Origin of the sequence: Niallia nealsonii, assembly GCF_002835805.1 — a bacterium.
Lineage (GTDB): Bacteria > Bacillota > Bacilli > Bacillales > Cytobacillaceae > Niallia > Niallia nealsonii.
On record NZ_PISE01000064.1, the window covers coordinates 1 to 44,604 of the forward strand.

Consider the following 44,604-nt stretch of genomic DNA (forward strand, 5'->3'; position numbering starts at 1 on the left):
ACGATTTGTTTAATGCTATTGATAGAAAGGAGAATGACGAAAGTGAAAATAAAAGTTAGCATCCTATTAGCAGGTATTTAAAAACAGGCTAACAAAATAAAATTTTAATGATTAAATCGTAATTATTACGTATTAAAAAAATAATAAAATGATAAGCAGATAACAAAAGTAATTCATTTCCATTTTATAAGAAGTTTGTCTACATAGTAAGCGGTAAACATATCTTTTGTATAAAAGAAATTTGTAAAACGTAATTATTTTGATTTATAAAAAAAGAAAGTTGTGTGGAAAAATATGAGAAAATCAAATCGTTTAAAAACATTATTAATAGGGGCTGCTGCCATTATTTTATTAGCAGGCTGCGGCAATAAGAAAAGTGTCAGCAATTCAAATGAAAATAAGGAAAAAAGCAAAACAGAAAAAATAAAAATTGTCACAACGTTTTATCCTATGTATGAATTTACAAAACAAATTGCAGGTGATGCGGCAGATGTTGAATTGCTTATTCCATCCACAATGGAGCCACATGATTGGGAACCGACACCAAAGGATATGGGAAATATTCAAAATGCTAGCCTGTTTATTTATAATAGCGAATATATGGAAACATGGGCAGCAGATATAAAAAAGAGTGTTAGAGACAGCAAAGTGAAATTTATTGAAGCAAGCAAGGGCATAACTTTAGAAGAAGGGGAAGAAGAACATGAACACGAGCATGAAGAAGAGAATCATGAGCATGAACATACTCATGCAAAAGATCCCCATGTATGGTTAAGCCCAGTATTGGCGCAAAAAGAAGTAGCAACTATTACAGATGCTTTAATAAATGCAGATCCATCTTATAAGGAAGTATATGAGAAAAATAGTGAGGCATATATTGAAGATTTAAAAGAATTAGATAACAAATATCGTACAGCATTACAAAATGTAACGAAAAAAGAGTTGATTACCCAACATGCTGCTTTTCACTATTTGACTAATGAGTATGGAATGGCACAAGTTCCAATTGCAGGATTATCTCCGGATGAAGAACCAAGTGCTCAAAAATTAGCAGAATTACAAAAGTTTGCCAAAGAACATAATGTAAAAGTCATTTATTTTGAAGAGCTTGCTTCACCAAAAATAGCGAAAACACTTGCTTTAGAAATTGGGGCAAAAACAGAAGTATTAAGCACATTAGAAGGAATAAGTGAAGAAGACCAGAAAAAAGGAATGGATTATATAAGTGTAATGGAGAATAATTTGGAGAAATTAGTGGAACATCAAAAATAATCGGTTAAAAAACAGCAGAGTCCAGCGCCAAGTGGATGCCGGACTCTGTTCTTATTATCTAAAGATTAAAAAGGATGTTTTCTAAAAGTTTATTGCTTGTTGAATCTGCTGGGAAATTTTTAGAATAACTTTGGGCCAAATAGCAACAATCTATACAGAAATAGCCTAAAAATGTTTATTTTTGCAAAAATTTGCTTGCTTCTGTTTTCATTTTTCCCTGTCCAACTGCTATAATAAAAAGAATGTAGCGGATCTAATTGATACAAGGTTTCCAGAATATTTGGTATGATTGGATTATGTTGAATTTTTATTATGTAAAAATGAGGGAAAAAAATGTCGAAAAAAAAATCATCAAGAAAACTTGCTAGAATTTCACTGATTGTTATGTTGGTAGGATTTCTTGGAACAATGCCTTTTCAAGATACTTTATGGATATTATTGCTGCATGGTGGATTTGAAGCAGGACTTATTGGGGGATTAGCAGACTGGTTTGCGGTGACGGCTTTATTCCGCCATCCATTGGGGGTTCCCATACCTCATACTGCGCTGCTTCCGAAAAATCGCAATCGTATGATCAATGGATTGATTTCTGTCTTAAAAAATGATTGGTTATCCAAAGAAAGCATTCAAGATAAGGTAAAGCATGTTCCGTTTACGGAAAAGATCCACCAAACTGTGGCTGCTAAAATGCAAACGGCAGTTTTTCAAAAATTGGCTGTTAGCTGGATACAACAGATTATCCGCTATATAGACGTAGAGAAAATGACGCCATTTGTAAAAAAACAAATTATTGCGACTTTATCCAATGTAGATATGAAAAAAATTCTGCAAATGATCAGCAGCCAGCTATTGACTGAGAAAGTGGATGAAAAGGCTTTGGATCATATCTTGGTAAAAGTGGAACAATGGCTGAAAAAAGAAGATACCGTTCATAAACTTGGAAATGTATCCATGAATGTTTTAAACAATGTAAAAGCAGATGGTATGCTACAATTCGCTATCAAATCCATTCAAAATTTGATGACAGAAGAAAAAATAGGGAAAATTATTCAAAACTTGTTAATCAGTGCAGTAAAAAGTTTGCGTTATGAATATGAACCAAACCGAGAAGCTTTATTAACATTTATCCGCAAAGAAATTGAAGGATTAAATGAAAATGAAAAAGTGCTTTTAGGGATTGAAAAATGGAAAAGTCGCCTGTTAGACAATTGGAAATCAGATGACACCATTACAGAAGCACTTAAACAATTACAGCAGAAAGCCCTTGATTTTGTAGAAGGGGAAAGATTTATGGAGGAGTATCTTCTTCCGCTTGCAACAAATCTTTTAGAGAAAATGAATGAAAATAAAATCGTCATTGATCTATGGATTCAAAAACAATTATCTATTCTTATTGAAAATAACCATGATAAAATTGGCGATCTTGTGAGAGACAATCTAAATAAATTAGATGATGAAACATTAACAGATATGATTGAAAACAATGTGGGCAAAGATTTGCAGTGGATTCGCGTAAATGGGGCAGTTTGCGGATTTATTATTGGGATACTCTTATCGGTTGTGCAGGTTGTGTTTGAGATTGTTTAATAAAATGGGAAAAAAGATGATTTCTGCCGTAGCAGAAATCATCTTTTTTATTGAATTAGCTGAAGTGCTGCATTTTTTTCATCTATTGTTTCAGTTTGCATAAGAATTGCTGCAAAATTGCTATTTAATTCCCCCTTCGCACATGCTGATGTCCATCTTGATCTCGCACAACCACACCTAATTCATTTAAATCTTCCCGAAGATATTTTGCTTCCTTTTTATTTTGTTCTCGCAGCGCAATTCTTCTTGCATAAAGGATATTTGTTATTTCTTTTGAGAAATCAACATCATTCAGATTCCATTTTCTATATTCATTTGCATGGGGGTCTTTCTTTTTCCAAGGATAAACATGCATAGCAAAGGTATCTTGTGCTTTGGAAATTTTGATATCCGTATTTTCACGGTATAGCTCCTTGTTCGTTAAGCCAAGAACCACAAGAGATTTATTTTCTAAAAAAATTGCAGAAATATCCTATTTGCTAATTTTTGTTTTTTTATCATTTATCTCAAACAAAAGCTCTGTATCGGTAATTTTGATATTTAATGTTTCGCATCCCTGTAAAAATTAATCCAACGATAATCCCAAGCACCATTGCTATAACAGATATCCAGAAATTATTAGCATTGGCTATATAAATCACTAATTTTTCGAACGGAACAATCGGTGATTTTAGCAATAAGTCAGCTATATTAGGAATAAACTATCCGAGTATGGCGCCAATTAGCATCGGCTAAATAAAAAATACCGTCTTTTCTATTTGGGTTAAACCTAAATTTGTTTGGATGTTCATTTTTTCCTCCAAATTTTTATTGCACCACTTCAAAATTAAGCGTTTTAGTTCATGAAAATAGGAATCAAATTCTATTTCTTCATTAATAGAAGAAAACATTCTTTCTGAAATTGCTCCAATGATTATTTGTTTTACAAGGCCATTGTCAAATTCCCCAAATTCTTTTGTTTGTTTCCCTTGATTTAATATGCTTTCGAGCAATTCTTGTATAGGATCGCCTTCCTCCTCATCCTGCAATTGATAATAAGGAATATGATCTTCTGTTCTCATCTTGCTTCTGCAATAAAGGATTGTTTGCTTTCATTATTTTCCATACTATACTCCTTCAATTGATTAATCAAATTTTAAATCATCTTTGTATTTTAGTCAGCCAGTATTGTTTCTATTCTGATCAGGCATTCTATCAGAAGGAGGAATGGATATGAAATTAATTAAGATAATAATGATTGTTTGCATGCTTAGTTTTATGCTTTATATTCCTTATGTTTCAGCAGAAGTGCCACTAAAAGCTGCGTTTATTAGAGATCATAAATTATGGATAAAAGAGGGAGGAATTGAACAGAAAATTACAAAAGATCAATACGTATATAATCCAAAATGGTCCTCTGATGGCCGTTTTCTAGGCTATTTAAAAGGAGAGGAAAATGGAGAAAAAACATTTTTATATGTATATGATACAAAGCAGAAAAAAACTTATCAGCCATATGAAGGGATGGAAGTTTTTCATTTTCAATGGTCTCCGATAGCTAATCAAATTGCTTATACTACGTGGGGCGGATTAAATGTAACGAAAACAGAAAATGGTATTCCAAAAAGGTTTGAAAATGTGGCATTAGGTGTTAGCGATTTTGTCTGGTATCCAAATGGCAAAGAATTCATTGTATCGTCTCAAGCCCAATTGCTGCCAACAGGATGGGGATCTGTTAGACTTTTTCGTGTTCCAGTAAATGCTAATCTTGATAGCACCAAAATAAAACCCTTTTATACGATTCAAACAGATGAAAAAGATTTATTTGCAATCGATGCAACTATTTTTCAATGGAGCAAAGACTATAAATGGCTCAGTTTTTTAGCAATACCAACAGCTTCTTGGTCTAATGACAGCAACACATTATGTGTGCTGTCGGAAGCAGGGACAAACTTTCAAGCGATTGGGAAAATGCTGATTAACAAAAAATGGATAAAATGGTCCCCGTATGAAAATAAATTAGCTTATATATCTGGTGAGGGAAGATTTTTAGTGCAGGATAAAAAAATGACGATCGCTGATATTCCCATTGTCAGCCGACAGAAAGAATACACGCCAAAAGATTATGTAGATTTAGATTTGGAATGGTTGTCAAAAGAGGCAATTATTGTGGCTCGTGCAAAGGAAAATAAAACATGGCAAGAAGGACCAGTGCCAATAATGTATTCTAAATTATACGTTGTTAATCTAAAAACCGCACAGCAAAAGCAATTTACTTTTCCATCTGAAAAAGAAATAGATACAAGTCCAAAAGTTATCGGCTCTTTTATAACTTGGATTCGAGAAGGACATGAAAAATCAGCCATGATAAAAGAGGGGATTAATGGAAAGGAACAGATTTGGATTAAAAAAGTAGACGAAGCACCGGTGATTTATCCATAAGTAAAAAAGTGCTGGCTAATAAGGGGCGAAAGATACGTGGATTTTGCTTTGAACGGATTGGTAGGTAAATCGAAAGATAACTGTTTTAAAAAAATAAATCAAAACACCGAAAAAATGGAGCAAAGCATCAAAAAATAGAAGCAAAAATAAAAATGCTGAGGGCTTGTTGTCCTGAGCATTTTTTCTAGATTGACTATTCTTTTATAGATGTTAGTTTATTTTATTGGTCTTTCCAATGTTAGAATTTCATCTTCCAATGAAGTGTACTGATCTTCGATTACTTTTTTCGCATCAAGTACTCCAGCATTATAAAAATGGGGCGCAAGTGATTCTTTTACAAAATCTAGCACTCTTTCGGCGGCAAATTCTGATATTTCTTCCTCACGTTCTTGCGTAAAAAAAGTTTGTATATGAGAGATCATTAATTGCTGCTGTTCTTTTGTTAATTTGTAGAACAAAAAAAAACACTCCTTCTTCTATTAGAATACTTGTCATTATACAAGTGAAAAAAGGAAAAGAGTAGCCTATATTTTTAAGGGAAAATATGTACAAAAGAAATAATAAGGTACATAACAAAAAATGAACATATACGAAAAGAAAAATGGGGATGACTCTAAAAAGCTTTTCCACAGGGATTTAGTATGTTTAATTTTAGAACAAGAATTTTCTGAATGTTATAAGAAATAGGCCGCGCAAAATTAATTAATGGTAAAATTATCAAAAAGAGCAATTAATGGAGGAGAATATGCAAGCAGAGTTACAGGATATCATCCCCAGAAAAATAACAGCGACATTTATTTCTACTTTTTTACCAGCGTTCGTTTTTACCTTTTGGTATATTTATTCAGATATAGAATCTTCTTATAATCAAGGAAATGATTTTATTGGCTGGTTTTTGGTTTATTTTATGTACGTGTTCGTTATTATTTTGTTATATGGAAACTTAGTATCGATTGCAGTAGAGTTTTTGCAAAGAAAATATGTTCCGAAACAAGATTGGCTGTATGTAATCATTGTGTCTTTTTTTGGAGCATTATTTGGCATACTTACTATAAATATTTTTGCAGCTGTAACAGGGTTTTTGGCTGCATTGGTGTATGCAGCATTGGATAAGATGCTGTTTAAAGATGTTTTCCCTTTTAATATCGGCTGTTTTTTTTTAATACCAATTGTGGTGGTAGGGCTAATCTGGGGTTATTTGCAGATAAGCTCTCCAAAAATGCCGGCGTTTACCGAAGCAGATGCGGTTGCTTTTTTGATGAATGGAGCAGGAACAGACATAAGCTATTTCCCAAAAGAAATTGGCAAATGGGAGGGATCTGTTAATGGTTATCAGGTAACAAGAGAAACAAATGCACAAAAAATAAAAAAGAATACATATTTAGTAACATTTACAGAAAAATGGAAAAAAGAAAATGAAAAAGGGCAATACATCATTTCAAATCAAGTCGATCGGGAGGGTGTTTTGGAAATACAACATAGGGGAGATTCGCCTCCTTATTATAAATAACGCAAAAGGTGAGGTGGAAGAAAGAGTGAAGTTATATAAAGAGCCATTAAAAGCTTTTTTGATAAATGATTTATCTTGAATAGGCGAGAATACCCCATCTTCAAGGAAGAAGAAGGGTGTAGCCCAATGAGTAAGGTGGGGATGAATCGCCTTCGGACAAGGGATGGGTTGATTTCTTATCTCGATTGTCCGACTGTTTGAGTGCTGCATGAAAGAAATGGATAAGAAGGATATACGGGTGTTCTTCCTTGCCATCTCTTATCTTATCTTTTCTACTAATAGAAAATAGAGAGAATATTCTTTTTTTTATGTCTTTTCCCTTTCTTAACTCGTTATAATAGGTTAGAAAAGGAGGGAAACAGCGATGTTAGTCCATAAATCCTATAAATTTCGCATCTATCCCAACCAAAAACAGGAAATACTGATTGCTAAAACCATCGGCTGTTCCCGTTTTGTATTCAACTATTTTTTGGAAAAATGGAAGGGTGCTTACACAGAAACGGGCAAAGGGTTAACTTATAAGGCTTGCTCTTCTCAATTGCCATCATTAAAGAAAAGTTTAGAATGGTTAAAAGAAATGGATAGCACTGCTCTTCAATCTTCCCTCCAAAACCTGAACGATTCCTATGCTCGATTCTTCCAGAAACAAAACAAATCCCCACGATTTAAGTCGAAAAAGAATCCTGTACAATCCTATACAACCAAGTACACTAACGGTAATATTGCCGTTGTAGTCAACCACATTAAACTACCTAAACTTGGTCTTGTTCGCTTCGCCAAAAGTCGGGAAGTAGAAGGCCGCATCTTAAGAGCTACAATTAGGTGTAATCCAAGTGGCAACTATCTTGTGTCTATCTTAGTGGAAAAAGAAGTGCGAGAATTACCTAAAATCGGCTCATCTGTTGGAGTGGATGTTGGATTAAAAAACTTTGCCATCCTTTCAACTGGTGAAGTCATTGGAAACCCTAAATGGTTTCGTACATGGGAAAAGAAATTGTCCGATGCACAGCGTATTCTGTCTAGACGACAACAAGTGGCTTTGAAACGAAAATGCTAAACATTTAATTTATCACTTTAAAAAAGGCTATGTAATAGTTTTAGGAGAATTTGATGGGGAGACATATGAAGGAAGAACAGCCTGCATTATTTTTAATGGCAATGATGTAATAGCGGTGGCAAAAGGAATGCTCCGATTTGTAGATTCAGCGAAATAAACAGGAGAATGTTTGTAGTGTCTACCATAACTAGTAATTTTTTATTTATGGATAAATACATTTGTGCCAACTCCAACACGAGAAGATAAATCTAATACATCATGGTTTTGCATTCTAATGCAGCCTTTTGAAACCTTTTTACCGATGGAAGCGGGATTGTTGGTGCCGTGGATGCCGTAATGGGGTTTAGAAAGCCCCATCCATAATACACCAAATGGTCCTCCTGGATTATTTTGTTTATTAATGATTTTATAGTTGCCATCAGGTGTTGGTGTTAACATTTTCCCAACAGCAATTGGGTATGTTTTTAATAGTTTGCTTGCATCATAAAGTTTTAATTTACGAGTTGAGACAGAAACATCAATCCATTTAGCCATTGAACTCACTCCTTTTTACTAGTATATGGTATAAGTTGGATAATTGTTCTGTACAGAGGATGAAGTGAAAGAATTGTTAGAGGCTTTATTATAGGCGCCAATCTATTTTTCATCTGATAACGAACCACTTGTCCCTATCATTCATAACAATAGTAACAAGTAAGCAGTCTACCATATTATCGGAGTGAATGGGATGTTAAACTCAGAGGGAAAAAATCAAGTTTGTAATAACGAAACAAGAAATAAAAATGCGAGGCAATGGACTAAGCATTATTTAGAAAAAAGGAAAAAGAATGGCACATCTGACATGCCATCAGATATGGTGTGTAAACAGGAATTATGTCATCAGTCTCCTAACCAAGAGGGAGGCAATCCAGAACAAAATCAAACTATCGGAGATCAAGAGCAACTTTTAGAAGGGGTTGAACAGACTCAATCAATTGGAAATCAGCAAATAACACAAGAAGGCGGAGAGCAAAGCCAATCTATTTCTGATACACAGCAAAACCATACATTAGGAAATGTACAGCAAACATTTGGCAACACTGAGCAAAATTTAGGCAATCAAGAGGTAACACAAAATCAGTCTCATGGAAATCAAACACAGACATTAGGAGATCAAAATATAGGCGACCAAAATGTAAGCGGACATACCAATAATTCTCCACTTAATAATAATCAAACTATCGATACAAGGGTGAGTGGCATAACGATTAATTTATCTCCTTCTTGTAATTCATGTAATAAAAAATGTGATGATAGCTGCAATAAAAAAAGAGGTATGGAACATTGTGAAGAATGCTGCCGTCAATCCCTCTGTGCCTTATTAAAGCAAATTCAAGCCCTTCAAAACACTACCCCAGATAATGGGGTGAATATAGAATTATCTTTTCAAACAACTCCGAATCCAGTGGAGAATCAAGTTATCACAAATATTAATAATTGTCGAACTGTTACATTTATGGAAGAAGGACAGACGGAGAATTTTCCAAGTACCACTGTTTTATTTAATCAGCTGAACGGAATAAGTGTAAGTTCAGCATCAAATGAATTATTTGCATTAGTAAATCAACTTGCTGCTACATGCAATATTTTGCCAAGCTATTCTTGTGAATGTACATGGAGTAAAGACTTTGTTTGCGATAGTACAATCGCATCAGATTTAGCAAGTGCTGCACGATTTGGCGTACCTGTTCAACTTTTGCTGGAAGGACAAACATCCCCAACTGATCTTCTTAATGTTTTAAATGTTTGCGATTGTCTTATCTTTTTAGCAGATGATCTAACTACACCAACCACTATTTATGTTTATACAGCATGTGCTATCAATGGTTTTATTACGGCATAATATGCTGAAAAAATAAAATAGTTGTAAAAAAGAACTGTTTTTTTAAAATGAAAAGAAGAGAGCGGATAAAAGGAGGGGAAGGGACTTATGAAGAAAAATATTTATCTTATTAGGCATTGCCAAGCAAAAGGGCAGGAAGCAGATGCAGAGTTAACCGAATTAGGATGTAAACAAGCAAAAAAATTAGCAGACATTCTTGCTGATATTCCAGTCGATCGCATTATTTCCAGTCCATTCTTTCGTGCCATTCAATCTATTAAGCCCTATGCAGAAAAGAAGAAACTACCCATACAAGCAGACAATAGACTTTCGGAGCGAGTCCTTAGTTCCGTTTCTTATATAGATTGGCTAGAGAAATTAGAAGCGAGTTTTTCTGATATAGAGCTGAAATTCATCGGCGGCGAATCTAGCAGAGAAGCAATGAATCGAATTGTACAGGTTGTAGACGAAGTAAGGAAAAGCAAGGATAAGAATGTAATTATTGTAACGCATGGCAATATCATGAGCCTATTATTAAACTATTATGATAAAAGCTTTGGCTTTAAACAATGGGAAAAATTAAGCAATCCTGATCTATTTCTTCTGCAAGTTTCAGAGAGGGAGTACCATGTCGAGCGTTTTTTTTAGAATAAATAGAGTGTGTTTATTTTTATCTTCAATATATATTCTTATTTCACAAATCTATTAGAGGGGAAATTAGGGAATATGAAGGAAAAAGCAAAAAAAAGGGTACTAATGCTAAAAAATAATGAAGTACCGGCTTAGCTTAGATAAACATATTACTAGTAAAGTAGAATCAATTGAAAATGGGTGGATGAACGTAATAACGGAAATAACGTCTGGAAAAGAGCAAATATCTATTTTGAAAAAATAGTCATTTAGTTAAAAAAATAAATAAAAACAGCCACAGGCCATTTGAGATCCTGACTGTTTTTATTTTCTGTTGTAGATGTTATTACATTCTATCTATTTTCTGTAAAATAAATACCTCGATTCAAGCTCTGCTTTAGTTCATCATTTGTTTTAAAATCTCTCTGTTGCGCCCTTTAAAAAGTTCATTGTGGGAAGAAACCATGCCGAACTTATTGGAATCTGGCTGTATGTATTGTTTGGCTGCATTTACGGCATTTGCTGCATCTTGAAAAGCTCCTGCAATTAAGTGCAATTTGCCATCATGGTGGAGAATATCTCCAGCAGCATATAGTCCTGGTATCGAGGATTCGCTAGTAGATGTTCCAGCAATATAATAGTTATTGGCGATATTAATATTTAATTCACTGTTTTGCAGCAAGGCTTTTTCCCGTTCATAACCATGATTAATAATGATTTCATCAATAGCAAGTTCTGTTTGTACTCCTGTTTCATGATTGGTTAATTCTACATATTCAATGACCTCATGATTGCTTTTGGCGATAAGTTTTGTGATGGACGTGCTAAAAAAACATTCAACCGAACTATCCATCAATTGAGTGACTTGTGCTTCATGCCCAGCAAGCGCATCTTTACGGTAGGTTAAATACACTTTTTTGGCGATTGGCTCTAATTCATTTGCCCAATCAATAGCTGTATTGCCTCCACCTGAAATAATAACGGTTTTATCTTTAAATCGTTTTAAAGATTTGACCGTATAATTAAGATTGGATACTTCAAATCGTTCTGCTCCTTCAATTTCAAGCTTCTGTGGATTTAAAATGCCGCCGCCAACAGCAACGATAACTGTTTTGGAAAAATGTTTACAGCCAGAAGATGAATGAAGTATAAAAATGCCTTCTTCTGTTTGCGTAATTTTTTCAATTTTTTCATTTAATACAACTTCTGGATCAAAGGTTAAGCCTTGTTCCACAAGCTGCTTAATTAATTGTTCTCCTGGAATAGGGGTAATGCCGCCAACATCCCAAATCATTTTCTCTGGATATACATGAATTTTCCCGCCTAAATGTGGCTGGAATTCAATTAGTTTTGTTTTCATTTCTCTTAGTCCGCTATAAAATGCGGAATAAAGTCCTGCTGGACCTCCGCCAATAATGGTTATGTCAAATAATTCTTCTTGTTTCAATTTCATTCCTCCTTAAAATAAATAATATTGATTATCATTCTCATTAAAGAATAATATACAGTGTTTTCGAAAATTGCACAATAGTAAAAACAGATAATTTTGGCAATAAAGGAAAAATTTTTTAATGTTTGTTTTGCCAAAAATGAAAGAAACATATATTTGTATTTATGAATAATTAATATAGGTAATACTAAATTTCAGCAAAAATAATAGATTGATTTTTGAAAATATATTTGTTAACATACTTTTTGATAATGATTTTCAATTTCATTTAAGAGGAGTGAACTGATATTTACAACATTTTTATACATAAATAAGATTGGTAAAGAAAAAAGAATGGAAAATGTAAGGAAGTAATAATATGTCAAAAAATGAAACTGAATTAAGATATAAGAGTGTACAAGTGTCGTCGCGTCCGATAACTGCTTCTGTAATAATAACTGTTGGACTGGGAATATTAGCGTTTGTCCTTGCTTTGTCAATATCAGTTGGAGCAGCAAATATTGATCTGCTAACGGTATGGGAATCTATTTTCCATTATAATCCGAATAGCACAGAACACTCTATCATTCATCAAATTCGAGTTCCGCGATCTGTGGCAGATATTGTAGTAGGAGCATCTTTTGCAGTGGCGGGATCTGTCATGCAAGGAATGACACGAAATCCATTGGCGGATTCTGGATTGCTTGGCTTAAATGCTGGAGCAGTATTTATGGTGGCTCTTTGTTTTGCCTTTTTTCCAGGGGTTTCCTATAATTTTCTCATTTTATTTTCATTTCTTGGAGCAAGCCTTAGTGTGGCACTTGTATATGGAGTTGGGTCTTTATCAAGAAAAGGGGTAACACCCATTCGTCTTGTTTTGGCTGGAGCAGCAGTTACTGCTTTATTTACGGCACTTAGTGAGGGAATCGCCATTTATTTCAACTTGAGTCAAGACTTAGCATTTTGGTTTGCGGGAGGAATGGCTGGGGTGAAGTGGGCTCAATTAAAGCTGATGCTTCCATGGGCAATCGCTGCGTTGGTTGGATCGCTAGTAATCTCTCGTTCTATCACCGTATTAAGTCTTGGAGAAGAAGTAGCAACAGGGTTGGGGCAGCGCACAAAATTTGTGAAAATTGCAGGTGCGATTATTGTTTTTGTACTAGCAGGAGCATCCGTTTCAGTTGCAGGTCCAATAGGTTTTGTTGGATTAGTTGTTCCACATATAACAAGATTTCTAGTTGGGGTTGATTATCGCTGGATTATTCCATGTTCTGCCGTACTTGGTGGACTATTAACATCTCTTGCTGATATAGGGGCAAGAATGATAAATGCTCCTCATGAAACACCGATAGGCGCAATTTTTGCTCTTATTGGAGTACCTTTTTTTCTTTATGTAGCACGAAAAGAAGGGAGGGAAATGCAATAGAAGCAATAAAAGCAACGAATAACTACGAAAAAAAGAAAAAAAAGATGCGTTGGTTTGTTTTATCCATGTTTTTTTTGCTCATTGTACTTATCTTTTTTATTAGCATGAATACTGGAGAAACACCATTGTCTCCAAACGAAATAATTTATACATTATTAGACGGCGGAACTTCATTTCAACACCTTATTTTATTTGAATTTCGACTGCCGAGGATAGTCATTTCCCTTCTAGTTGGGGCGGGTCTTGCAGTATCTGGCTGCATATTGCAAGGTGTTTCAAGAAATGCTTTGGCAGACCCAGGCATTCTTGGAATAACAACGGGTTCTGGTTTAATGGTTGTATTGTTTTTGGCATTTTTTCCGTCAGAATTAGAGACACCTATTTACATATTGCCGTTTTTATCATTAATTGGCGGGATTATAACAGCAGCTATTATTTATTTATTATCTTATAAAAAGCAAGAAGGCGTTCTTCCAATTAGGCTGATTTTAACAGGAATAGCAATGGCAGCAGCCATTAGTGCATTAATGACAGTTCTTTCTTTAAGGCTGCCGCCACAAAAATATGATGTTTTAGCTGTATGGTTAGCAGGAAGAATTTGGGGGACTAATTGGCAGCATGTAATCAGTTTGCTTCCATGGCTTCTCTTTATATTTCCGTATGTATGGTATAAATCAAAAGTATTAAATGTGTTGAGTTTTGGAGACAATCTCGCCATTGGACTCGGTGTGAAAGTAGAAAAAGAGCGATTAAAATTACTGCTAGCGGCAGTGGGTCTTGCGGCATCCTGTGTATCGGTCAGTGGAGGAATAGGATTTATTGGACTAATAGGCCCACATTTGGCACGGCGTCTAATTGGTGCGGATCATTTTTTTCTTTTGCCAGCAGCAGCATTTGCAGGAGCCTTTTTATTAATTCTTGCAGATACGATCGGAAGGTCCATTTTACAGCCAGCAGAAATACCTGCAGGAATTATTGTCGCTATTATGGGTGCGCCCTACTTTTTATATTTATTGGCAAAAACAGATAAATAAGAAATTAAAAATATTATAACAATATAGGGGGAACTTTTAACATGAGATTTAATAGAATAACAATGCTTTGTTTTACATTTATCATGATGGTGATATTAAGTGCATGCGGGACTAATAGTGCATCAACCTCTGATAAAGAAAACAAGGAAGACTCAGCAAAAACACACATTTACAAAAGCGACAAAGGAGATATTGAGCTTCCAGCAAATCCAAAAAGAGTAGTAGTTGCGGATCAAGATTATGTTGGTGAAGTACTGACGCTAGGAATTACACCTGTTGGAGCTTCGGGTTGGATATTCGAAACACCTTATTATAAAGATCAATTAAAAGGAGTAGAGTCGGTTGGCGATAAAACATCCATCTCTATCGAAAAAGTTGCTGGTTTAAAACCAGATGTCATCTTAACCTATAATGAAGAATATTATGAACAACTGTCTAAAATTGCTCCAACTGTGCTGCTTCCCTTCGGCAAATACGATTATCGAGAAAGATTGACAAAAATCGGCGAGATTTTAAACAAAAAAGAGGAAGCAAAAAAGGCACTGGCAGCATTTGATGAGAAAGTTAAAACGAAAAAAAATGAGCTGTTCCAAAAAATTGATAAAAACGAAAAAGTGGCTTTAGTAGAGCTTTCTGATAAGCAAGTTTATTTATTTGGAAAAAATTATGGTCGCGGCGGCGAAATTATTTATAATGAATTTGGATTGCATGCACCTGCCAAAGTAGAAGAAGCTGCCTTTAAAACAGGCTGGGCTGAAATTTCATTAGAAACATTGCCGGAATACCTAGGAGAAGCAGACCATATCTTTTTAGGCGTTCGCGGTGCTAGTGTTGGTGCAAACAATGAGGAAGCAAGAAAAAAGGAAATTATGTCATTGAAAGTATGGAAAGATCTACCTGCAGTAAAAGCTGGAAATGTACATATATATGATGTGCAAACGCTCTATTTTCAAGATATTATGGCATTAGATAATCAAATTGATTTTGTCTCAGAAAGTTTAACAGAAAACAGCAAGTAAACAATAAATCTATTAAAAAGATAACAGTAATGGGGCTGCTGAAAAAGAGCAAGTCCATTGGAATTTAAAAATAAGAAAACGGTATATCAGCATTCTTGAACATGACCAGGGGCATCCACTAGCCAAAAAATCGACTTATTGGATGCCCCATTTTTTTATTACTATTTAATGAGCTTTTGACCTCCACCTAAGAAATGCTAAGAGAAACAAGAAATCTGGGTGGGAAGAAACTTGCCAGTTAAAGCCTGATTAAAGTTACACTTTAGCCTTTATAAAAAGTAGTCCGTTCGTTTACATACACTTAATTTCCAGTAAATGGATATTTTGTTATTCCAGAGTAAGGAGAGAAAAAGTGGCGAGCATGCATGTTATTTTCTTCATAAATGGCCTCCAAACAAAATGGTTAAAGAGAAGCCTTTGGCATTTCCTTTAATATAGAAGGAAATAGCTTATTATTTGGTTGCATTCTTTTAAACGTCTCTAGTTTTTGGAAGGGAATTAGCAGGGTCCAAATGCCAGTGTTTCCATATGCAATTGGTAAATCTTCTCTTATATCTTCTTTTGATATTCCGAGTGAATATGCCAAGTTGTCTATCGATCCAGCAAATGCTTTAAATTGTGAGGTGGCTTGTTTCATGGTAATAGATAGTTCATTTTGTTCATTGGTTTGGATATGTATTAGGAATACTCCGGCTTTTATTTCTATTGTAATAGTTGTTTTATCTTCTAAAAAACCTCTTGTTTTTAATGCATAAACAGTTGCCATTGTTGCGTGGCCACATAAGTTCATTTCAGGTCCTGGGGTAAAATAGCGGATTTATATGCCGCTAATATCCGATTTAGCAACGAAAGAAGTTTCATTAAAACCTATTTTTAAAGCAATACTTTGTATTTCCTTGTCTCAAAAAATACTATCTGCAAGTACTAAGTCTGTTAGGTTACCTTTTCCTGGATATTTGCTGGATGCATCATAATCATAATGATAAACTTTAACTGATTTCATGTATCCATCATCTTCTCATATGCTGACTGGCTGCTTTTATTTTAGCATGAATAAGAAAAATAATTTGGATCAACAAGAGACGTAGGGATAAAGAATAGACAAAAGGTCAAAGTATTTTAATAACTAAGTTATTTTGATATATTAATAGTTATAATTGTTAGCCTAAAATAGGTGTAGGGAAAAGTATGATTTTTTCTACACCTAAAGAAAAAGAGCTTTTTCTGTTTAGTTGGATATTTATTTACCATGGTGCTTAACAATATTTATCTACAGTTTCTGTTTGTTCTCTAGCAATTTCTTTTGATTCTTTATGAAATTTTGAAAATAAAAAGGTTAAATATAAATTTATTTCAAAATGATCTTCTTTCATAAAACAAACCAATGGATTTTTACTCATCTGATTCATCGCCTTTCTTTTTTAATCTAGAAATTTACGTTGTATTTACAGTTTATTGTAAAAGAATAGTTAAGGAAAGTAAACGGTTACATTTCGGGTGATTTCGACGTAACTTCCCTTATTAGGGAAAAATATCCAGTTTTTTATAAGGGAAACTAATTATATTTGATAAGCATTTAGGAGCTTAATCATAGCTGATTAAAAGATTTCTTCTATTTAAATTAGTAGAATTGTATTCTAGACAAATTTCCATGTTTCCATTATATTTTTATTGTTAATTAAACAAATAAATTGAGTTTTAAAAAGGAGGAGCAGATTTGTTTAATAAATTTATAGCTGGAAAAATCTCTTTAAACGAATATGTTCATCGCATCAAAAATAACGGTGCAACCTTTTATGTGAATTATTGGGGAGCTATTCTTAAACATTATGACAATCTACCGCATAAGCATTCCTTTTTTGAAATCTGTTATGTACTGGATGGGCATGGGATATATATGGAAGGGGATTGTGCTTACCCAATTCAAAAGAATACGATGTTTTTTTCAAGACCAGATGTAACTCATCAAATCCAAAGCGAAAATGGACTTTCTCTCGTATATGTCGGTTTTGATTTAATAGAGTCAGAGTCTAGTAAAGAGTGGATTCATAAAATAAAAGAGGCAAAGCAATGTTCTGAATTTATAATTGATATAGATAAAGATGAAGCGCTTCCGATGATATGGAAATCTCTGCTTCTGCAAGCTGCAAAAGCTGAACATACATTTTTTAAGGAAATTCTAGAAAATCTGGCTAGTTCTCTTATTCTTTTAATAGTAGAAACATTTGTTCCTCGCATAGAGTACCATAATGATAAGTCTATACATAAAAAATCATGCATTATTTTGAATCAAGCTAAATTACTTATCAAAGACAATCTCGCTAGTTCTTTAAAACTTACAGAACTAGCAGCACATTTACATATATCAAGCCGGCATTTATCTAGACTATTTGCATCAGAATTAGGAGTCAGCTACACAGAATATATTCAGAATGAAAGAATTCAAAAGGCTGCAATGCTCCTTAAAACAACGGATTTATCGATAAAAGATATTGCGGAAGAAACTGGTTTTTCCAACATTCATTACTTTACCCGTGTTTTTCATTCCGCTATGGATTGCTCTCCTGGACGTTTTCGTACGTTATATACAAAACTGAAAACGATTACTTATAAAGATTAGTCATTTTCCTCTGCTAATTTTTTAGCAGGGGATTTTTTAGTAAATAATAGTTAGAAACATGTCCTTAAAAGACAACAATTGGTCTTCCATATACAAAGACGATTAAGTTTTATCACTTTATAATATGAATATAAGTTAACCAATAACTTATATTATAAAGCGTTTACATATGGGAGTTTCTTAATAAATTAAGATTTATTAGTTAAAAAAGGATGAAATGATGAATAACTTTTTGTGAAAGAGCTGTATGATGCAGTAGGGGGAAGAAGGGCTCTAAATAATTGTTTGAATGTGTTTGTCCTTTAATTATAAGTCTTAGAGAGTAACTTCTACATGAATATTTTAGGAGGATTGAAATTTATGAAATTATCTTATGTAACAGATAGTTTAGGACATTTGCCATTTGAAGAAATGTTGGATGTAATCTCAGATTTAGGCATTAATACGATTGAAATGACCACTGGAGGATGGTCTCCTGCTCCTCACTTAAGAATCGATGAACTTTTAGAAAGCGCTGACAAAAGAAGGGAGTTTCTATATCAGCTAGAAAAGCGCAATATTAAGTTATGTGCTCTAAATTGTTCTGGAAATCCATTAGATCCTGGGGCATTAGGAGAGGAACATCGGAAAATAACAGATAAAACATTTGAATTAGCGAATTTGTTAGGAGTAAAAAAAGTTATTATGATGAGCGGGCTGCCAGCAGGAAGTTCGGAAGATAAAATTCCAAATTGGATTACTTATACAGTAAGTTGGCCGCCTGAATTAAAGGATATCCTTGACTATCAATGGAATGAAGTAGCGATTCCTTATTGGAAACAGCTAGTTGAAAAAGCTAAAAACTGTGGGATTGAAAAAATTGCTCTTGAAAATTTCAGTTCACAATTAGTCTATAATCCTGAAACATTATTTAAATTACGAAATGCAGTTGGGCCTATCGTTGGCTTAAATCTTGATCCAAGCCATTTGATCTGGATGGGAGCAGATCCAATTCTTGCAGCGAGAGCATTAGGGGATGCAATTCATCATGTTCATGGCAAAGATGTTCGCTTGGAGAGACATTTATCAGGCACAAATGGAGTGTTAGAAACAAAAGAAGTAACAGATGTTGCAAATAGAGCTTGGAACTATGTCGCAGTTGGTTGTGGACAAGACCTACAGTGGTGGAAAGAATTTTTCTCTGTTGTAAAGATGATGGGATATGACGGGGAAGTTTCTCTTGAAATGGAAGATCTTACAATGTCTGTTGAGGCAGGGGTTAAAACATCTATAGATGCTTTAAAACAAACACTTAGCTATTAATAGAAAAAAAGATTTTAGGCTAGTGATTTTGCTTTGATGAAGAAGGGGAATTTGCTCTTAAAATAAAGTGTTTACTCTTCTGCTGGAATTATTTTATAAAGACTAGGAATCTTGTAGTTCTAATAATAGAATGGGAGGAAACAATCATGTTAAATGGAGAGAAAAAAATCGCAAGACCATTGCGTTGGGCAATGGTAGGTGGAGGAAGACTTGGTCAAGTAGGCTACAAACATCGTACTGGAGCATTAAGAGATAACACAGCGTTTCAGCTAGTTGCAGGTGCTTTTGATATTGATCCAGAAAGAGGAAGAGATTTCGGTGTAAATATAGGAGTTGCAGAAAATCGCTGCTACGATGATTATAAAACAATGTTTGGAGAAGAAGCAGCACGGGAGGATGGCATTGAAGTTATTTCAATTGCCACTCCAAATGGTACTCATTATGAGATCTGCAAAGCAGCTTTAGAGGCAGGATTGCACGTTATTTGTGAAAAACCTTTGTTTTTCACAACAGATGAAGTAAGAGAAATAAAATCGCTCGCTGAAGAAAAAGGAAAAATCGTCGGCGTTACATATGGATTTTCTGGCAATCAAATGCTGTTGCAAATGCGCGCTATGATTGAGCAAGGCAAAATTGGCGATATTCGTGTCGTTGATTTACAGTATACGCATGGTTTTAACGCACTAGAAGAAGAAAAACCAAGTGATGCGCAAAAATGGCGTGTAGATCCTAAGATAGCTGGACCAAGTTTTGTATTGGGAGATCTGTCTACACACACTTATTATATGTCTCAGTTGATCATGCCAAATATGAAAATTAAAGAATTATTATGCGATCGTCAAAGTTTCATTAAAAGCAGAGCTCCTTTAGAAGATAATGCACATGTGCTGATGCATTATGAAAACGGCGCAGTTGGCACAATGTGGACATCTTCTATTAATGCTGGCTGTATGGATGGGCATCGTATCCGAATAGTCGGTTCAAAAGCTAGCTTAGAATGGTGGGATTCGAAACCAGGCGAGCTAACATATGAAGTGCAAGGTGAGCCAATTCAGACACTAATTCGTGCGATGCCATATTTAGACGAAAGCTGCAATGCCGATGAACGGTTAGGTGCCCTCCATGTCGAAGGTTTGTCTGATTCTTGGGCCAATATTTATTTGAAATTTGCTGTTGCCATTGATGCGAAAAGCCGTGGCGATGAGGAAACATTAAAAAACCTTGTCTATCCTGATATTGATGCAGGACTTGAAGGAGTTCGCTGGATTGAAAATTGTGTTCGATCTGCCGAAAATGGAGCAGTTTGGGTGAATTTTGAATAAAGATTACTTGTAAATAATAATAGAATGCGGTTCAGCAATTACTTGATGATTATCATCCAATAAGAGCGGGGACCGTATTCTTTATTAATAAAGCAACTCGATGGTTATGCAAAGCGGGGATGAAAAAATTATGGATTGAAATGGGGGAATATTTTCATGAATGAACAGAAGAAACAAAAGTCGTTTTTATTGATGATTATTTTAGTTTCTACCTTTGGAGGGCTTCTGTTTGGTTATGACACAGGTGTTATCAATGGTGCACTTCCATATATGTCAGAATCAGACCAATTAAATCTTAATGCCTTTACACAAGGCCTAGTTGCAAGTTCCCTGCTTTTTGGAGCGGCGCTTGGAGCGCTAGTTGGAGGCAGGCTATCAGACCAGATCGGCCGCCGCAAAAATATTCTTAATCTTGCCGTGTTATTTTTTGTTGCAGCGCTTGGCTGTACATTCGCTCCAAATATGACGATTATGGTTATCTTTCGGTTTCTTTTGGGGCTTGCGGTAGGTGGAGCTTCTGTCACAGTGCCAACATTTTTGGCAGAAATGTCGCCTGTGGAAAGACGGGGCCGTATGGTTACACAAAACGAATTAATGATTGTAACAGGTCAATTATTGGCCTTTCTATTTAATGCGATTATCGGCAATACCATGACCGACAGTTCTCATGTGTGGAGATATATGCTAGTTATTGCGGCGCTTCCGGCGATATTCTTATTCTTTGGCATGTTAAGAGTTCCTGAAAGTCCACGTTTTCTGGTAGCAAAAGGAAAAAAAGCAGAGGCATTGGCCGTTTTAGAGAAAATTAGAGATAAAAAACAAGCAGCTAAAGAGTTGAAAGAAATTGAAGAGGCAATTGAAAAAGAGTCTTCGATTAAAAAAGCAACATTTAAAGATTTATCTGTTCCATGGGTTCGCCGCATATTGTTTATCGGAATTGGGATTGCAGTTGTTCAGCAAATTACAGGAATCAATTCGATTATGTATTATGGAACAGAAATATTAAAAGATGCCGGTTTTGAAACGGAAGTTGCTTTAATCGGCAATATCGCCAATGGTGCGATTTCTGTTATCGCCGTTCTTATTGGAATTTGGCTTCTTGGCAAAATAGGCCGTCGTCCGATGCTGTTAACTGGGTTAATTGGAACAACTACATCATTGCTTCTTATTGCGATTTTCTCCTTTACCCTTGATGGAACGAAGGCGCTGCCATTTGTAGTTTTGGGGTTGACGGTTATCTTTTTAGCTTTTATGCAATCTTGTATTGGTACTGTGACATGGTTAGTGCTTGCTGAAATTTTTCCATCTAGACTAAGAGGCTTAGGAATGGGATTAAGTGTATTTTTCCTATGGATAACAAACTCCATTATTGGACTGACATTTCCATCGCTGTTAAGTACAATTGGTTTATCGGCTACATTCTTTATCTTTGTTGCTCTTGGAATTTGGGGAATCTTCTTTATTTACAAATATATGCCGGAAACAAAAGGTCGTTCTTTAGAAGAATTGGAACATTATTTCCGCAATTATAAAGAAGATAAGAAGCAGGAAGATATCACAGTTGGGGCCTTTAAATAATTTTGTAAGCGTATACTTCGTTTCTGTAATTCAAATTTGAGCATAATAATTGATAGGGAATCCCCCCTTTCTATAAAATAGAAAAGGGGGATTTTACAGGATGCCCTAATAAAATTCATAAAATATTCCTATTTGTTTTTCTGTTTTTCCTTTATAATACCAGTAGAAAAATTGCTTAAGGAGTATTTATATGGAACTAATTACAAATAAAATCATTATTATCTCTATTTTTTTATTGATTATAACCATGATTGAAACACTTGCCTATTCCACAAGAATTTCTGGAACAAGAGTGAGGCTGATTGCAACAGCACTATCCCTATTTAGCACATTAGTTATTGTTTCCCGATTTTCGACGATGATTCAGCAGCCATTAACTGCAAAATTAATTGCTGAAGCGCCCGCTAGTAATAAACTAGTTTTTTTAGAAGGACAATACCGCATTTTAATTGGAGTAACATCTGTTGGCGTATTGCTTGGAATTTTGTTGTTCCCAACTTTTATTAATATTTTTTCAAGAGCAATTATACAATTATCGAATGAGCGGGGATCTATCTTTGCGTTATTTAAAAAAAATTGCAGTATAGCCGGAATAAAAAAAGTCATCAACTGTTTCAGACTCCCTAAATTATCCTATTTAAAAGGAATTACACTCCAAACTATTCCGAAGCGTTTATTTGTTATTAATGTGGTTATTTCTGCTGTGTTTACAATTGGTGTATTGTCATCTATTTATGCAACATTATTGGTGCCCGATAGTTATGCAGGAGCAGCACTAACATCTTCGGGGATTATCAACGGCATTGCAACCATTCTCTTAACTTTATTTATTGATCCAAAAGCATCTGTACTCGCAGACCGTGTGACGAAACAGCCAAGCAAATATATTTACCTTAAAAGCTATTCATTAACGATGATTTCATCCAAGTTTGTAGGGACCATTGTGGCGCAAGTTTTGTTTATCCCTGCTGCCTATTATGTTGCTTGGTTTGCAAAATGGATATAAGGTAAATGGCAGAGAAAGTTTCCCTGCATTTTTTGATTCTCAAAAATTTAAGATTCATATGAATAAAAAAACTTACATGCAATTACACCAGCTTAGGCTAAATGCATGTAAGTTTTTTTCTTTGTTAGTAAATAATAATTTTATCTTGAAAAACGATGCTTATTATTCTGAAGCAGTTATTTTTTATTAAAAAACGATAAATTCTGCGAAATTTTTAGAATTCTCAACTGTACATTTATTTTATTTCATAGTATTATGTAAATTAGTGTTTTTTATGTCAGATTTTCTTACATATTTTAGGTTTTGAAATCTTTTTGTTAAAAATATAACATAAAAAACGTATATTCTTAACAAGAATTTATAATATTTGTTTTAAAGGAGCTAGATGATGAAAAAAACGTATAATTTTACCAGATTATTTATGTTGATGGTGGTGTTATTAACTGCTGCTAATCTATTTTTGCCTTTTAACCATGCAAAAGCTGCAGAAAAAACATACACAATCGCAACTGATATAACATTTGCGCCATTTGAATTTCAAGATACCAACGGTGATTTTGTTGGAATAGACATGGATTTGGTTAAAGCTATTGCAAAAGATCAAGGGTTTAAATATGAAATGAAACCATTAGGATTTAATGCCGCGGTTCAAGCATTAGAATCCAAGCAAGTTGATGCTGTTATTGCAGGAATGAGTATTACAGATGAAAGAAAATTAAAGTTTGATTTCTCTGACCCTTATTTTGACTCCGGGATTATTATGGCAGTAGGAAAAGACAATGAAACTGTTTCCTCTTATAAAGATTTAAAGGGGAAAAAAGTAGCAGTTAAAACAGGTACAGAAGGAGCAACATTCGCTGAAAGCATCCAAGATAAATATGGATTTAAAATCGTTACGTTTGATGACTCTGCCAATATGTATGAAGATGTAAAAACAGGAAACTCTGTTGCCGTATTTGATGATTATCCTGTATTAGCCTACGGAATTAAACAAGGAAACGGTTTGAAAATTGTAACAGATAAAGAAGCAGGTAATTCTTATGGATTTGCTGTTTCTAAAGGGCAAAACGCAGAACTTTTAAAAATGTTTAATGATGGATTAACGAACTTAAAAGCTTCTGGGGAATATCAAAAGATCATGGATAAATATTTGGAAACCGGCTCTGAAGAAGCAAAAGATTCAGGTTACTTAGGTTTATTAAAAGAAAGTTTGCCAAGCTTGTTAAGCGGTTTAAAGATGACGCTGATTTTAACAGCAGTGTCTTTATTGATTGCAACAGTAGTAGGAATTATCTTTGGTTTAATGCGCATCGCTAAAAACAAAGCATTGCGAATTATCGCAGGCATTTATATTGATATTTTTAGAGGGACGCCGTTGATTGTACAAGCATTCTTCATTTATTTTGGTATTCCGGCAGCACTTGATTTCCGTATTTCAGCAATTGCAGCAGGGCTTATTACATTAAGTTTAAATGCAGGTGCCTATATGGCTGAAATTGTCCGTGGAGGAATTGAGTCTGTTGATAAAGGGCAAATGGAGGCAGCTCGCAGTTTAGGCCTTCCATATGGAAAAGCAATGTCTAAAGTTGTTCTGCCACAAGCCATTCAACTAATGATTCCAGCATTTATCAACCAATTTGTTATCACATTAAAGGATACATCCATCCTTTCTATAATCGGCATTAATGAACTGACACAAAGCGGAAAAATCATTATCGCAAGAAACTTAGAATCATTCCAAATGTGGATTATTGTTGGCGCCATGTACTTTATTGTCATTATGATCTTAACAAGAGTGTCAAATGTGTTAGAAAGAAGGATTAAAAATGGAAAAGCTTAAAGTAACGAATTTAAAAAAATCTTATGGTGATTTAGAAGTTTTAAAGTCAATTGACCTGCAAGTGAAAGAACGGGAAGTTGTCTGTTTAATTGGTCCTTCTGGATCTGGTAAAAGTACACTTCTTCGCTGTTTGAACATGTTGGAAGAAGTGACGGGCGGCGAAGTTATTGTCAATGATGTTAAATTAACGGATAAAAGCACTAATATTAATAAGGTGAGAGAAAATATTGGAATGGTATTCCAGCATTTTAATCTTTTTCCGAATTTAAATATTCTAGATAATATTACCCTTGCACCTGTGGAATTAAAAAAAGCGACAAAAGAACAAGCGCAAGAAACGGCTTTAAAGCTTTTAGACCGTGTTGGTTTAAAAGACAAAGCAAAAGTGAATCCATCAAAATTATCTGGTGGACAAAAACAAAGGGTTGCCATTGCACGTGCCCTTGCAATGAATCCAGATATTATGCTGTTTGATGAACCGACAAGTGCCCTTGACCCAGAAATGGTTGGAGAAGTTTTAGCTGTTATTAAACAATTGGCTCAAGAAGGTATGACAATGGTCATTGTGACACATGAAATGGGCTTTGCCAAAGAAGTGGCAGACCGTGTTATTTTTATGGACAATGGCTATATTGTCGAACAAGGCAGTCCACAAGAAATCTTTGGAAATCCACAAAATGAGCGGACAAAAGATTTCTTGAATAAAGTTTTGTCGTAATTGAAGAATACTTCAAATCAAAATCACCTTTCCTCGTACTTGTTATTTATACGAGGAAAGGTGATTTTTTATGGCCGTTTTTTATAGATTATGGCTTTTTAAACACAGCCTGCATGCACTTTTTTTTCCAGTGGATGAAAGAAGATAATATGAAAAATGGGCGACTGAAGCATGGGTGTCGCAGAAATAAAAGAGAAGGGCTAACATATGTAAAAGAAGTCATGATGTTCTTGACTGAAAATCTGAAGGGGGTTGGAAAATTAACAGAATATTTTAAAAAGTACGTTAGATATTCTGACACAAAAGGAGACTTCATATGAAGTTGTTAGTATTATATTATTTATAAACTAATACATAGAAAAGGGAGTTTAATTATTTATGAATATAAAAAAGAATATCATATGTACCCTTGAAGCTATTTATCTGTATACATTATTTTTTGTTATAGAGTTAGTGACTACTACTAGCAACTGATCAGAATATAAATAATATCGTTTTTTGGTTCAGCTTTTATTTTATCAGGAGAGTTTTTGAAAACTAGTGATGCAACTTTTTATCAAGATACATCATATTCATAAATCGAAATATATGATATTTTTGCCATTCGTACATTCTATTAAAGAATTTTTTACTGAGTGTAATAAAAAATGAGAGAGTTATTCTTCTTAATTAAAGGGGAGTAAAAGTAGAAGGACAGATAGGTTGCTTCGACATCCCATTTTCCATTATCATTTATTGAACAAATTATACAGCAACAGGTGGGAAAATAATGTGGTAAACTTTATCGTTACCTCTATAGTTCTACCTGTTTAAATTGTATTGTAGATAGACAACTTATTATAATCGATAAAATTGAAGTGATAATATCTTATTCAATTTTCTACTTTGCTAATGTGAAAACGAAAAATAAACAGAAGTGGTATCAATCTTGCTGACTAATGTTGGAAGTAGGGTAAGCATCAGTGCTTTTTTCCCGGATCCTTTTTCTCGTTTGATTCCTTCTACTAAGGCAGTCACTTCCATTGTTTTGTTGGATTTGGGTGCTGTTTCAATTTATGTGCTTCGCTAATAGAAGAAAGTCTTCTCCATATGGTAGAAAATTTATAGGTATCCGCAAGTTCTATGAAATAGAAATAAATAGTTTCCTCACTGGCAGGAAGAGGGGAGACATTATGTACGGTATACCATTATGTTGAATTCTTCCAATAGAAGGAATAATTCTTTTTTTGTATTTTCCCTCTTTGAATGAGCAATGTAATAGTTTATTTTTTCCATCTGTTATGAGTTGTAAACAGCAATGACCTCAGAGCAACACACGGGAGCGCCATATAAACGGGAAATAGCTCAGCTGGTTAGAGTCCATCTGGGCCCATCAGATAACGAAAATACTTTTTGTTCCACAGTAGCTCAATGGTAGAGCAATCGGCTGTTGCTTAGGTGCCACTTACTTTTTAAATTTTGTTTAAGAACCTTTTTAACTCCATCGTTAGGCTAGATATTATTGTAATTGATTTGCTTCTACCGCACTGTGGTTCCTTAAATATTAACTCTTGTTTAATTATGGGCTGTACCGCTTGCTTTGCATATATAACATGGATAGATTACTGTGAGTAATACAAATGTTCCCATCTTGATTTATACAGTATTTCCTCTGCAATATACTGTATAGGATAGCGAGTATTTCCCTTGTTAATTGATTGAGCCAATAGATACCATGGCAGTTAATTTATGTTAAAAAAAACAAAAAAACCTCCTTTTTTGAAGAATTCTCCATTGTAGAGCCAATTAAAAATAGCCACCACTAAACAGGCAAAACAAAAAAAACTTCCCCATTATCCCTGCAGAATACAGAAGTCATCTTCTTTATATGGTCTATACAACCATAGTTAGCAAAAGTTGCCGGTTGTTTCTTCTTCCGAAATATATAACAATGAATATAGCAAGATAGCAGTCAAACATCTAGGAGGAAAATAATGAAAATCAAAAATATAATTTCACTAGTTGCATGCATGGCTATTACTTTTTCTGTTGTTGGTATTCAGCCTTCTGTTTCCAAAGCACAGACAAACGCCCATGATCCAGTTATCTACATTCACGGAGCAGGGGGGAACAGTACAAACTTTTATGGCATTAAAAACTATTTGAAAAAACAAGGCTGGTCTGACAATGAACTGTATGCCATTGAAATGATAGATAAAACGGGTAATAGTGTAAATAATGCAAGACAGCTTGCTTCTTATGTAGATGAAGTATTAAAGAAAACAGGAAAAAGCAAAGTTGATATTATTGGACACAGCGCAGGGGGCATAAATGCCCTGACGTATATTCTCAATGGCGGCGGAAGCAAAGTAAACGATGTGGTAACATTAGGTTCTCCAAATAAATTTGTAACATCGAAAGCTCCCGTGGGTACAGATCCTAACCATAAAATCCTTTATACATCCATTTACAGCACAGGCGACTATTTGGTGCCGAATCAACTTTCAACTCTACAGGGAGCAAAAAACGTTCAAATCAGCGGTGTAGGTCATATGGGAATGGTGTTAAACAGTAAAGTGAACGAGTTGATTAAAGAAGGATTAAATGGTGGAGGGCAAAATACAAATTAACAAAAGGTTCTTATTTTGAATTTAGTTTTTTCAACAATATTTAAAAAATAGAAATTATAGAAACATGCAGCGCTTTACGCAATAGGTATTTAAAGTGTATCGTTTTATAAAGGACCTTTTAGGAAAAAGGTTAGGCTGCATAAATTACCTGATGAATTATAAAAATCCCCCTATCGTTGTTTACTGAACAAACAGCGATAGGGGGATTTTTAGGATTAAACCTATAAGATAAAAGGATGCTATTTCTTTAACGGTTACTAAAACAGAAACCATTACTGTTAAAGAAGAAGTTAAGCCTACATCTACTTCTACCAGCGGCGGCAATGCAAACATCAAGAAGTCCAAACCTTCTTAAACGGTTTTGCATCTGAAGCTAAATTCACAAAGCTAACTGTGGATGGCTATAACGGCCCAAAAACAAAATCAGCTGCTATTCGTGTTTTTCAATACCTGGCTAAAGTAACTACTGATGGAGATTTCGGTTCTAAGTCTAAAAAGGCAGCACCAGTTATCGGAAAAGGAAAGCCTTCTTCCACATGGATCAAGCTTGTGCAAGGTATGCTGTATCTTCATGGCTATGATCCAAAAGGATTCGATGGAATTTTCGACACTGAAATGTTAGCAGCTATTAAGAAATTCCAAAAAGACCATGGCTTAACTGCTGATGGTATTGTAGGCCCTAATACATTTGCTAAGTTCTTTGCATAAAATAAATGGAATGGGTAAATAATAATAGTGTTCATATGAGACCTTCATGATTGCCCTACTCTTTGGAGGAGTGGGGTGCTTTTTATGTGTAAAATAATTGGAATATGATGTTTTACTTAAGAAAGTAAGGGAATATTACTTGTACACTCCCTTACTTCCCATAGACGCCCTACTCTACGGAGTGGGGTCTTTTTGTAGGAATCTACTTAAACTAAACCACCCGTTACTTGAATAAGAAAAAAGCCACCAAACTGGTAGCCTGATCTTCAACGAAAACAACCGGCAGTTAGAGAAGGGAGATTATTTTACTGTAAATATGCATCACTTAATTTTGAATTTAAATACCTTGCCATTCCAGTTTTGATTCTTTTTAATTAAAGTTAGTAAAATTTTCCTTCATATCATTAGTTTGCTGCCGGCTGTAGATAATTAGAACATTAAAGTGTAATGGATATTCAACTCCATAGAACCAGTACAATATATATCAGTATTGGACTGACTTTTACATAAGATTTTTACGGATTTTAGATTAGCGACAATTGCAGTAAACGATGAATTCGGAGCAACATCAATATCCTCATGATCAATGGACGATTTGGTTATGGTAACTTGCATTGTACATGATTTACTAGTATTTATTATTGTAATGGTTCCCGAAGGATTTTTTATATTGGAATCCACCGAGACGCAAAAATACGTTTGTGTCGTAGCATCGTTACATTTTTGGTTAATTGGAACACATCTGTGTATGCAAATTAGTTTTTTTTTTCTACTCCGTTTTTCTTTTTAGAGTGACAGATACATTGGCATTCTATTTTTTTCTTGTTTACACTTCTTTCCCATAAAGCTAGCTCCTCCCCATAATCCAATGTAAGAGCTTATTAACACGTGCAATGACTGCTACTCTAAAGGGGGCGTGTCTACAAGAAGTAGATATGTTTTTTTATTAATGATTAGTCTGGCTCTAAAAGACTTTTTATAAATGGCCTTATTTATAGTGTACTTTAAAGAAAAAACAAGAGTCGACAAATTATGATAGTTTTAAAGTATAATTATGATAATTCGGTTCTTTATTAGAGTATAGATAGCTGTACGGAACAGTCATAAATGAATAAACAAAATTATTGTCCTTATGCTGCAGAATTCAGATATAAGGCAGCATATGAAAGGTAACGAAATGAGTATAATAAAAGATTTTTTGCTGCAACTAACGCTTATGGTAATACCCATATTTATTTATTTTACATTTGTTACGGAGAAGGTAAAGAGTAATAAAAATAGAACCATTATAATGACCATTTTGTGGGGAATATCCATATTATTATGTATGTCTTTTCCAGTGAATTTTGGACAAAATGCTCGTTTGGATTTAAGAATTGTTCCTCTACTATTTGGGACTTTGTACGGCGGATTTTGGCCAGGCATCTTGCTATCAGCTCTGATTATACTTTATCGCCTCTATTTTGGAATCAGTATAGGATTTTATACTACTGTTCTTGTCATATTATTATCACTGCCTGTAATATTGTTTTTTCAAAAATCGTTTGCTCGTTCAAAAAAAGATAAAAGGGTTAAAGTTGCGGGGAGTCTTTCCTTTTACTATTGTCTTAGCGGCCTTGTTTTTTTGAGTGTTTTAAGAGGTTTTTCTATAGATTATTTGAAAGTACAGATTATTCATCTTATCTTTGTAGTGGCAGTGACTTGGTTCTTCACTATGTTAAATGAAACAATCAGGGAGATTCACCAGCTGCGTTCAGAGATGCAAAATTCAGAGAAATTACGAGTTGTCAGTGAGTTAACAAGTGTTTTTGCTCATGAAATTAGAAATCCTATGCAAGTTACTCGTGGCTTTCTGCAACTTCTAAACGATCCCGATTTATCCAATGAAAAGAAGGAATATATCCAAATATCCATTGAAGAATTAGATCGTGCCAATGAAATTATTAATGATTTTTTATCTTTTGGAAAACCCTCTATAAATACCAACGAAAAAATCGGTGTAGGTTATCAGTTAGAACGGGTAGTAAATATCATTCAAGGTTATGCTCTAAATCATAATGTGGAGATTAAAGCGGATATTCTTGACAACTGTTGGATATATGCTAATCCTCAAAAATTGAACCAGTCTTTGATTAATATTTTGAAAAATGCGGTAGAGTCTATGCCAAATGGAGGAATTGTTTGGATTGGCTGTACTTCAACTGATGATGGACATATAAAGATTAGTATTCGGGACCAAGGAATTGGTATGACAAAACAGCAAATAGATAGGATTGGATCTCCATTTTATTCTTTAAAGGAAAAGGGAACAGGATTGGGAATGACGGTGAGTTTTCAAATTATTCATTCTTTTGAAGGGAAGATAAAAGTGAACAGCAAAAAGGATATGGGGACAGAATTTATCATTCTTTTACCCCAGATAACCTAAACGGGGAGATCTCCAATTTGTTATTTATAGAATGGTTGTTGAACGAAAAAGTGCTGAAGTAAAAATGAAAAAAACGACAAGAAATTAATCTCATCGCTTCAGAATAAGACGCACAACAAAAAAAGCGGGTGTTTCTCAACAGCCTCAAATGGGCTTTTGATAAAAGTCCGTTTTTCTTTTGTAACATAGTATATTATTTTTACCAGCTAATATGATGTTAGGAAAGGGGTGAGGGGATGACTGTTCATGTTGTAGGTGCTGGTGAAAGTTTATGGTCTATTTCCAAAAGGTATAATATTTCAATTAATACCATTGTTAGTGTAAACGGGTTATTATCTTCTACAGCAATTGTTCCTGGCCTTGCTCTTTATATTCCAGACAATACTCTGCCCGTACGAGCCTACCAAATTAAAGCGGGTGATTTGCTCTGGGAATTAGCCCAACAATTCAACTCGAATATTTTATGGATACGTACTGCTAATCCAGGTATTGATATAAATAAACTTCAAATTGGTCAAGTTATTAATATTCCTTCACCAAACAAATTGGCAATGAGTACTCTGGGATTTTTTGTTCCCTCAGGAGCGACAACCAATCTTTCTAGATTAGATTCATTATCCAATCAACTAACTTATGTGGCGATAGTGAACTATTCCTTTACGGCTGAGGGTTTCGCTTTTTATCAAATAGACGATTCTGCCATTATTAGTAGATGCAAACAATTAAATATTATCCCATTATTGATGATTCGTAACTATACAACCAGTGATTTTAGTGCTGATCTGGCAGGAGGGGTTCTTGAAAATGCAACTTATCGACAGAATTTAGTAGCAAGCATTGTCACTCTTACAACAAATAGAAAGTTTGGTGGTGTAAGTATTGATTTTGAATTTATTCCACCAGCAAGACGAAATGATTTTAATTTGTTTTTACAAGCATTAAAGGAGCAATTAGGAGATTTAATTTTAAATGTGAACGTTCATGCAAAAGCAGCAGATTTACCGACAAATAGAATTGTGGGGGCTTATGATTATGCATCAATTGGAAATACTGCGGATCTTATGGCGGTAATGACAATTGATTATGGTTATCCGGGAGGTCCACCCGATCCGATCTCACCAATTGAATGGGTAGAGAAAGTGGTTAAGTACGCGCTAAGTCAAGTGAATCCGCAAAAACTGTTGATTGCAATGCCATTATACGGATATGACAAAGTGGTCACTACAAATGTAACTCAAGGGTTATCTGTCCTTGCTGCACAAAATAAGGCCATTTCATCGGGGGTAGCTATTCGATATGATAATACAGCCAAATCTCCATGGTATCGTTATTGGGCCGAAGCTATAGAGCATATTGTTTGGTTTGAGGATATTCGAAGCTATATAGAAAAATATAAACTTATTGATATTTACAAATTGGTGGGCACAACTTTTTGGCATATTAGTTTGCCTGCACCACAGAATTGGGCTTTTTTATCTAAGAATATAACTGTTACAAAAAAATGAGTTCAGGATATGAAGTTAAACCCTACTTTTTAAATAGCTTATTTTTTTGTAGCTTACGGCCCAAATAATAGTTGTTTAGGAAGCTTTGCCAATGTCTACTCAGTTAATAGCCTCTATTAAAGAATTCAAAAGAGGAAGAAAATGATGTTAAGATTGGTGTGAAAACTTATCAAATTAAAGTAAGGTTAACACTTCTGCTAAGCAAAATAGGAATCAGCTTGCTATTGATATAAATAAAACAAAATCTTGAAATAATAGGTAAATAAAAAAGAGCTGTGTATTCCAGCTCTTTTTTATTTAGTTTTAAGAAATTAGGTTTATTCAAAGTTTTAAAAGGTACCTCTATTAATAGAAATGCCTTTTATCATCTAACCTACTTGGACGCTGGTGCCAAATTGGCTTCTGGTGTCGTTACTTTGTCATAAAAATCGACAAACTTGTCACGATCGGCGCTGTCACGGTAAGCCATGGCGACACGTGGATGTTCATTAAGTACACCAGAGATCATGTAAGGAATAATATAACCCCATTCCCACTTTTCACGCATTCCTAACATATGTTTTTCAATGATGCCAAGAACTGGCTTAATTTCATAGCTAGTTTTTTGTATGTAGCTAACGAGAAGTTCTGTGTTGCAGTTGCCGGCCGCACGCCCCATACCATAAACAGATGAATCAAGGAATGTAACCCCATTTTGAAATGCCGTTAATGTATTGGCAAATGCTAGCTGCATATTGTTATGCGTATGGATTCCAAGCTGTTTGTTAGGAATCAAAGATTGGAACTTCTTCACTTGGTGCTCAATGCCCGCAGGATCTAAACTTCCAAAAGAATCTACAATATATACAACATCTACTGAACTTTCTTTCACCATTTTAAACGCTTCAATAAGCTGATGTTCAGGTACACTAGATAAAGCCATAATGTTGAGTGAAGTTTCATAACCCAAATCATGAAACATTTGTACAAGTTCTAAACCTTTATCCACTTCACGGATATAGCATGCCACTCGAATCATATCTAAAGCACTTTGCTCACGTGGCAGGATGTCATTTGGATCTACACGTCCAATATCTACTAAAGCAGATAGTTTTGTGAACTTTTTCTCAGGAATAATTTCTTTCAGGAAGTTATCGTCAAGAAATCTCCATGGGTTGGGCTCAGTCGCGTTTAGAAGCCTAGCCGAGTTTTTGTAGCCAATTTCCATATATTCCACACCGGCTGCACTTAGACCATTATACAAGTCTTGAACAAATTCGACGCTGAAATCCCAATTGTTAACTAACCCTCCATCACGAATGGTACAGTCTATAATTTTGCTATGATTTTCCATATTAGTAACTTCCCCCTGTTTATTCTGCTTATTAGCAATTTTTTTCACTTTTATGCTTTATATCATGACTTGTCCAAAGGTGTCAAACTTATTTTCAAAAAAGTGATAAAGTCCTTCCAAAGTTTAAATTGTTTTACCATATGGAGTATACCATTATATTTCATAAGATTTTGCTATTTTTATTATAAAAGGCTGGTAAACATCATTTTTATTAGTAACCAATGCAAAAAAGGAAATATTCTGTTTAGCTTGTTTTTATATGAATAGTAGACGGAGTTTCAAACTTACCATAATAATTAACTATTTCAATTGGGTTATTTTTCGATATTCTTTTGGTGAAAGCTCGTACCGTTCTTTAAAAATTTTATTGAAAAAACCATGATTATGATAACCTACTTCATTCAATATTTCTTCTAACTTTTTATTCGTATTTGTTAGTAGAAAACTAGCTTGGTTTAATTTTTGTTCTTGAAGAAGCTGTTTAAAACTTTTGCCTGTATTTTTTTTAATCATACGACTTAAGTAATTAGGATGGAAAGCGAATTGTTTAGCCACTGAGTTTAATGTACAAATTTGATGATTTTCTTCAATATATTGTAAAATTTCTAACATATAAGCTTTGTTAGATGAATTAGAATTTGTACGATTATCGGTTTGGTAATGCCGGAATAGTTCAGCAAAGATGAGTATCATATAGGCATTAATAATGTCTCGTGCGGAGAAACTAGGATCATAATATTCACATAGTAGGTTTTCTACTAAATAAGTTAGCTTATCACTCTCTTGACAGTGAAATAAGATGTATCGATTATGTTTGCGATCGTAAGAAATCGCTTCTCGGATGAAATCAGAAATGATGCTGTTGCTAGACAGCTGATTCAACATGGAGACGGTAAAATAATTTTTATGCATCAAAAAATTAATAACAATGTCTTGTTCTTCTACGTCTTTTATAGTATGAGGAACATTTGTATCCATGATGCAGATATCTCCGCTTTTTAATGAAATCTCCTTGTCCTGTACAATCGCTGTACAAGAGCCTGAGTAAATATAATTCATTTCAATGTAATTGTGTATATGAATAGGAATTATAGAATATCTTGAATGTTTAACGATTGCAAGCTTTGGATTAAATGAATAAGGACGTTCATTATTTTTCTTTTGTTCAACAAATTTAAAAACATACACATCTTTGTTATCTATTTTTACTTTATCAAGCTGATTGTAAAAGGAACTCTGAGGATGGGGGTTAGTCTTGTGCTTTCTTTCACTATCCGTCATCGTGAATAAAAGTTTTGTTAAGTCACTTTTTAACATTGCACACCTCTCTAAAAGGTTAAGTTTGGTACGATTTTTAGTTATCTTTAGTAATGTCATTATATATTAAAAGCGTTTACAATACAAAGTGTAAGGAATTCTATTATACTTAGATCTAATATAATAAAGGATTAAATAAGTAATTTGTTTTACAAAAAAAAACATATTGTTGGTTAAGTAACGATATGTAAGGAGTGGAAATGATGGATTTTACATCTTTAGCAAAAGAAGTTGTTTCTGAATTAGGTGGTAAAAGCAATGTGAAAAGTGTAACACATTGCATGACTCGTTTACGTTTTGTTTTAAAAGATAACAAACTAGCTAATACAGAGAATATTAAAAAGATTCAAGGGGTGCTTGGAACAGCCATTTCAGGTGGTCAATATCAAGTCATTATAGGACCGAATGTATCGAAAGCATATGGAAAAGTAACGGATGTTCTAGATATTCAAGGAGAGGCAGAAGTCCAAGATGCAGACAATAGAGAAGAAAAAGGTGGAGTATTTAATCGTTTTTTTAAATTAATTTCAGGAATTATTTTTCCTGTCATGGGTGTAATGGCTGCAGTCGGTATTGTGAAAGGGATACTTGCAGCATTAACGTCCTTTCATATCCTCACAACTGAGAATGGAACCTATCAAATTCTTTATGCATTCGCAGATGGTTTCTTTTATTTCTTACCTATTATTCTTGGTATATCAGCAGCCAATACATTTAAATCAAATCCATATGTAGCCGCTACAATTGGAGCAGCGCTTGTTTATCCTAATATTGTGAGCGTATACAATGAAGGAACAAACCTATCATTTCTAAAAATTCCAGTGGTTTTAACAAGCTATGGAAACTCTGTATTTCCAATCATTGCGGCGGTTGCATTTGCAGCCTGGTTAGAAAAAAGAATTCAAGAAAAGGTTCCAGCATCAGTAAAATTATTTGGAGCGCCATTAATTGTATTGACTATTACCGTTCCGCTTACGTTTTTAGTTATAGGACCAATTATGACGTATATTAGTAGTATCTTAGCATCAGGTACACAAGCGATCTATGCGTTTAGTCCAATCATTACAGGTATTATTCTTGGAGCTTTCTGGCAATTAGTTGTTATTTTTGGTTTGCATTATGCATTTATCCCTATTTTAATCAACAATATCTCAACATTGGGAGCAGATCCTATTAATGCGATTTTGAATGTAACAGTTTTTGCTCTAGCTGGAGCAGCGATTGGATTTGGTTTAAGACAGAAGGATAAGCAAAAACGTTCTTTAGGTGTTTCAACAGGAGTTACTGGACTTATGGGAATTACAGAACCCATTATCTACAGCATTGCTATTCCTTATAAGAAACCATTTGTGGCTGCTTTTATTGGTGGAGGAATAGCTGGTGGCATTACAGCAGCGATGGGTGCGAAAATGTTTGGTTTTGGAGGAAATGCTCTATTTTCAGCACCTTTGTTTATTAATCCTAAGGGAATTGATGTGAGCTTTACGGCGTATATTATTGCTTCGGTTGTAGCTTTTTTTGTATCTTTGGTTATCACATTCCTAACTAGTAAACAAAAAGAAAATTTATCGAACAGCACTATTAAAAAAGTAGGATAGGAAGATTTAATATGAAAAAGATAGAGAAATTACTTAATGGACAGGAAGAAAACTATATATTTCCATTCCTATGGATGCATGGTGAATCCGAGGAAGTCATAAAAGAGTATGTGAATAAAATTTACGAGAGTGGTATCAAGGCACTATGTGTAGAGCCTCGCCCACATCCTGACTTTGTAGGGGGAAAGTGGTGGACAGATTTAAAGATTGTCCTCGAAGCAGCAGAAGAAAAAAATATGAAGGTTTGGCTATTTGATGATGCTCATTTTCCAACAGGGTTTGCGAATGGAGCCATCATGAAGGATTTTCCAGAATTAAGAAAAAAGTTTTTAAAAATTAGTCAAGTAGATTATCATGGTCCGCAGAAAGATGCTGGTATTATTGTGAAATGGCATGCTGGTGGAAATCGGAATACGATCATGACGGTCGGAACGGACGAGACCCAGCTGCAAAAAGCGTTGGAGGCATCAGAAGAAAAAATTATAGCTGTTATTGCTGCAAAGATTATTAATTATGAAACCATTGATACAAACACTTTAGTTGATATCTCTCATTATATGGAGAATGGTGTCATTTACTGGGATATTCCAGAAGGAAATTGGCGTGTCTTTACTTTAGTAGAAACATATAATGGCGGAGAAGCTTCCACGGAGGGATACCTTAATCCCATTGATCCAGCCGCCACTCAAGTTCTCATTGATGCCGTATATCAACCTCATTTTGAGCATTTTTCTGAGTATTTTGGTACGACCATTGCAGGTTTTTTCACGGATGAACCGAGGTTTGGCAATGTGAAAGGACCAGATGCATTGATTGGAAAAACCGAGATGGTACTTCCATGGCGTTCGGATCTACTTTCTTTATTAGAGGAAAAACTAGGGGAACAGGGAAAAATACTATTGCCTTTATTAATGACAAACGGCACGGAGAAACAAAGTTTAATACGGTATGTTTATATGGACCTTGTTTCTCAATTATACTCCGACAATTTTTCAGGAAAACTAGCGAGTTGGTGTGATGAACACGGTGTGGAATACATCGGCCATTTAATTGAAGATAATAATGCTCATGGAAGATTAGGATATGGGGCAGGGCATTTTCACCGTGCTATAAATGGCCAGTCCATGTCTGGGATTGATGTTGTTTTACATCAGTTATTGCCTGGACTAGACGATGACTACTTTAAGACCTTTACCTCAACAGGTTGGGATGGAGAGTTCTTTCATTATGCTTTAGCAAAATTGGGCTCTTCATTTGGTCATTTGGATGATAAGAAAAAGGGCAGAACTATGTGTGAAATATATGGAGCATATGGATGGTCCGAAGGTTTAAACTTAATGAAATGGATGACAGATCATATGCTTGTAAGAGGAGTCAATCATTTTGTTCCTCATGCCTTTGATATGGCTCCCTATCCAGATACAGATTGTCCACCGCATTTTTATGCTCATGGAAATAATCCGCAGTATCGGCATTTGCATCAATTGATGAATTATACCAATCGAGTGGCTGAATTACTGAGTGGTGGTATCCATGTAGCATCGTCATTGATTCTTTATCATGCAGAAGCAGAATGGTCTGGAACAACTATGCTGTTCCAAAAACCAGCGAAAGAACTGACTCGCAACCAAATTGACTTTGACATTGTTTCAATCGATATGTTAAGCAATGCAGAGGTTAGGGAGAATAGGATTCATTTAAACCAGGAAGTATTTGAGAACCTTATTATTCCCCATGCTGAAAGATTGCCTGAAGAATTCTTTAAGAAAGCAGAAGAATTGATTGCCAAAGGGATGAATATCATTTTTATTGACGGATATCCAATAGGTTCTAGTGAGGATAGATCTATACAAGAATCCGTTGCTCTATTTGAACAACATGATCATGTCCAAGTCGTATCGTTAAGTGCTTTAGCAAAATATTTACGTTCTGTTGGATCTTTTGAAGTTTCCCTTCAAAATGAATCTCCTTCATTACGCTATTATCAATATCGTCATGGAAATGCTGAAGTATATATGTTCTTTAATGAATCGCCAGATGTCGAAATAGAAAATACTGTCTTGATTAAACAAAAAGGATATCTTCATCAATATGATGCACTAGAAAACAAGCTCTATAACTGTAGTGATGAACAACAGAATATTATACCTTTAAGTTTAGCTCCTCAGGAATCAAAGGTTTTTATTGTATCTAATCAAAAAATAAAGGCAGTGAATAATCTAAAGCAAAAAAAAGTTGGGAAAATGAAAATAGAAGGTATATGGAAGATTTCTTTAGCTACTGCAAAAGAATATCCAGTATTCTCTAAAAACTTCACTCTAGAAAAGTTAGAGAATATTTCTAAGCCAGCGTTGTATCCTGATTTTTCAGGTACGATTCAATATGAGCTGGAATTTGAGCTGGAATATGAAACATCCCACAACTACTGTTTGGATTTAGGAGATGTATATGAGGTAGCAGAAGTATTCATCAATGAGGAAAAAGTAGGAACAAAAATAGCGAAACCTTACCAATTTAATGTTACCAATTATGTCAAACAAGGAAAAAATGTTCTTAAGGTGGAGGTAACAAATACTTTGGGGACAAAGCAAAAGGATTTCTTATCTCAATATAGAGCGTTACAGCCAAGTGGATTACTTGGAGAAGTAAAGTTAGAAAAATTTAAAATTATGTAGTTTTTTTTGTTGGAAACGTAATGATGACAAGTGGAGAAGAATTATAATTTCCTGACAATGTAACGCACATTCTTTTCAATGGATAGTAAACAAGCTAAAAGGAGATGAGCTATTATATAATTGCTTATCTCCTTTTCTATTATTGTGAGTTTTATAACTTGGCTGTGTTAAAGATAATGGCAGATTTTTGTATTCTGGTGATTAGAGCAAAGCGAATGCCTGCAACGAAAATCAACAGCTAAGTTTAACAGGGCCTATAACTTAAGAAGGAGTAAGTATACTAAACAAAATATAGAGGGTGCGCAAATAAACTTATTTTTATGTAGTGTTGTATCCATTTTCAGATATAATAGAAACGAGAATTTATGTTGAATGCTTATTAAAAATCATACTGAAGATAAGGGGTGTGTTTCAACTTGGAAAATGAGAAAAAAGTTACGTTTTATTTGGTTCGGCATGGGGAAACCCAATATAATGTGGAAAAACGAATGCAAGGATTTTGTGATTCTCCGCTTACTGAAAAAGGAATTCTTCAAGCAAAATCTGTTGGAAAAGGATTAAGTGATATTCCCTTTAAAGCCGCTTACGCAAGCGACAGCCAGAGAGTTCTTGATACAGCAAAATATGCCATTGCATCTCGAGATATCCCTTTAAATGTTGACCCGCGGTTCAAGGAAATGAATTTTGGTGTGTTGGAATCCTTACTAGAAGAGGAAATTTTAGCTCAATACGGAAATATACTTAAAACCTTGTTTAGTCTTGAAGATTTACATATTTCTGCTCCAGAAGGCGAATCATATGTACAACTTTTTACAAGGACAGAAAAAGCTATTGAAGAAATTGTGAAAAAGTATAGTGCCGATGGAGGTAATATTCTAATTTTTTCACATGGAGTAACTATTGGAAATTATATTAGACAAATAACAAAAGGCAGTGAATTTCCTGTTCATGAAAATTGTAGTGTGTCTGTTGTTAGTTATGTAAATGGTCAGCCTTTAGTTGAAAGAACTGCTGATAGGTACTATAGAGAAAAAGGACATGAGTGCCTAAACAAGTGATAAAGGGAAGAAAATGAAATAAAAAAGCCGAGACTGGATGGACAGAAGCACAAGGTATGATTGGTTTACAGTGACAAAAACAATGGTAGATGAAAAGTGTTCAGTAGATGAAGCTTTAGCTTTTTTAAATCGATGTAGAGGAAGATACCTCTATTCTCATAACGTTCGTTATATAGCATACTAGCATACACAGAAAATATAACCGATATGAAGATCTACTGAAGAGTTGGCAAACGGGACATCGAGAGGACTATGTCCCGTTTGCTAATTTCTTGAAATGCATAGCAGCAAAAGTAAGCATCGCTTGCATGGAAACTTTTTTAAACCTCTGAAAGTTGCCCAACGCATGCCATGCTTCTCTTTATTGTCCGCAAAAAATCTTACGATTGTTTCTTTACGTTTCGCATATAGAGAGTCTAATCAAAATCAGAATTGCACTAAGATGGTTCATCGTCATATTTGGCAAGATTAATAGAGTACCTTAGATATACCAATCTAAATGACTGCTCTAATAAAGAACAATCCTTACATATGTGTGGATAGGAAGTATATTGTATGAATTGAACGTGGTGGAGAAGGAGGAAAGGCTGGAGAATGATATATAGCCAAGACCTAAACAAAATCCTTCATAATTCCAAATGGAGGTAACGAGTGTTCAAAAGTCTATATTATCATTGCGAGCTTCTAATGGAATCGTTTTATATCGAACAATGCGTGTGGAGCGTAAGGAGGGGTTCTGCACCCCTTCTACTCCATTTCTATTATTCCTTCATCAAATAGCGTTTGGATTACTTGTTTGGCCCGCTTTCGATAGGAGTGTTTAGATACAGATTTATGACCTTGTAGACTAATTTTTGTTCTTTCTTCTGGATGGTTTAAATAATAGTCAACCAATCTTAGAGTCTCTTCTTTGCTAGAGGAGACAATCAAATCTTTTCCAGGCTTGAATAACTCCCTGACAGCTGGGGTATCCGAAGTAAGTAAAAAACCACCTGATCCTAAAATTTCATACGTACGCTGAGTCACCTGGGATTTGTAATTTTGTGGACCAATGATTATTTTGGCTTCGTTGTAAACTTTATAGGCATCTTTATAAGGTAAATAGCCGTGTATCCAATTTTGAGGGATATCTACTCCAAGTACCTCTCCCATTTTGTCCCAGTGCTGACCCCAAAAATCAATTCGGATATTTTTCTTCACCAAGGGCTTTATTAGGGCATGAAGGGAATTATTTCGAAAGTGTTCTGGAGATTCTGTAAGGACTTTTGGATAGGCATTGGCCACAACGGCAATAGAATAGTCATATTGTGTAACAGAAGTCGGATGGTGGATGCTTGGCTCATAACCAAAGTCAAGGTGAGCAGCGCGAATGTTTAACTTTTTGTAAAAATCAACTAGACTACTACTTAAAGTGAAAACAAAGTCTGGCTTCATTCTAGCAATAAGAGGAAGAGTAAAGTTGAGTGTAAAATGGGGATCCTCTACAGCCCAATATATATGTGGTATTCCTGAATCCTTCACTTGCTTGCAAATTAATTCTTGTTTCCATGGAGCATCATTTTCTTCGCCCCATCCTTCCGTAAAAATTAGATGAGGTTGAAAACTAGAAATTAAACTGGGAATCGTTTTTTCGTTTATTTTTCCTGAAACCCTTACCTCATGGCCCGCTTCCCTAAAACCATTGGCCAATCCATACATTAAGAGTTCATTACTATCAATAAAGAGAATCCTCAAGAGGAGTCACCACCAGTGAATTTTATACCAATATATGTAAAGTTGGACAAACATGAAACGGCTTATACGAAATTTTTAAAATTATGATACAAATTTACCACCTTAAATAATTTTTTGTCATATAGTATTAAATAAAACTTCACAATATTAACAAAGGGAGGAAACATTTATGGAGCCTAAATCTAGGCGGTGTATTGCTCTAACATTTGATGATGGACCATCACCTTATACCCTTCAAATACTTCAAATTCTAAAAAAATTTCAAATAAAAGCCACCTTTTTTGTTACAGGTGAAAGCCTGAGCTTACACCCCGAAATTTTACAGTCAGTAGTTTTGGATGGACATACAGTTGGAAATCATACATTAAACCATCCTGACATTACAAAAATATCACAGGATGATTTGCATAGAGAAATCCATAGTTTAAACATTGCGATTAAGAAAATTATCCAGCAAGATGTAAAGATTTTTCGACCGCCGTATGGAGCAATTACTAAGGAAACTTATAGAGCTGTTTATGAAATTGGTTTATTTCCAGTCTTATGGAATCTTGATACAAATGATTGGGATCTTTCTCAGACGGAACCAATAGAGGACCGGGTTATGAGGGGGTTAAAGGAGCATAATATCATCCTGATGCATGATGGGGGAGGGCCAAGAGAGCAAACAGTTAAGGCTTTACCTGGAATTATTAAAAGTCTAAAACAAAAAGGCTATGAGTTTGTTACTATACCTGATTATTTCCATTACGTTTATAACAGAAGAATATAAGTGAAATGAGAAAACCAGGCTTTTGGCAAACGCCCGCTTTTTTTGTTGCTCGTCTTGTTCGGATACTCATTACCTGCCTTGGTAACTGTGCTCCTCTTAAGGTTCCGCGCTTTGATTGCAGCAGACGTTTTCGATCAGTCTGAAAATGTGCATTTTTGTCTTTGTCTACAATCTGAAAACTCCTCATAATTAATCAGAGGAGTTTTTTTAAAAAGATTCCAACAAGGATTTATTTTTTTAAAATCAATTTATGATTTGGATAAAAAGATGGAGCAATTACTATATGTTTATATGCTTTATTCATATCCCCTAATCTAGAGTGACAAATACATTGCTGTAAGTGAGGAATCCATGTGGAACAAGCTTGGTGAATAATTCCTCCATCATCCACTTCAGGAATAATAGTAGTAAATTGGAACCAATAGAGTGCAGCTTTCGGTTCATTCTTTTGTAGAAAAAAAACTCTGAGGCGACAACAGTCTTCAGGGTGTGGAGATCCAAATTGAAACGATTTTAAAGCGAATTGAATTGTATGCTCCATATCAGGTAACTGTGCATAGCAATCGGGCAATTTTTCCATAAGCCGTTTTTTTATCTTTGAGCCAATGATTTTCTATATTTAAAAATCCATATAGATAGGAATTGCTTTTTGATAGTGTCCATAATCATCAAGTTTATTCCCATAATAACATAAATCACGTGGAGTGAAAGGCCCCCCTTTTTTTAAGCGGTTTTCAAAGATTAGTAAGTTTCTATTATGGTTTTGATGAATTCTTTTATGGATAATCAAGATGTCACTATGAATAATATTCCCGCTTGCTTTAAGGTATTCATGCACTGCACCATGCCATTTAAATTGTTTTTCACATTTTACAAGTCTTACCTGTCTTAGACTTACCAAAACATTGCTTGATTCATCAAAAGCAACAAAGTCTTTTATTGTAACTGCATCGAGGGATGAGGGGAGTGTTTTCTTCATTTTTAACAATCATGCACAAACTAAGTGAAATCATATGATCCTCCATATAAATATACCTGCATCCTACTACAGAATGCAGGCAAGTTTGATGTTAGCTTTCAGGATCAATGTATTGTTTGTACAATTCTTCAATCCAGATCTTAGATTCTAAATCACTTAGCATATTATCTAAGTTTGATACTGGTAAACTAGCAGTATCTGTTTTATTAGTAGCTCTTATATCGTAGATAACCCCGGTTACACCAGTTGCCCCGGT

General features: G+C 34.6%; 39 protein-coding genes and 2 pseudogenes. 25 read left to right on the forward strand and 16 right to left on the reverse strand.

All coding sequences use genetic code 11. The annotated features are described in order from the left end of the window. Positions 1 to 294: 294 nt before the first annotated feature. Both CWS01_RS20760 and CWS01_RS20765 read left to right on the forward strand, forming a co-directional pair. Entirely contained in the window at positions 295 to 1,272 is a 978-nt protein-coding gene (locus tag CWS01_RS20760) for a metal ABC transporter substrate-binding protein (RefSeq protein WP_101179205.1), read from the forward strand. A gap of 333 nt (positions 1,273 to 1,605) precedes the next feature. Then, on the forward strand, positions 1,606 to 2,859 hold the full coding sequence (locus CWS01_RS20765; RefSeq protein WP_101179207.1) for a DUF445 domain-containing protein: 1,254 nt from the start codon (positions 1,606 to 1,608) through the stop codon (positions 2,857 to 2,859). A 124-nt stretch (positions 2,860 to 2,983) separates the two neighbouring features. Here CWS01_RS20765 and CWS01_RS20770 read toward each other — a convergent pair whose 3' ends face one another. From CWS01_RS20770 to CWS01_RS20775, 3 genes are read right to left on the reverse strand one after another with little or no spacing between them, the layout of a single operon-like run. Further along, complete coding sequence (locus CWS01_RS20770; RefSeq protein WP_456238046.1) at positions 2,984 to 3,328, reverse strand: CysS/YqeB C-terminal domain-containing protein; 345 nt, start codon at positions 3,326 to 3,328, stop codon at positions 2,984 to 2,986. 37 nt (positions 3,329 to 3,365) lie between these two features. Beyond that, a complete protein-coding gene (locus CWS01_RS23570) occupies positions 3,366 to 3,557 on the reverse strand; it encodes a YqeB family protein (RefSeq protein WP_456238047.1) in 192 nt (63 codons plus the stop codon). Positions 3,558 to 3,590: 33 nt separating this feature from the next. Continuing rightward, a complete protein-coding gene (locus tag CWS01_RS20775; protein WP_101179211.1) occupies positions 3,591 to 3,920 on the reverse strand; it encodes a hypothetical protein in 330 nt (109 codons plus the stop codon). 145 nt (positions 3,921 to 4,065) lie between these two features. On the opposite strand from CWS01_RS20775, the gene CWS01_RS20780 reads away from it, so the two are divergent. Further along, a complete protein-coding gene (locus CWS01_RS20780) occupies positions 4,066 to 5,280 on the forward strand; it encodes a TolB family protein (protein WP_168714435.1) in 1,215 nt (404 codons plus the stop codon). A 215-nt stretch (positions 5,281 to 5,495) separates the two neighbouring features. Here CWS01_RS20780 and CWS01_RS20785 read toward each other — a convergent pair whose 3' ends face one another. After that, on the reverse strand, positions 5,496 to 5,738 hold the full coding sequence (locus CWS01_RS20785) for a DUF2164 domain-containing protein (protein ID WP_101179213.1): 243 nt from the start codon (positions 5,736 to 5,738) through the stop codon (positions 5,496 to 5,498). Positions 5,739 to 6,025: 287 nt separating this feature from the next. Here CWS01_RS20785 and CWS01_RS20790 point away from each other — a divergent pair, with 287 nt between their 5' ends. Then, entirely contained in the window at positions 6,026 to 6,790 is a 765-nt protein-coding gene (locus tag CWS01_RS20790) for a hypothetical protein (protein WP_101179216.1), read from the forward strand. Between the two features lie 364 nt (positions 6,791 to 7,154). After that, positions 7,155 to 7,844 (forward strand): annotated as a pseudogene (locus tag CWS01_RS20795) (RNA-guided endonuclease TnpB family protein); the annotation flags it as partial. A gap of 201 nt (positions 7,845 to 8,045) precedes the next feature. On the opposite strand, the gene CWS01_RS20800 reads toward CWS01_RS20795, so the two are convergent. After that, positions 8,046 to 8,381: a L,D-transpeptidase gene (locus CWS01_RS20800; RefSeq protein WP_101179218.1), complete on the reverse strand. Its 336-nt coding sequence runs from the start codon at positions 8,379 to 8,381 to the stop codon at positions 8,046 to 8,048. 193 nt (positions 8,382 to 8,574) lie between these two features. Here CWS01_RS20800 and CWS01_RS20805 point away from each other — a divergent pair, with 193 nt between their 5' ends. Both CWS01_RS20805 and CWS01_RS20810 read left to right on the forward strand, forming a co-directional pair. Beyond that, a complete protein-coding gene (locus CWS01_RS20805; protein ID WP_101179221.1) occupies positions 8,575 to 9,729 on the forward strand; it encodes a hypothetical protein in 1,155 nt (384 codons plus the stop codon). Positions 9,730 to 9,816: 87 nt separating this feature from the next. Further along, positions 9,817 to 10,356: a histidine phosphatase family protein gene (locus CWS01_RS20810; protein ID WP_101179223.1), complete on the forward strand. Its 540-nt coding sequence runs from the start codon at positions 9,817 to 9,819 to the stop codon at positions 10,354 to 10,356. Positions 10,357 to 10,735: 379 nt separating this feature from the next. Here CWS01_RS20810 and CWS01_RS20815 read toward each other — a convergent pair whose 3' ends face one another. Further along, positions 10,736 to 11,785 (reverse strand): NAD(P)/FAD-dependent oxidoreductase, encoded by a 1,050-nt coding sequence (locus CWS01_RS20815; protein WP_101179225.1) that lies wholly within the window; start codon positions 11,783 to 11,785, stop codon positions 10,736 to 10,738. Positions 11,786 to 12,146: 361 nt separating this feature from the next. Here CWS01_RS20815 and CWS01_RS20820 point away from each other — a divergent pair, with 361 nt between their 5' ends. Genes CWS01_RS20820 through CWS01_RS20830 form a run of 3 tightly spaced genes read left to right on the forward strand, consistent with a single transcriptional unit; the run spans position 12,147 to position 15,246 of the window. Continuing rightward, positions 12,147 to 13,193 (forward strand): FecCD family ABC transporter permease, encoded by a 1,047-nt coding sequence (locus CWS01_RS20820; RefSeq protein WP_101179227.1) that lies wholly within the window; start codon positions 12,147 to 12,149, stop codon positions 13,191 to 13,193. A 44-nt stretch (positions 13,194 to 13,237) separates the two neighbouring features. Further along, on the forward strand, positions 13,238 to 14,227 hold the full coding sequence (locus CWS01_RS20825) for a FecCD family ABC transporter permease (RefSeq protein ID WP_101179229.1): 990 nt from the start codon (positions 13,238 to 13,240) through the stop codon (positions 14,225 to 14,227). Positions 14,228 to 14,268: 41 nt separating this feature from the next. Beyond that, positions 14,269 to 15,246 carry an iron-hydroxamate ABC transporter substrate-binding protein gene (locus CWS01_RS20830; protein ID WP_101179231.1) on the forward strand — a complete coding sequence of 326 codons (978 nt, stop codon included), beginning with the start codon at positions 14,269 to 14,271 and terminating at the stop codon, positions 15,244 to 15,246. A gap of 403 nt (positions 15,247 to 15,649) precedes the next feature. Here the strand turns inward: CWS01_RS20830 and CWS01_RS20835 are convergent, their stop codons facing one another. Both CWS01_RS20835 and CWS01_RS22550 read right to left on the reverse strand, forming a co-directional pair. Beyond that, entirely contained in the window at positions 15,650 to 16,063 is a 414-nt protein-coding gene (locus CWS01_RS20835; RefSeq protein ID WP_268877093.1) for a PhzF family phenazine biosynthesis isomerase, read from the reverse strand. Positions 16,064 to 16,502: 439 nt separating this feature from the next. Beyond that, a complete protein-coding gene (locus CWS01_RS22550; RefSeq protein WP_157827714.1) occupies positions 16,503 to 16,646 on the reverse strand; it encodes a hypothetical protein in 144 nt (47 codons plus the stop codon). A gap of 317 nt (positions 16,647 to 16,963) precedes the next feature. On the opposite strand from CWS01_RS22550, the gene CWS01_RS20840 reads away from it, so the two are divergent. The 8 genes from CWS01_RS20840 to CWS01_RS20880 all read left to right on the forward strand — a co-directional run bounded on the left by CWS01_RS20840 (position 16,964) and on the right by CWS01_RS20880 (position 28,241). Next, a complete protein-coding gene (locus CWS01_RS20840; protein WP_101179236.1) occupies positions 16,964 to 17,866 on the forward strand; it encodes a helix-turn-helix domain-containing protein in 903 nt (300 codons plus the stop codon). 360 nt (positions 17,867 to 18,226) lie between these two features. Continuing rightward, positions 18,227 to 19,168 carry a sugar phosphate isomerase/epimerase family protein gene (locus CWS01_RS20845; RefSeq protein WP_101179238.1) on the forward strand — a complete coding sequence of 314 codons (942 nt, stop codon included), beginning with the start codon at positions 18,227 to 18,229 and terminating at the stop codon, positions 19,166 to 19,168. A gap of 143 nt (positions 19,169 to 19,311) precedes the next feature. Continuing rightward, positions 19,312 to 20,490, forward strand: coding sequence for a Gfo/Idh/MocA family protein (locus tag CWS01_RS20850; protein WP_101179240.1), 1,179 nt, complete (start codon positions 19,312 to 19,314; stop codon positions 20,488 to 20,490). Between the two features lie 156 nt (positions 20,491 to 20,646). After that, the gene (locus CWS01_RS20855) at positions 20,647 to 22,068 is read left to right on the forward strand and encodes a sugar porter family MFS transporter (RefSeq protein WP_101179242.1); all 1,422 of its coding nucleotides are present in this window, start codon (positions 20,647 to 20,649) and stop codon (positions 22,066 to 22,068) included. A gap of 190 nt (positions 22,069 to 22,258) precedes the next feature. Next, positions 22,259 to 23,074 carry a lipid II flippase Amj family protein gene (locus CWS01_RS20860; RefSeq protein ID WP_101179244.1) on the forward strand — a complete coding sequence of 272 codons (816 nt, stop codon included), beginning with the start codon at positions 22,259 to 22,261 and terminating at the stop codon, positions 23,072 to 23,074. A gap of 388 nt (positions 23,075 to 23,462) precedes the next feature. After that, the gene (locus CWS01_RS20870) at positions 23,463 to 24,914 is read left to right on the forward strand and encodes an amino acid ABC transporter substrate-binding protein/permease (protein ID WP_101179249.1); all 1,452 of its coding nucleotides are present in this window, start codon (positions 23,463 to 23,465) and stop codon (positions 24,912 to 24,914) included. Beyond that, positions 24,901 to 25,632, forward strand: a complete 732-nt coding sequence (locus tag CWS01_RS20875; protein WP_101179252.1) for an amino acid ABC transporter ATP-binding protein — start codon at positions 24,901 to 24,903, stop codon at positions 25,630 to 25,632. Before CWS01_RS20870 ends, CWS01_RS20875 begins: the two co-directional genes overlap by 14 nt. A 1,973-nt stretch (positions 25,633 to 27,605) precedes the next feature. Then, a complete protein-coding gene (locus CWS01_RS20880; protein ID WP_101179255.1) occupies positions 27,606 to 28,241 on the forward strand; it encodes an esterase/lipase family protein in 636 nt (211 codons plus the stop codon). A 180-nt stretch (positions 28,242 to 28,421) separates the two neighbouring features. Here the strand turns inward: CWS01_RS20880 and CWS01_RS22555 are convergent, their stop codons facing one another. After that, on the reverse strand, positions 28,422 to 28,577 hold the full coding sequence (locus CWS01_RS22555; RefSeq protein WP_157827715.1) for a hypothetical protein: 156 nt from the start codon (positions 28,575 to 28,577) through the stop codon (positions 28,422 to 28,424). Positions 28,578 to 28,634: 57 nt separating this feature from the next. On the opposite strand from CWS01_RS22555, the gene CWS01_RS23090 reads away from it, so the two are divergent. After that, positions 28,635 to 28,949 (forward strand): peptidoglycan-binding domain-containing protein, encoded by a 315-nt coding sequence (locus tag CWS01_RS23090; RefSeq protein WP_235852137.1) that lies wholly within the window; start codon positions 28,635 to 28,637, stop codon positions 28,947 to 28,949. A gap of 429 nt (positions 28,950 to 29,378) precedes the next feature. On the opposite strand, the gene CWS01_RS23560 is transcribed toward CWS01_RS23090, so the two are convergent. Then, positions 29,379 to 29,705 (reverse strand): S-Ena type endospore appendage, encoded by a 327-nt coding sequence (locus CWS01_RS23560; protein ID WP_407938592.1) that lies wholly within the window; start codon positions 29,703 to 29,705, stop codon positions 29,379 to 29,381. Between the two features lie 421 nt (positions 29,706 to 30,126). Here CWS01_RS23560 and CWS01_RS20890 point away from each other — a divergent pair, with 421 nt between their 5' ends. Continuing rightward, positions 30,127 to 31,377, forward strand: coding sequence for a sensor histidine kinase (locus tag CWS01_RS20890; protein ID WP_168714436.1), 1,251 nt, complete (start codon positions 30,127 to 30,129; stop codon positions 31,375 to 31,377). A 236-nt stretch (positions 31,378 to 31,613) separates the two neighbouring features. Continuing rightward, entirely contained in the window at positions 31,614 to 32,882 is a 1,269-nt protein-coding gene (locus CWS01_RS20895) for a LysM peptidoglycan-binding domain-containing protein (protein WP_101179259.1), read from the forward strand. Positions 32,883 to 33,255: 373 nt separating this feature from the next. Here CWS01_RS20895 and CWS01_RS20900 read toward each other — a convergent pair whose 3' ends face one another. Next, entirely contained in the window at positions 33,256 to 34,215 is a 960-nt protein-coding gene (locus CWS01_RS20900) for an aldolase catalytic domain-containing protein (RefSeq protein WP_101179261.1), read from the reverse strand. Between the two features lie 300 nt (positions 34,216 to 34,515). Next, positions 34,516 to 35,532 (reverse strand): AraC family transcriptional regulator, encoded by a 1,017-nt coding sequence (locus CWS01_RS20905; RefSeq protein ID WP_168714437.1) that lies wholly within the window; start codon positions 35,530 to 35,532, stop codon positions 34,516 to 34,518. A 203-nt stretch (positions 35,533 to 35,735) separates the two neighbouring features. Between CWS01_RS20905 and CWS01_RS20910 the strand changes: the two genes are divergently transcribed. The 3 genes from CWS01_RS20910 to CWS01_RS20920 all read left to right on the forward strand — a co-directional run bounded on the left by CWS01_RS20910 (position 35,736) and on the right by CWS01_RS20920 (position 40,863). Continuing rightward, the gene (locus CWS01_RS20910; RefSeq protein ID WP_101179265.1) at positions 35,736 to 37,130 is read left to right on the forward strand and encodes a PTS transporter subunit EIIC; all 1,395 of its coding nucleotides are present in this window, start codon (positions 35,736 to 35,738) and stop codon (positions 37,128 to 37,130) included. Between the two features lie 11 nt (positions 37,131 to 37,141). Then, a complete protein-coding gene (locus CWS01_RS20915; RefSeq protein WP_101179267.1) occupies positions 37,142 to 39,805 on the forward strand; it encodes a glycosylhydrolase-like jelly roll fold domain-containing protein in 2,664 nt (887 codons plus the stop codon). A gap of 416 nt (positions 39,806 to 40,221) precedes the next feature. Continuing rightward, positions 40,222 to 40,863 carry a histidine phosphatase family protein gene (locus tag CWS01_RS20920; protein ID WP_157827716.1) on the forward strand — a complete coding sequence of 214 codons (642 nt, stop codon included), beginning with the start codon at positions 40,222 to 40,224 and terminating at the stop codon, positions 40,861 to 40,863. Between the two features lie 250 nt (positions 40,864 to 41,113). On the opposite strand, the pseudogene CWS01_RS20925 reads toward CWS01_RS20920, so the two are convergent. After that, positions 41,114 to 41,277: pseudogene (locus CWS01_RS20925) on the reverse strand (transposase); the annotation flags it as partial. 333 nt (positions 41,278 to 41,610) lie between these two features. Then, positions 41,611 to 42,597, reverse strand: coding sequence for a CgeB family protein (locus tag CWS01_RS20930; RefSeq protein WP_101179271.1), 987 nt, complete (start codon positions 42,595 to 42,597; stop codon positions 41,611 to 41,613). 169 nt (positions 42,598 to 42,766) lie between these two features. Here CWS01_RS20930 and CWS01_RS20935 point away from each other — a divergent pair, with 169 nt between their 5' ends. Continuing rightward, on the forward strand, positions 42,767 to 43,369 hold the full coding sequence (locus tag CWS01_RS20935) for a polysaccharide deacetylase family protein (protein ID WP_101179273.1): 603 nt from the start codon (positions 42,767 to 42,769) through the stop codon (positions 43,367 to 43,369). Positions 43,370 to 43,598: 229 nt separating this feature from the next. Here CWS01_RS20935 and CWS01_RS20940 read toward each other — a convergent pair whose 3' ends face one another. After that, a complete protein-coding gene (locus CWS01_RS20940) occupies positions 43,599 to 43,910 on the reverse strand; it encodes a hypothetical protein (protein WP_168714438.1) in 312 nt (103 codons plus the stop codon). 78 nt (positions 43,911 to 43,988) lie between these two features. Beyond that, positions 43,989 to 44,348, reverse strand: coding sequence for a glycosyltransferase family protein (locus tag CWS01_RS20945; protein ID WP_157827717.1), 360 nt, complete (start codon positions 44,346 to 44,348; stop codon positions 43,989 to 43,991). Between the last annotated feature and the right edge of the window lie 256 nt (positions 44,349 to 44,604).

Excerpts from the sequence above, each read along its gene's own strand:
- CWS01_RS20760 (WP_101179205.1), top strand. The coding sequence starts at position 295 with ATGAGAAAATCAAATCGTTTAAAAACATTATTAATAGGGGCTGCTGCC.
- CWS01_RS20765 (WP_101179207.1), top strand. The coding sequence starts at position 1,606 with ATGTCGAAAAAAAAATCATCAAGAAAACTTGCTAGAATTTCACTGATT.
- CWS01_RS20775 (WP_101179211.1), bottom strand. The coding sequence starts at position 3,920 with ATGAGAACAGAAGATCATATTCCTTATTATCAATTGCAGGATGAGGAG.
- CWS01_RS20780 (WP_168714435.1), top strand. The coding sequence starts at position 4,066 with ATGGATATGAAATTAATTAAGATAATAATGATTGTTTGCATGCTTAGT.
- CWS01_RS20790 (WP_101179216.1), top strand. The coding sequence starts at position 6,026 with ATGCAAGCAGAGTTACAGGATATCATCCCCAGAAAAATAACAGCGACA.
- CWS01_RS20800 (WP_101179218.1), bottom strand. The coding sequence starts at position 8,381 with ATGGCTAAATGGATTGATGTTTCTGTCTCAACTCGTAAATTAAAACTT.
- CWS01_RS20805 (WP_101179221.1), top strand. The coding sequence starts at position 8,575 with ATGTTAAACTCAGAGGGAAAAAATCAAGTTTGTAATAACGAAACAAGA.
- CWS01_RS20810 (WP_101179223.1), top strand. The coding sequence starts at position 9,817 with ATGAAGAAAAATATTTATCTTATTAGGCATTGCCAAGCAAAAGGGCAG.
- CWS01_RS20820 (WP_101179227.1), top strand. The coding sequence starts at position 12,147 with ATGTCAAAAAATGAAACTGAATTAAGATATAAGAGTGTACAAGTGTCG.
- CWS01_RS20825 (WP_101179229.1), top strand. The coding sequence starts at position 13,238 with ATGCGTTGGTTTGTTTTATCCATGTTTTTTTTGCTCATTGTACTTATC.
- CWS01_RS20830 (WP_101179231.1), top strand. The coding sequence starts at position 14,269 with ATGAGATTTAATAGAATAACAATGCTTTGTTTTACATTTATCATGATG.
- CWS01_RS22550 (WP_157827714.1), bottom strand. The coding sequence starts at position 16,646 with ATGAGTAAAAATCCATTGGTTTGTTTTATGAAAGAAGATCATTTTGAA.
- CWS01_RS20845 (WP_101179238.1), top strand. The coding sequence starts at position 18,227 with ATGAAATTATCTTATGTAACAGATAGTTTAGGACATTTGCCATTTGAA.
- CWS01_RS20855 (WP_101179242.1), top strand. The coding sequence starts at position 20,647 with ATGAATGAACAGAAGAAACAAAAGTCGTTTTTATTGATGATTATTTTA.
- CWS01_RS20860 (WP_101179244.1), top strand. The coding sequence starts at position 22,259 with ATGGAACTAATTACAAATAAAATCATTATTATCTCTATTTTTTTATTG.
- CWS01_RS20870 (WP_101179249.1), top strand. The coding sequence starts at position 23,463 with ATGAAAAAAACGTATAATTTTACCAGATTATTTATGTTGATGGTGGTG.
- CWS01_RS20875 (WP_101179252.1), top strand. The coding sequence starts at position 24,901 with ATGGAAAAGCTTAAAGTAACGAATTTAAAAAAATCTTATGGTGATTTA.
- CWS01_RS20880 (WP_101179255.1), top strand. The coding sequence starts at position 27,606 with ATGAAAATCAAAAATATAATTTCACTAGTTGCATGCATGGCTATTACT.
- CWS01_RS20890 (WP_168714436.1), top strand. The coding sequence starts at position 30,127 with ATGAGTATAATAAAAGATTTTTTGCTGCAACTAACGCTTATGGTAATA.
- CWS01_RS20895 (WP_101179259.1), top strand. The coding sequence starts at position 31,614 with ATGACTGTTCATGTTGTAGGTGCTGGTGAAAGTTTATGGTCTATTTCC.
- CWS01_RS20900 (WP_101179261.1), bottom strand. The coding sequence starts at position 34,215 with ATGGAAAATCATAGCAAAATTATAGACTGTACCATTCGTGATGGAGGG.
- CWS01_RS20905 (WP_168714437.1), bottom strand. The coding sequence starts at position 35,532 with ATGTTAAAAAGTGACTTAACAAAACTTTTATTCACGATGACGGATAGT.
- CWS01_RS20910 (WP_101179265.1), top strand. The coding sequence starts at position 35,736 with ATGGATTTTACATCTTTAGCAAAAGAAGTTGTTTCTGAATTAGGTGGT.
- CWS01_RS20915 (WP_101179267.1), top strand. The coding sequence starts at position 37,142 with ATGAAAAAGATAGAGAAATTACTTAATGGACAGGAAGAAAACTATATA.
- CWS01_RS20935 (WP_101179273.1), top strand. The coding sequence starts at position 42,767 with ATGGAGCCTAAATCTAGGCGGTGTATTGCTCTAACATTTGATGATGGA.
- CWS01_RS20940 (WP_168714438.1), bottom strand. The coding sequence starts at position 43,910 with ATGGAGCATACAATTCAATTCGCTTTAAAATCGTTTCAATTTGGATCT.
- CWS01_RS20945 (WP_157827717.1), bottom strand. The coding sequence starts at position 44,348 with ATGAAGAAAACACTCCCCTCATCCCTCGATGCAGTTACAATAAAAGAC.